Annotated in this window: 46 protein-coding genes and 1 tRNA gene (1 of these 47 running past the window's edge); 29 read left to right on the forward strand and 18 right to left on the reverse strand. The window is 48.7% G+C overall.

Annotation, left to right across the window (positions count from 1 at the left end; translation table 11 throughout):
* Window positions 1-64 precede the first annotated feature (64 nt).
* On the reverse strand, window positions 65-2134 hold the full coding sequence (metG, locus tag B7989_RS12140) for a methionine--tRNA ligase (RefSeq protein WP_088628748.1): 2070 nt from the start codon (window positions 2132-2134) through the stop codon (window positions 65-67).
* Window positions 2135-2322: 188 nt separating this feature from the next.
* On the opposite strand from metG, the gene B7989_RS12145 reads away from it, so the two are divergent.
* Window positions 2323-3411: a site-specific integrase gene (locus B7989_RS12145; protein ID WP_088628749.1), complete on the forward strand. Its 1089-nt coding sequence runs from the start codon at window positions 2323-2325 to the stop codon at window positions 3409-3411.
* A gap of 29 nt (window positions 3412-3440) precedes the next feature.
* Here B7989_RS12145 and B7989_RS12150 read toward each other — a convergent pair whose 3' ends face one another.
* The 5 genes from B7989_RS12150 to B7989_RS12170 all read right to left on the reverse strand — a co-directional run bounded on the left by B7989_RS12150 (window position 3441) and on the right by B7989_RS12170 (window position 8345).
* Complete coding sequence (locus B7989_RS12150) at window positions 3441-4703, reverse strand: site-specific integrase (protein ID WP_088628750.1); 1263 nt, start codon at window positions 4701-4703, stop codon at window positions 3441-3443.
* Between the two features lie 155 nt (window positions 4704-4858).
* Complete coding sequence (locus B7989_RS12155) at window positions 4859-5485, reverse strand: hypothetical protein (RefSeq protein WP_088628751.1); 627 nt, start codon at window positions 5483-5485, stop codon at window positions 4859-4861.
* Between the two features lie 173 nt (window positions 5486-5658).
* Window positions 5659-6036, reverse strand: a complete 378-nt coding sequence (locus tag B7989_RS12160) for a hypothetical protein (RefSeq protein ID WP_088628752.1) — start codon at window positions 6034-6036, stop codon at window positions 5659-5661.
* Window positions 6037-6129: 93 nt separating this feature from the next.
* Window positions 6130-7515 carry a hypothetical protein gene (locus tag B7989_RS12165; protein WP_088628753.1) on the reverse strand — a complete coding sequence of 462 codons (1386 nt, stop codon included), beginning with the start codon at window positions 7513-7515 and terminating at the stop codon, window positions 6130-6132.
* Between the two features lie 209 nt (window positions 7516-7724).
* Window positions 7725-8345: a hypothetical protein gene (locus tag B7989_RS12170; protein WP_144265054.1), complete on the reverse strand. Its 621-nt coding sequence runs from the start codon at window positions 8343-8345 to the stop codon at window positions 7725-7727.
* A gap of 179 nt (window positions 8346-8524) precedes the next feature.
* Between B7989_RS12170 and B7989_RS12175 the strand changes: the two genes are divergently transcribed.
* Window positions 8525-8908, forward strand: a complete 384-nt coding sequence (locus B7989_RS12175; RefSeq protein ID WP_144265055.1) for a hypothetical protein — start codon at window positions 8525-8527, stop codon at window positions 8906-8908.
* Between the two features lie 668 nt (window positions 8909-9576).
* Here the strand turns inward: B7989_RS12175 and B7989_RS12180 are convergent.
* Complete coding sequence (locus B7989_RS12180; RefSeq protein ID WP_144265056.1) at window positions 9577-10797, reverse strand: hypothetical protein; 1221 nt, start codon at window positions 10795-10797, stop codon at window positions 9577-9579.
* Between the two features lie 77 nt (window positions 10798-10874).
* Between B7989_RS12180 and B7989_RS12185 the strand changes: the two genes are divergently transcribed.
* Together B7989_RS12185 and B7989_RS12190 are read left to right on the forward strand one after the other, a co-directional pair.
* A complete protein-coding gene (locus B7989_RS12185; protein WP_088628757.1) occupies window positions 10875-11204 on the forward strand; it encodes a hypothetical protein in 330 nt (109 codons plus the stop codon).
* Window positions 11205-11286: 82 nt separating this feature from the next.
* A complete protein-coding gene (locus B7989_RS12190) occupies window positions 11287-12126 on the forward strand; it encodes a hypothetical protein (RefSeq protein WP_088628758.1) in 840 nt (279 codons plus the stop codon).
* A gap of 662 nt (window positions 12127-12788) precedes the next feature.
* Here B7989_RS12190 and B7989_RS12195 read toward each other — a convergent pair.
* Complete coding sequence (locus tag B7989_RS12195; RefSeq protein ID WP_158212918.1) at window positions 12789-15227, reverse strand: fibrobacter succinogenes major paralogous domain-containing protein; 2439 nt, start codon at window positions 15225-15227, stop codon at window positions 12789-12791.
* 437 nt (window positions 15228-15664) lie between these two features.
* On the opposite strand from B7989_RS12195, the gene B7989_RS12200 reads away from it, so the two are divergent.
* The 4 genes from B7989_RS12200 to B7989_RS12215 all read left to right on the forward strand — a co-directional run bounded on the left by B7989_RS12200 (window position 15665) and on the right by B7989_RS12215 (window position 22111).
* Entirely contained in the window at window positions 15665-18991 is a 3327-nt protein-coding gene (locus tag B7989_RS12200; RefSeq protein WP_088628760.1) for an InlB B-repeat-containing protein, read from the forward strand.
* A gap of 838 nt (window positions 18992-19829) precedes the next feature.
* Window positions 19830-21302: a T9SS type A sorting domain-containing protein gene (locus B7989_RS12205; protein ID WP_158212919.1), complete on the forward strand. Its 1473-nt coding sequence runs from the start codon at window positions 19830-19832 to the stop codon at window positions 21300-21302.
* A 285-nt stretch (window positions 21303-21587) separates the two neighbouring features.
* Window positions 21588-21881 carry a BrnT family toxin gene (locus B7989_RS12210; RefSeq protein WP_088628836.1) on the forward strand — a complete coding sequence of 98 codons (294 nt, stop codon included), beginning with the start codon at window positions 21588-21590 and terminating at the stop codon, window positions 21879-21881.
* Window positions 21878-22111: a CopG family antitoxin gene (locus tag B7989_RS12215; RefSeq protein ID WP_144265058.1), complete on the forward strand. Its 234-nt coding sequence runs from the start codon at window positions 21878-21880 to the stop codon at window positions 22109-22111. Before B7989_RS12210 ends, B7989_RS12215 begins: the two co-directional genes overlap by 4 nt.
* A 246-nt stretch (window positions 22112-22357) precedes the next feature.
* Here the strand turns inward: B7989_RS12215 and B7989_RS12220 are convergent, their stop codons facing one another.
* From B7989_RS12220 to B7989_RS14035, 6 genes are all read right to left on the reverse strand, one after another.
* Window positions 22358-22981 carry a recombinase family protein gene (locus B7989_RS12220; RefSeq protein WP_088628762.1) on the reverse strand — a complete coding sequence of 208 codons (624 nt, stop codon included), beginning with the start codon at window positions 22979-22981 and terminating at the stop codon, window positions 22358-22360.
* A gap of 562 nt (window positions 22982-23543) precedes the next feature.
* Entirely contained in the window at window positions 23544-24398 is an 855-nt protein-coding gene (locus B7989_RS12225) for an ArdC family protein (RefSeq protein ID WP_088628763.1), read from the reverse strand.
* A 193-nt stretch (window positions 24399-24591) separates the two neighbouring features.
* Window positions 24592-24957: a SpoVG family protein gene (locus B7989_RS12230; RefSeq protein WP_233144412.1), complete on the reverse strand. Its 366-nt coding sequence runs from the start codon at window positions 24955-24957 to the stop codon at window positions 24592-24594.
* 130 nt (window positions 24958-25087) lie between these two features.
* Window positions 25088-25417: a hypothetical protein gene (locus tag B7989_RS12235; protein WP_144265059.1), complete on the reverse strand. Its 330-nt coding sequence runs from the start codon at window positions 25415-25417 to the stop codon at window positions 25088-25090.
* Between the two features lie 180 nt (window positions 25418-25597).
* Window positions 25598-25903: a hypothetical protein gene (locus B7989_RS12240; protein WP_144265060.1), complete on the reverse strand. Its 306-nt coding sequence runs from the start codon at window positions 25901-25903 to the stop codon at window positions 25598-25600.
* A 491-nt stretch (window positions 25904-26394) separates the two neighbouring features.
* A tRNA-Arg gene (locus B7989_RS14035) sits at window positions 26395-26467 on the reverse strand.
* Between the two features lie 601 nt (window positions 26468-27068).
* Between B7989_RS14035 and B7989_RS12250 the strand changes: the two genes are divergently transcribed.
* Genes B7989_RS12250 through B7989_RS12260 form a run of 3 tightly spaced genes read left to right on the forward strand, consistent with a single transcriptional unit; the run spans window position 27069 to window position 30205 of the window.
* The gene (locus tag B7989_RS12250) at window positions 27069-28631 is read left to right on the forward strand and encodes a hypothetical protein (protein WP_088628838.1); all 1563 of its coding nucleotides are present in this window, start codon (window positions 27069-27071) and stop codon (window positions 28629-28631) included.
* 9 nt (window positions 28632-28640) lie between these two features.
* Window positions 28641-28877, forward strand: coding sequence for a helix-turn-helix transcriptional regulator (locus B7989_RS12255; protein ID WP_088628766.1), 237 nt, complete (start codon window positions 28641-28643; stop codon window positions 28875-28877).
* Window positions 28877-30205 carry a TldD/PmbA family protein gene (locus B7989_RS12260; protein ID WP_088628767.1) on the forward strand — a complete coding sequence of 443 codons (1329 nt, stop codon included), beginning with the start codon at window positions 28877-28879 and terminating at the stop codon, window positions 30203-30205. Before B7989_RS12255 ends, B7989_RS12260 begins: the two co-directional genes overlap by 1 nt.
* Before the next feature lie 46 nt (window positions 30206-30251).
* Here the strand turns inward: B7989_RS12260 and lgt are convergent, their stop codons facing one another.
* From lgt to orn, 3 genes are all read right to left on the reverse strand, one after another.
* Window positions 30252-31127, reverse strand: coding sequence for a prolipoprotein diacylglyceryl transferase (lgt, locus tag B7989_RS12265; RefSeq protein WP_088628768.1), 876 nt, complete (start codon window positions 31125-31127; stop codon window positions 30252-30254).
* A gap of 1 nt (window position 31128) precedes the next feature.
* Entirely contained in the window at window positions 31129-32394 is a 1266-nt protein-coding gene (locus B7989_RS12270; RefSeq protein WP_233144413.1) for a penicillin-binding transpeptidase domain-containing protein, read from the reverse strand.
* Between the two features lie 99 nt (window positions 32395-32493).
* On the reverse strand, window positions 32494-33030 hold the full coding sequence (gene orn, locus B7989_RS12275; protein WP_349362396.1) for an oligoribonuclease: 537 nt from the start codon (window positions 33028-33030) through the stop codon (window positions 32494-32496).
* Between the two features lie 109 nt (window positions 33031-33139).
* Between orn and B7989_RS12280 the strand changes: the two genes are divergently transcribed.
* From B7989_RS12280 to B7989_RS12345, 14 genes are all read left to right on the forward strand, one after another.
* Window positions 33140-34255, forward strand: coding sequence for a nucleotidyltransferase family protein (locus B7989_RS12280; protein WP_088628771.1), 1116 nt, complete (start codon window positions 33140-33142; stop codon window positions 34253-34255).
* Between the two features lie 124 nt (window positions 34256-34379).
* Window positions 34380-35612, forward strand: a complete 1233-nt coding sequence (gene fabF, locus B7989_RS12285) for a beta-ketoacyl-ACP synthase II (protein WP_088628772.1) — start codon at window positions 34380-34382, stop codon at window positions 35610-35612.
* 139 nt (window positions 35613-35751) lie between these two features.
* Window positions 35752-36684, forward strand: a complete 933-nt coding sequence (locus B7989_RS12290) for a YfiM family protein (RefSeq protein ID WP_233144414.1) — start codon at window positions 35752-35754, stop codon at window positions 36682-36684.
* 27 nt (window positions 36685-36711) lie between these two features.
* On the forward strand, window positions 36712-37311 hold the full coding sequence (locus B7989_RS12295; protein ID WP_072799199.1) for a riboflavin synthase: 600 nt from the start codon (window positions 36712-36714) through the stop codon (window positions 37309-37311).
* Window positions 37298-38539, forward strand: coding sequence for a bifunctional 3,4-dihydroxy-2-butanone-4-phosphate synthase/GTP cyclohydrolase II (locus B7989_RS12300; protein ID WP_088628773.1), 1242 nt, complete (start codon window positions 37298-37300; stop codon window positions 38537-38539). Before B7989_RS12295 ends, B7989_RS12300 begins: the two co-directional genes overlap by 14 nt.
* A 3-nt stretch (window positions 38540-38542) precedes the next feature.
* Window positions 38543-39004 (forward strand): 6,7-dimethyl-8-ribityllumazine synthase, encoded by a 462-nt coding sequence (ribH, locus tag B7989_RS12305; RefSeq protein WP_072799326.1) that lies wholly within the window; start codon window positions 38543-38545, stop codon window positions 39002-39004.
* Between the two features lie 17 nt (window positions 39005-39021).
* Complete coding sequence (gene nusB, locus B7989_RS12310; RefSeq protein WP_233144415.1) at window positions 39022-39456, forward strand: transcription antitermination factor NusB; 435 nt, start codon at window positions 39022-39024, stop codon at window positions 39454-39456.
* Window positions 39457-39475: 19 nt separating this feature from the next.
* Window positions 39476-42547, forward strand: a complete 3072-nt coding sequence (locus B7989_RS12315; RefSeq protein WP_233144416.1) for a DUF2723 domain-containing protein — start codon at window positions 39476-39478, stop codon at window positions 42545-42547.
* Between the two features lie 40 nt (window positions 42548-42587).
* Window positions 42588-43523 carry a glycosyltransferase family 2 protein gene (locus tag B7989_RS12320; protein WP_088628776.1) on the forward strand — a complete coding sequence of 312 codons (936 nt, stop codon included), beginning with the start codon at window positions 42588-42590 and terminating at the stop codon, window positions 43521-43523.
* Window positions 43524-43536: 13 nt separating this feature from the next.
* Window positions 43537-44250, forward strand: coding sequence for a polyprenol monophosphomannose synthase (locus B7989_RS12325; RefSeq protein WP_072799187.1), 714 nt, complete (start codon window positions 43537-43539; stop codon window positions 44248-44250).
* A 26-nt stretch (window positions 44251-44276) separates the two neighbouring features.
* Window positions 44277-45968, forward strand: a complete 1692-nt coding sequence (locus B7989_RS12330) for a glycosyltransferase family 2 protein (protein ID WP_088628777.1) — start codon at window positions 44277-44279, stop codon at window positions 45966-45968.
* Window positions 45969-46050: 82 nt separating this feature from the next.
* Window positions 46051-46296 carry a Trm112 family protein gene (locus B7989_RS12335; RefSeq protein WP_073322176.1) on the forward strand — a complete coding sequence of 82 codons (246 nt, stop codon included), beginning with the start codon at window positions 46051-46053 and terminating at the stop codon, window positions 46294-46296.
* Between the two features lie 9 nt (window positions 46297-46305).
* Window positions 46306-49140 carry a hypothetical protein gene (locus B7989_RS12340; RefSeq protein WP_088628778.1) on the forward strand — a complete coding sequence of 945 codons (2835 nt, stop codon included), beginning with the start codon at window positions 46306-46308 and terminating at the stop codon, window positions 49138-49140.
* Entirely contained in the window at window positions 49140-50258 is a 1119-nt protein-coding gene (locus B7989_RS12345; protein ID WP_088628779.1) for a type IV pilus twitching motility protein PilT, read from the forward strand. The genes B7989_RS12340 and B7989_RS12345 overlap by 1 nt, the downstream gene beginning before the upstream one ends.
* Before the next feature lie 86 nt (window positions 50259-50344).
* Here the strand turns inward: B7989_RS12345 and B7989_RS12350 are convergent, their stop codons facing one another.
* Window positions 50345-52585, reverse strand: coding sequence for a carbohydrate-binding domain-containing protein (locus B7989_RS12350; protein WP_158212920.1), 2241 nt, complete (start codon window positions 52583-52585; stop codon window positions 50345-50347).
* A gap of 231 nt (window positions 52586-52816) precedes the next feature.
* On the opposite strand from B7989_RS12350, the gene B7989_RS12355 reads away from it, so the two are divergent.
* The 4 genes from B7989_RS12355 to B7989_RS12370 all read left to right on the forward strand — a co-directional run.
* Complete coding sequence (locus tag B7989_RS12355; RefSeq protein WP_233144417.1) at window positions 52817-54355, forward strand: capsule assembly Wzi family protein; 1539 nt, start codon at window positions 52817-52819, stop codon at window positions 54353-54355.
* Between the two features lie 3 nt (window positions 54356-54358).
* Window positions 54359-55672, forward strand: coding sequence for a U32 family peptidase C-terminal domain-containing protein (locus B7989_RS12360; protein WP_088628781.1), 1314 nt, complete (start codon window positions 54359-54361; stop codon window positions 55670-55672).
* Between the two features lie 29 nt (window positions 55673-55701).
* The gene (locus tag B7989_RS12365) at window positions 55702-56136 is read left to right on the forward strand and encodes a hypothetical protein (protein ID WP_088628782.1); all 435 of its coding nucleotides are present in this window, start codon (window positions 55702-55704) and stop codon (window positions 56134-56136) included.
* 369 nt (window positions 56137-56505) lie between these two features.
* On the forward strand, window positions 56506-57671 hold the 5' portion of the coding sequence (locus B7989_RS12370) for a DnaA ATPase domain-containing protein (protein ID WP_088628783.1). It continues 310 nt past the right edge of the window; only the first 1166 of its 1476 coding nucleotides appear in the window; the start codon lies at window positions 56506-56508; the stop codon falls past the right edge of the window.

Genomic DNA, 57671 nt, shown 5'->3' on the forward strand with positions numbered 1-57671 from the left:
GCGCAATGAATATAGTAGCTTATGCTACCCTCTTATTAAACTCCTGCATAGTCCACTTTTTTGATTAATGCACGCCGTTGCCGTCAGCGACGTCGCAGGTCACCGGCTTGCCGTTCACTTCGAGGGCGAGGGCGTCGCAGAATACGGCGCCTCCCTTCACGGAGAGCGCAATCTTCTCGAAGTCCTTCACCTTGAGTTCACGCGGTTCACTCGGAGCGACACCCTTGAAGAGGGCGCGGTCACCGGGCTTTGCGTCTTCGGGCACGGAGACGAGGCGGCAGGTGTGTGCTTCGGCGTCGAGGTCGCCTGCAAAGAGCATTCCCTGGCTCATGATGCCACGGAGGGCGCTCGGCTTGAGGTTTGCGAACAAGAGAATCTTGCGATCCTGGAGTTCGTTTGCCTGATAGCTGTTCTTGAGGCCGCTGCAAATGGTGCGGAGTTCGCCTTCGCCGGCATCGACCTTCAGTACATACAAGCTGCTGGCGTCCGGATGGTCGGCGACTTCCTTGATCTGGGCCACGCGCATATCCAATGCGGCAGGGACATCCGCTGCCATGAGCGGCTTGTTCTGCTTCTGCTTCGGCTGGGCTTCTTGTTTCTTGACTTCTTCTTCAATACGCGGGAAAAGCGGCTTGCCTTCGCCGAAACTTTCGCCACCCTTGAGGATTCCCCAAGCGAGGTCGTCGGCGCTCTGGAACTTGCAGCCGATCATGGCGAGGCCTTCTTCGGATTTGCCCGGAATCACCGGCCACAGCAAGCAGAGCGAGAGACGCACGGCTTCTGCAGATACGTAAAGAACCGTAGCGAGTTCGTCCTTGAGGGCGGGGTCCTTCGCGAGCTTCCACGGAGCCTTGACTTCGAGGTAGCGGTTGATGCTACGCACGAGCTGCATGATGGTTTCGATAGACTGCGAGAGGCGAGCCTGCGGCAGGCCTTCCTTGATTTCGGCAATCACCTTGTTTGCAAGATTGATGACTTCATTTTCGGCGTCGCCGATTGCGGTGGCGGCGGGGAGCTTGCCTTCGAAATTCGTGATGACCAGGCGGTGCACGCGGTTCAGCACGTTACCGAGGTCGTTAGCGAGGTCGCTGTTGATGCGGCGCACGAATGCTTCGTGAGTGAAGTTGGCATCCTGACCGACGACCATTTCACGAGCGAGGAAGTAGCGGAACGCGTCGATGCCGTACTTTTCCATGTAGTCCATCGGGTTCACCACGTTGCCTGCGGACTTACTCATCTTTTCGCCACCATTTACGAGCCACCAGCCGTGGGCGAGGATATGCTGCGGGAGCGGAATGTCGAGAGCCATGAGCATGGTCGGCCAGTACACGCTGTGAGTCGTCAAGATGTCCTTACCAATCAGGTGGTAAGTGGCGGGCCAGATCGGCGTGCCGTCGGCATAAGTCTTGTGGAAGGCGGTGGAGGCGCTCACGTAGTTGAGGAGGGCGTCGAACCACACGTAGGTCACGTAATCGGTGTCGAAGGGCAGCGGAATGCCCCAGCTGAGGCGTGCCTTCGGGCGGCTGATGCACAGGTCGTTCAGCGGCTGACGCAGGAATCCGCGGATTTCGTTCCAGCGGTAGTCCGGCACGATCCAGTCCTTGTGGCTTTCGAGGAAGTCAATCAGCTTCTGCTGGTAAGAACCCATCTTGAAGAAGTAGTTCTTTTCCTTGAGCCATTCCACCGGGCGGTGGCTGATGGGGTCGCACTTGTTCTCGTCAAGTTCGTCTTCGCTGAAGAAGCGTTCTTCGCCCACGGAGTACCAGCCCTCGTATTCCTTCGAGTAGATTTCACCCTTGTCCCAGAGCTTCTGCAGGCATTCCTGCACAAAAGCCTTGTGTTCGGGCATCGTGGTGCGGATAAAGAAGTCGTTACCGATACCCATCTTCTTCCACAGGTCTTCGAAACGGTGGTAGTATTCATCCACGTGTTCCTGCGGAGTCACGCCACGCTTGTCGGCAGCACGCTGCACCTTCTGGCCGTGTTCATCGGTACCGGTTAAGAAGAAGGTCTGGTAGCCCAGAATCTTGTGGAAACGGGTGAGAATGTCGGCCAAGACCGTGGTGTAGGAATGCCCAATATGCGGGGCGTCATTCACGTAGTAAATCGGGGTAGTAACGTAAAAATTTTTCATGGCCACAAATGTAGAAATTTTTTGTTATATTTGCCACCGAATTTGCCTGGATAGGACTATCCAGAGACCACCCGAAACGCGTCTGGGTGGCTTTTTTGTTGGCCTAGGCGTCGGTTCGATTCCGACACAAAAACCTTGATACTCCGACACAGCTTCGCATCGAAAACCTGACCCCAAGGAGGTCTTCGATGATTGAAATGACAAAAAAACAATCCTCAATGGCAGCATTAGGGAGCAAAACTACCTATGCTATACGCCAACTACACAAGAGTGCTGGAAACAAAACCTGGTACGGTTGCGTTTATACACCCGGTCAAAGCCCTAAGCATATTTCGCTACACACGGAATCCAAACAGCTTGCCGAAAAATGGCTGACCAAGATGCAGTTCGTCGAAATGATGCCGCCGTCGTGGCAGCGTGAGTTTAACGATTACCCGATGGAAAAGGCTTACGAGGAGTATTTGCAGTATGTCGAATCGGTGCATCCTGGGGTTACCTACAAGACCTACAAGTCCCGTATTCATCCTTGTGTCGAATTTATGCAGGCTCAAGGGTGCATCAATCTTAGACAGATTACCAAGGGGGTAATCCTCAAGCTGATAGCCTCTTTTCCAGAACACAGACGCATGACCATACATGAGCGATTTCGGAGCTTTCGCTTGTGGCTCAGATGGTGCGCCAAGCATTATGATATGAATGAATTTGATCCATGCGATGGTGTGAGTATCAAGGTGCCTTATGATAAGGAAAACGAGGAGTCGTGGTGCGAGGATGAAATTAAGCGCATATTGGACGCAGCTCCAGATCCACTGTATAGATTTTTCCTTGGCTTGATGGCCTATGCTGGGTTACGATTGAAAGAAGCTCTTTTCTTGCGTACCGAGGATATTCACCGCGATACGCGTGAAATCGCTCTTGTGGGCAAAGGGAATAAATTCGCCGTTGTGCCTATCAGTGACAAACTGTGGGTCCTCTATGAGGCGGTAATGACTGAAATTAAGCCAGATGGTCGCTTCTTTCCTCCGGGACGGTTTGAACAAAATACGCCGGAACTTGGGGTTATGTTCAAGTTTGTCCTTACTAGGGCTGGGCTGCCTATCCCCAAGAAATCGTTGCATCATCGCCTAAGGCATAGCTACTGCACCAACCTTATTCGTGCCGGGGTCGATTTGAAAACAGTGACCCGTTTGATGCGTCATAGCGATGTGAGAATCAGCCTGAATGTCTATACCCACATTAGCGATGAAAGCATGCGTGACGGCGTTAATCGTATATAAAGAAGGGAGGCGCTATTTTGTGCCTCCTTTTATCCTGTAATGGAATCGATTTCCTGAAAGCTGATGACATTCGCTTGTCCGGCAACTATCCTATTGGGCTCGATCCCAGTAATGGGCGCTGGTTGCTGACTTTTGCGATATAGCTCATCCCAGAACGCGTTGACCTCTTCGTAGTCGTTGTAGTCAGTATAACTTTTGTGGGTTACCCTGGAACAAATGCTATGGCCAAGTTGCAGGTCACCCAGACCATGCTTGAACTTTTCGATTAAGTTACAGCCACTTCGACGGAGGCAATTCGATGTTGTATCCTTACCCTCGACTCCTGTCATATCCTTTAGAAGTTTCTTATAGACACTAAGATCGCGGTTTTTGTCGTATCCCTTGAACAGCTTGTCACCGGGAAGATTGCCTGTTGTGCGACTTAATTGGACTTTTCTGAGAAAATCCTGCATGACCTTGGGGAACTGGGCTTTTCTACATGTCCCGCCCTTGGCTATGGTGACATCTAGGTTGTTGTTCGCGTAATCCAAATCGCCCCAATGAAGGGTGACGAACTCGTTGTAGCGCAATCCGCAAATTAAGGGGAAAAAGAACATTGCCTTGATACGTTCGTCAGGGTAATCGTAACGAAGGATGGCCTGTATCTGGTCTGGACGGAGGAAAACCTTTGGATGACTTCGTTTGAAGCCGAAGCGGCCCCGCCATCCCTTGATAGCTTTATAGAACTTTGTATTCATAAGGGAATTGTCCTGTTTGCCGTCGTACCACCTTAAGAAGGTCAATGTACTAGTCATGATGGACCTTGAAGTGTCTCCAATGGCGACATTTTCGTAAAGTTCATCGATGTAGGCGTTGATGATTTCTCGCTTGAACATTTCGTTAATGTCTGTTATGCGCCTTTTGCGACAAAATCCCAGAAAATGCTTGCTGAGACGTGATTTTATGGTGCAGATGGTGTGCTCAGTTGATTCTGCCAGAGAGGTTAAGGCGTATTTTCCTTTTTTGCATGCGTTGGCGTGCTTTCTCAGGTGTTCTATGTATTTGTTAAGTTCTCCAGCTGGAGATTGGTCATCTGTGGCGGAATCTAATTCCAACGAATCGGCAATCCGCTGTGCAGATTTCTTGTCCCTTAATCCCAGGGAGATTTCTCCGCATTTCTCTCTTTTTTCGGTAAATGCGCGGAGTCTGTAATAGGCTCCATCTCTGACGGCGTAAATCTTGGTCGCTTGCTTTTGCTGCATTTGCATCCACCAGTTTTGAACCTGTTCTGTTGATGGGCATGCTTGTTTCATGTTTAGGTCCTTTTTAGACAATGGTTGAACAGTCCAAGTCGGGGACGACTTGATCTTGAAATCCGTTGGGTGTTAGGGTTATTTGGATGAGAAATACCGGGGGATTGATAAGGCCTTTTACATGAAAACCCGATATTCCTTAAATTTGGGTGAGATTACTCATGGTAGAGTCTGAGTATTGTGCGTGAATTGCCTTCTTCAATGTGGATGAATGCCTTTTCACTGGTCCAAGGATTTGATTTGGTATCCTTTACATCGGGGCCTTTGCCTACAAAGCATACGGTTACTTCGTAGGGAAGACCGCCCATGATTATATCGGTAATCCAGTTTTTTTTCTTTTGACCGTTGCCTTTATGTTCTGTATAGCCGAGCCTGAATCCGCGTGCTTGTGATTTCTGGTATACTGCTTTTTCGAAGGAGTTCAACTCACTGAAAGACTTGTACTGGTCTTCGTACATGACATCCTCCCAGCCTTTCATCATTGCTTGGTTTAGCCATTCATTTTTCGCGCGACGCTCAATGACTCTTATGAGTGCGTGAAATTCACAGCAGGGATATTCCTCAAGGTAGTATTTGTCAACTTGCTGCCATGATTGCTGATCCTTGAAGAAATCGAGCAAACAGATGTCAAGCTCGTCTTTGACATTTTCATCGCTGAAAGCGAATCTTGCCATTTCCCAATCGACATCAGCGCAATCGACGCTCGCGATAAGGTCGTCAATGGTGAGAATGTCTCCGTTGGAAGCCGTTATGGGTTTGATAGTGCTGCTACTGTTCTTCATAGCGTATCTCCTTGTTTTAGAGTTGAATTTTTTTGTTGGGTATAATCCTATCCGTCGCAAGTCGCTCCCGACTTGTTCTTGAAATCCGTTTGGTTTAGGGTGCTTTAGGGAAAATCCTAGACGGGAAGGGCCAATTACATATAAGACCCGTCAAGGAACATGGAAAATGGGAACTAATTATTGCGGTAAAGAAGCGCCTTCAGTTCCCTTTTATGTAAGAGCGCCTTGGATGACAGTGAGCATTTGTTGGGCTCTGCATCGTTTTCATCCCCGAAGAGTCTGATCCGCTTATATGTGGAGCAGTGGCAAGTAACCCAGACCTTCGCTGCCTGGATTGACAAGGGGATGATTTCGGGCCTGACAGCCCAGCAACTATCGTTGACATCGTCGGTGCAGTCGCCACCATGGCGATAAATGAAGAATTCGCCAGTTCTCTTGTAATAAAGGGTCTCGGTGAATGATTCCCTGGCTTCGTCAGCAAAGAGAATGTAGCAGCCAACGTATGTCGCCGTATCGGTGTCATACTTTAACCCGTTAATGCGAGTTTTCATGTGTATTTTCCTTTATATTGGAGGTTTAGCCAAGTTTGGGAATGCCCGTCAGTGTGCATTCTCCGTACTTGGCGGTTGTTATAGGAAGGTTTGTTAAGTGGATGCGGAAGCCTTGCTTGCTTCATATTCGGGCGTGAAGTCATGCTCAAACCTACAGCTGTGTACGCAGCCCCAGAGTCCTCCCTTGTCTGATGTGCAACGGTAGCAACCGCAGATGTTGGCGATTTCGAACAGTGAGTAAGAACCGGGGCGATACTTGGCCATGTGAGCAAGGGTTTCCTTGGCGGTGTCAATGTTGGTCAGGCTGAAGAAGCTCTCTGCGACCTTGGTCTTGTAGGCTTCAAAAGTAGCCTTGGCTTTGTTCGCATTTTTGGCTTCATTGCCGTAAATCATGAAACATTCAAGAGAACAGCGGTCTTCGAAGGTAATCCCGTCTTGGTCGCTGGGATACTGTATCCCGGCGAAAATGGTGTTTTCGCCATGTTCTTGGGCGTATACCATGAAATCGACCAATTTATGGGCTACTTCGTCGCGTTCCTTTTCGCTCTGAAACTCGTTGACACGGATTCCGTTCGGGGTAGGCATGTCGAAGAGCTCTGAACAGTTTTCTAAATCGGAAATAAATTGCATTTCGCTGGTGGAATCCGACTTTTTAAGAACGTAGACCTGATTATTTGTGTGTTCAAGAGCCGTGTTCACATTTTCAAAGATCTTCATGATCTCTTCGTCGGTGTATTTTTCACCATTCTTAGGCATATCCTTGATGAATCCGTATTTCTTGAGCCCGGCCTGGATATTCTTGTCCTCTTGAATGCAGTCGAGCGGGTGAAGGTTTGACATAGAGAGAACCCCGTTGTTTTCGGTTTCATAGCCCAAATAGAGGTTTTTGTCCTCAGACATTGAAACCCAGCGAACGGTTGCCAAATGGACGCCTTTGCCTGCGTTATGATAACCGTAGAAGGCGATGCGGTCCTTTTTCATGCTGGCAATCAGTTTTTTGTTTTCGGAGTTCAAGTATTCGTCGAAGAATCCTTCCTGGGGACCGGAAAGGAATGCAAATTGACTAGAAATTTCTTTTCCAACCAAATAATCTTCGATGAATCGGTTCGTTAGGCTGAACAGATTGTAGGATCCGTAACGGAGCTCTCCGTTGCCGGATAAATCCCAATTTAGGATTTTCTGAGTGTAATCCCGATCCTGAAAACGATTGATCACTGCTTGAATTCGATCAAGGTATTCATCCGTCGTAATGGAATCGTCATTGGGGCAATCTGTGACAATGTCATCCATGTATTCCTTGTCCTTAACAAGGAACTGAATGTAGCCGGAGATTACTGTACCGAGCGCGTTGACCTTATCCGGGTCCATGTTCGGTACGATGCCGAAAACATCGTCATGCGACTTGATGCCGAGCTTGATGAGTGCGCTGCGAATTTCTTCGCGAGAGAGGGAATCTTTAGGATTCTTGTTATTGGTCATAATATGACTCCTTGTGTTTTATGTCGGGGCGGAATGCCTCGACATTCCAAAACTAGAATCGTGAAACTTGTTTGGGTATGGATGCGGAAATCTTCATGAAACCTTTTTAGGAGCCCTAAAAAAGGGGCTTTTTTTAGGAGCCCTAAAAAGAACAACGAAACAGCCTGCCTTATATAAAGGCAGGCTGTTTTGCGATCATCAAATCAGGTCTATTTTTTCTTTTTATTGTTTGGCGATAAGTCCGCTTTATTGCGTTTTTTTCTTATTTTTTCCATTCGGATGTTTGATTCTTGGTTTAAAAGCCGATCTTGAAGCTCGGTGAACATTTTTGTCGGACCATACTTGTATTTCAATTTTTGAAGTTCTTTTTGTTCTGCTCTTGAAAGTGTTTCTTTACTTTGCAATTCAAGGATTCGGTTGATTTGAGCTTCTTTTCCTTTATCCTTCTTTTCAGCATCGGCTTTAAGTGCCTGGTAATATTCTTTGCGTTTTAGTGCGCGAACCTTATACTTTTCCTCTTTAAAGTCATTTCGAATTTCGTCTTTAATGAGGTCTAAGAGCTCTTTGCTGATGTTGCTTCTGTTGGTGGCGTTTCTCTTGAAGGTTCGCTCGGTTGAGGCGGTTCTTTGTCTTTTGCTGGTGTATATTCCGCAGTAAACATTCTTTCGGCTTGCGGGTGGTTCTACGAGCGCTTTTATATGGGAAGATAGGAATTTCAGCATTTTTGTGGTGTCATAGATGTTTTCTCGAACTTCGGTACACAGAGGATTTTGGGTGTAGAAACCGATTACATCTTTCTCTTTATTGCTTATTTCCGTAATTTCATCCATTAATGCACTCAATCCGTTACAACAATTCCGGAGCATGATGCGAATGACATATTTATATCGGTGCAACATGAATCTGGATTCTACCCTTAATAGGAGGCTGCTTTTTGTCAATTTAATTTTTTTGATGCATGTGGGTTGGAGTATATAAACTCCATGTCAGCGAAAAAGCTCGAATTGACATGAATCAAACTAACGATATTTGTGAATCTGTTGCAATTCGCCCATCTGTGGTGCAAAAACGCGTGTCAGAAGCCCTTGAACGGGGAAGCAGCGTAATCCTGCTGGACGGCCTCGATAAGGCCCTTGTGGGTACCTTTTTGAATGAAAACGGCCATGCTGTCGCGGTATATGCCGAAGAGCTGTGTCTTGCGCTTATTGTTGAACGCTTGAAAGGGGAACATCCTGATAGATCCATTGAGGAATTGAATGAGGATGCGGCTGATTATTTGAGCGATTTAGGATACGCGGCCCCATATATGCGCGGAGCCGCGCCCGTAATTATCGAGGGCTTCGAAGTCGATTCGAGCGTATGGCGGTGTTTCTTGGAAGGTAAGGTTGACTAGATTGAGTCTTCTTTTAGCGTATTGCCGCGCAGCGGCATTGAGCTAAATTGGTTTCTCATCCGGCGTCAAATGGTGTTTTTCATTTAAGCGACTGGATAGTAATTCTTATTCAATCTAAGCAAGATTTAGTCAATTATATGAATGACTGTAATCAAGAGTGATGATGGTTCCGCGAAGCGGAAGATCTATCAAGTGTGATAAGCGATTATGGAGTAGGACTAAGCCTATTAGGGTAGATTTATTTCAATTAAGGTAGAATGGACTTAGTCCTACGCTATACCCCTTCCAATTGGGTTGAGCTGGGTCAGGGGCTTGCCCCTGTTTACTCCGTCGGTAAAAGCCTTCGGCTTGCTCTGACTCTCGAAGAGAGGATGAGGAAGTCGGAGGCTTTTCCGTTTACAATACTCCGGCTGGAAGAGGTGAAGCTTTAGCTTCGCCGAATCAAAGACGCCAAGGACGGCTGTGATCGGTTCCTAGTAGGCTACGAAGTGGACTGCTGGGAATCCAGCTGGTTTATTATGCGGACCCTAAATAATGAACTCGGCGCTTAAATATTGAACTCGGAACTTAAATAATGATACGATTTGGCGCCTAAAAATGGAACTGTTTTGCCTAAAATAAAGAAAGCCACCGGATTTGATTCCGGTGGCTAGGTGATTTATTTGAAACTAGAATGTTATGAAGTCGTAATCGGAACATGTTTTTCGTCGTTCCTTTAGCAAGGCGAAGAACTTGGCGACGGTGGCCCTGCCTACCTTAAACCGATCGATAATTTCCTTGTAAGTCAAGTTTCCGATGTCACGGTCTTTCAAAAATTCGTCAATCAGCATCTTGACCTTTGGCGATGCAGTCCACAGATATTCTTCGTTGTCTTTGGTGAACTTGCCTGCACGGGTCTTTTCGAGATACTTGTCAAGGGTCCAGCGGTCTTTTTCCGGTAGAAGCTTGTTGCTGTCCCTCAGCTTGTCATATACATAGAACTCGAAGTTTTGCAAAGCGTTCTTGGTAATCCACTCATTATCAGTCGTGTTTCCAATGAGCGATTTCCAAGCTTTATTGCGCTTAGGGCTTGTCATGACATAACAGATTGCTAAGGCAACATCGTTGAATCCGACCGTTTTTCCGGCGCTTTTTGCGATGAGTGCATTCGGAATAATGACATCGTGAAAGACGCGGCTGTATAGACGAAAAATTGACTTTTCAGTGGGTGATTTGTTCCAGTTACGGTCAAAGGAGAAATCCTTGCCAGAATAGCCCCTGATCTTGAAGTGGCTTATTGTCTTGCTGGTGGATAGGAGCCAGTGTCTTGGCTTGCGCTTGTATTCCTTTGATGTGGCTTCTTCTGTGGCTGGCGCGGTTATCTCAGTCGGGGTTTTAAGGGATTCTATTTGTGCTAGGACTGAATCTACTTCTGATTGTGTGATAAAGATGATGTACTTTCCGTCTCTACAAGCGCAATAGATGTTTTGCTTTTCTTGTCGCTTTAGTTCTTTTCGTTCTTCAGCGCTGTTAATGAAGTATTCCCTAAGTTGTGTGGCGATATTGTGCAAGGCTTTGAGTCTTAGACCACAATAATAAGCCTTGTCTCGTTCTTCTTTTGTAGAACCGGGCAAATGACTGAAATAATCTAAATATATATAGTAGTTATAAAATGGGGCTAGGTCATTCTGATTCTGGTCCTTGGTAAACCGATAGTGACCGGGCTTGAATTTTTCCTTAAAAAGGGAAAACATCTCTTTGGTGGGAACGTCGGTCGGTTCAAGTAGTATTGCGGATTGAAAGTTCGGTTTTTCGCGGGAGCCTAGATTCTTATTCATGAATATCATAGGTTTTGGATCCTTTTGTTTTCTGATTGGTGCAAATTTAACAGGAATCAATTTGAATTGCAAATTGCGAAAATTAGCCGACTTTGGCTCATTTTTGTACCAGAACTGATAAACTATATATGTCCTAAATGGGGTACTCTATGATAGTGTACATGTACAATGATGAATGTGAGCCGATAAGCGACAAGGTGGTTCGCGAGAGATTCCTGCTGGAAGAGGAAGCGAATCGAGTTAAGACGTTTGTTCAAGACATCTATAGCGAGTTCGGCATCGAAGTTGATGGTGTAAACAACCAGCTTGATATTGCCGTTAAGATGCTCCGAAGTCGGTTGTCTAGCGAACCGGACAATGCGGCGGTAATATGTCGGTACTTGAATCGTGCGGCGGCTATCGGCTGGGATTTTCACTGGCATTGCTGCTACATCAGAAAGTTCAAGTTGCCTATTGATCCATATATCTACTTGCCGTAAAGGGGCCTTTGGTACAGTGCTAAATGGTGGCATCCAGTGAGTCTATTCGCTGGATGCCACTTTTATATCTATATTGACTGATATGCCTATTACCGCCCAAGATGTCTATCCCTTGCTTGGTGAATTACTCCATGCGTGTCAGCGCATCGAATGGACCATGAAGTATCTGGTTGAGCAAGCGTATCGCAAGGTGGAGTTTAAGACGGTCGATGAACTGCAAAAGCCGCCCAAGATTGAAGATAAGTGGATGTCGAATCCAGATACGCTCGGAATGGTCGTCAGGGACTTTCTGCAAGACTTCTATGGCGAACCAGCCGATGACTGTGCCGATGTCGACTGCGTCAAGTTCGAACTTCGCTATAGCTTTAATGCCGACGTCGATGCGGATGTCCGCGAGGAAAACCGCCGTCGACGTGCCGCTGAGCTGGCAGACCTTGTGGCGATTCGCAACTTTCTGGCCCACCAATTCGGTCTACGTTATCCTCTGCACGATGAAGAGAGCTGTACGGCTGCGATGGCGTATCTGGAAGATGCCAAGGCGAAGCTGAAAAAGCACGATGAACAGTTGAAGTTCGAGGTCAACATGTTCCAGGCAATTCGTCAGGACATGTGTTCTATGGCTCCGAATATGCCTATGATTATGGAACGGGTGCGTCGTGCTGATGAGCTAAAGGGCAAGATTGGCAAGCTAAAAACCTATAACTTTTCGAATATGGCAGAACGTACCATATTCGACTTTACCGACCGCCAAGACGTGATAGAGGCGATTCTGTACGGCGAGCAAGATATCACGCTGGATGCGTATATGTCGAAGCCTATCGAGGTGCGGCTGGCCAACCTTCAATGGCTGGCAGAGCTATCAGAGAACCCCAACTTCATTGAGGCCGTGCGCAAGCAACAGCAGAAGCGTGGCGTCATTTAATAGTTTCAGTGGGTTGTTACACATACTGTAAACTCCGTTGACCGCTGTAAACGGAACTGTTGCTTGGTTGTGGTTATTCTGCTTGTAATAGGATATTTTACTGGCCAGGGCAGTGTATCCGCACTTAGCTATGGAAGTTGCAATATGGCTATAAACCATTCTGATCGCTGCTGGTGGAGAACCTTTTGTGATGATGTTCGGCGAGCGTTTCGGCGAAACGACCTTGAAATGAAGGCGTACTTGTATGAGGCTTACGAACGTTACATGCACAAACGGCTGATGCGTGAATATCAGTATTACAAGTAAATCGAGAACAATGAGTTAAAGGCTAAGGGACTGATTGGTAAACGGCTTTGAGCAATCCACACATTGATTTCCTCCAGTAACTATATCTTTCCTATAAGTTCTGGAGCAAATCGTAGTTGTTACAACTGACTTTCTATAAATTCCTTGACTGCAGGATTTGATGTTATTGCAAATTGAAAGCGAATCCCACAAAAATGTTAAGGCGTTACCGAATAAAGTCGTCTTTACAGTCTATTGATGATTTAGAAGAGCGCTAAACGAGCCTTCATGGCCTCCGCATTCATGGAAGCCGAGAAATAAATTCACAAAATGGTTTGTCTGACAGCAGTCTTATTATTTGGGGTAAAATTTGCGAATCAGTTCTTTACGCAACGGACAGGATGTCCTCTTCCCTTATTGAGAGTCCCATAAGAGGCTGCTCCATTTGAATTCGAAATGTAAAAGTAATATCCTGATGTATATCCATCCCCTCCCTGGGTTGCAGTCCAAAAAGTAGCATAATATCCATCGCCATAAAAAGATCCTCCTTGATTGTATCCAACGGGAAAAGCAGAAAATCCTATAGCGTCAGTTCCATTGTTTGACCTATCCCATCCTGTTTTGGATCTCAAAATTTTTTGCCTATTGCCAAGTTCTTCAATTGTTGATAATAGATTTTTCCATTCTTCTAGGCGAGGGATGTGCCATCCTTCTGGACATATACCTTTTCGATTGACATCGCTTATAGAACAACGAAGTCCTTCGCCACAATCGTATGCGGCAGTATCCATTGCTGCAGACCATGTGTAGTATCGGCCCGCTATTTCCCCGTCAGGATCATTTTTATTTGCCCACATATTTCCTTCTAAATTATGAGAAATATTCTTGTCCGCAAAATTCAAGTTTTCTGCCATCCAGGTAACACCATCTATAACCGTGGTCCTATAAACCTTTCCATCTCTTTCATCAGTCATAGTTCCGTATTCAAAATCAGGATTAAAGCGATATTCCTTGGGGACAAGCCAATTCCAATCGTTAGTCATGTCAACCCAATTACCGTTTGACGCACAATAGTAACTAATGGTATCAACGACTGCACCCTTGATGATTTTTCCGATTTCATCACAAGTCGTTTCATTATTTAGGTCTTTCTCGTATGAAGTCGCAAACCGCCAAAATACAGAGTTAGAGGAATCGCGGCAAATAAAGCGACTGTAAGTATTTTTGTAGTAAAGTTTGCTGTACTGATTGGTGACTGCGGCAATTTCACCAGCACGTTCCTTAGTGCAAGTTCCTATTCCATATTCTCGCCTCCAGAAATTACCCAGGAAAGCAGACTTATAGGGGGCTGCATAAGATGAGGAAGTTACAGATGTTTTAAACGTCGTCTGGGAAAGTATTGACCCCGCCCTTGCAAAATCTGCCATTTTGGCTTTTATACTATCGCTCCACTCTCCATCTTTTTCAAAATCGTCTGCGACTTCATCAATTAGTTTTTGCAAAGCAGAGGCACTATTGGTCAGTCCATTGAACAAAAGCGTTACATTGTATAAAACCGTGTCGGCTGCCGTTTTGGGAACGATATCCTGTGGTTCTGTAAAGGTTCCTTCTAAGCCTAAAGACTTAATCCATTCATTATTCGCCTGTTCTCTTGCCGACGGAAAATCAAGACCGTTCTTTACCAAATAGGCGATTCGCTTTGATTGGATATGTGTAAACAAGTTGACCCTAGCAATGTACTCTACCCTTTTGTTTATTGTTTTTCGGTCCAAATATGTCGCATCGACTATGGCGTTAAGTGTCAAGGAATCAGTCGTCGTCTTTTGGGAATCCAGTTCAAAAAATTTTCCTTGGCATTCAATCAGCATATAAATTGACTGTTGTCCGATTGTGTCTGACTCCGAATAATACTTGTTGCCAAAGACTCCTATATAACTGGTACTATTGACATTTGTCGATTGATGCTGGACTCCCGTTTTATTAAGAGACGCATTCAGTTCATGAACAACAACCTTCGGGGCGATAAGATACTGCGTACCCGTGGCAAGCACAGCATCTCTAATAGAGAATGTACTTGAGTCCACTTCGGCAGATGACATTGTTTCACTAGAAGATTCAGGGGCAAACGAAGAACTAGACACCGTTGCAGAACTCTGCACTTGACTAGATGAAGACAAACTAGATGAACTTGGACTAGTATTCGAAGATGAACTAGACTTGGCTTTTTCGCAGTTATCCAGATTCAACACATAAGTAACACCATCATCACACAGGTACATTTTTTCGCTGCTGCTTGAATTTTCTGTTTCATTGTCAGAACTGGATGAAGCTGGAACATCGCTAGAACTGGAGGCAACTTGAACCTCGCTTGAACTTGAATTCGTCACACGGCTGGAACTTGATGCGACCGACTTTTCACTAGAACTGGATGAAATCGGCGCGTCGCTAGAACTGGAGGCAACTTGGACCTCGCTTGAACTTGAATTCGTCACACGGCTGGAACTTGATGCGACCGACTTCTCACTAGAACTGGATTCAACAGATTTTTCGCTAGAACTAGAGAGTACCTGAACTTCGCTTGAGGAACTGGACGAAACTATTTCAACCCATTTACCATCGGAACATTCTCTGAAGTTTTCGCTGTCCGCCGGCTTGATAACGAGACCTTCGTTAGATGAATCGCAAGGAATTTCGGTCCCCTTGGAATCATTTGCGTTATCGTTCGCATTACTCGCAGAATCATCGCCGCAAGCGAAAAAGCAAAGAGCCGAAATAACGGATACGCTTGACACAACATAGCGCAGGCTGTTTTTCATGGGGCACCCCTGGTTAAGTCTTTTTACAGGATAGAACTGTTTTCCTCTAATATAAATTATTTTAGCTGTTTTGTAAAAAAAACTATACATCTTATCATTTTTTCAGTCGGCTCTGTTAGGCCAGACCGTATAGCTGCGAACATGCTGCGGCGAGCCTGGTCACGATTTCAGCGAAAATTCTGCAATTCCGTAGTGAAAAAAAAAGCCTTGGATGGGCTTACGAAACCGACTTTTTTGGCTAAGACCGCCCGATTGTACAAAATGACCTGACAGAGCCCTAAAATCTTGCAAAAAGTGATATTTTCCAACCCGAAATATACTCCTTTTGCCCCCCAAAAAAATTTGCTTTAGCTCACACTCAGTATATTAATGTTTTTTTTTCTTTACTTTAGGCTCGTTTGAAGCTATATTTACTCCTATAGCACAACGAGGACTCTATGCTCAAAAAACTGATTGCAGCCATTTTGTTCGTATGCCCCCTGGCTTTTGCCGATTGGACCGGTGGCGTAAAAAAGCCTTCGACCATCGAAAAAGAGGGTAAGACATTCTATGAAATTGAGTCAGCAGAAAATTTGGCGTGGCTCGCGACCCAAGTTAACAAGGGAAATCCTAACTATAATGCAATTCTGAAAAATGATGTTGCGATTACTTCTAGTAAGGTTTCTTCAGAAACAATCAAATGGATTTCAATTGGAACGGACTCAACGACATTTAATGGTGTTTTCGATGGCGCAGGTTACAAAGTGTCGGGATTCTATAGTCAAGGTAAATACGCCGGTCTTTTTGGTTTTATTGGAGAAGGGGCTGTTGTCAAGAATTTAAAACTGGACAATGCTTTGGCTCAAGGTGATAATGGAATTGCTGGTATTTTGGCAGCTTCTTTTGGCGGAGATTCTATTATAGATGTTCAGGTTTCAGGGACTGTTCTTGCCGATAGTTTAGCAGGAGGCCTTGCGGGACAGTTGACGGGACGCAACTTTATTGTTCATTCTCGTTCGAATGCCAAGATTGGTTCCAAATACTATGCTGGTGGCTTTGTGGGTAGCGTAAAAGGCTCTGTTCATTTTTACAGAACTGTAGGTGATTGCGCTTTAGACAGTGCTACAAATACGGGGGCCGTAGGTGGATTTGTGGGGTATGTTGAAAACAAGGCGTTCTTTTTTAATGATACGAATGTAGCAAACATTATTTGGGGCGCGAAACAATCCTCGTCTGCCATAGGCGGCTTTGTTGGCAATTCAAAATCGATATCGACGACCCAGTTTGAGGAATGTGTCAATAAGGGAAATCTCTATGGTTCCAAGAAAAATAATATGGGTGGCTTTATAGGCAACAGCAATGGCCATGTGAATATTTTTACTGCGGTTAATGAGGGTAAAATAGAAAACGGAAATACTTGTGGAGGCTTTATTGGGAACTTTAATGCATCTCATGCTATCATTAGGGATGTTGTCAACAGGGGGTATATGGATAATACGGCATCGGGTGGAATTATTGGAACTTCAGGTAATAAGGGGTCTTTTATAGACATTAGTAATGCAAGGAACAATGCTGTTTTGCATGGATATAGTGTCGCAGGGATTGTTTATTCCTTTGAGGGGGATACTCTACTAATCTCAAAATGTGTGAATACTGATTCGCTTTATGCAACTTCGTATAAAGGCACGTCTGGTGGAATTTTAGGTTTTGGTCGTGGATCCTCTAATAACGGTAAAATTGGATATGATGCTTATATCGTGATAGAAAATTGTACGAACGAGGGCTCCATTTCTGGGAGAGGTGCTATGGGTGGAATTGTCGGTAGCATTGATGATGATAAAATAATTCCGAATACCTATGTGAAAAAATCAAAAAATTTCGGAAATATATCAAGTGATTATACTTACATTTTTAATGGTGTTGGCGGTATTGCTGGATATGCGGAAAGAGCATATATACAGGATTGTATAAATTACGGAAAGGTAAGTGCTGACTTAAAGGGAATGACTGAAGAAATGTACTTTGTTGGCGGAGTTGCTGGCTATGCAGGAAATGTATTTCATTCAATAAATGAAGGGGGGGTATCGGTTCATTCTGATAGCTCGAAATATAGTTTCAAAGCCGAGGTTATTGTCGCTGGAATTGCAGGAAATGCTGATTCCATAGAATATTGTAAAAATAAAGCTGATGTGAGTTTCGTTGGACAAACGCAAGGAGAAGAGTTCGTTCGTGCCTATGCGGCTGGCGTTGTGGGTTTTGCTGAAAGTTTGGTTCGCCTTTGCGAAAACGAAGGACGAGTTTATTTGGATATGGGTGAGAAAGCATCTGCTGCCAATGCTGCGGGTGTTTATGTGGGACGCTCAAGCTCTTACCCGAGGTTAGGAGCGAACATAAACAAGGGTCGAGTTTTATTGAAATCAAATAGCATACAAGTTGTTGATGACCACTGGAATTCTGGAGCGTGGTCGGCTTATTCCTATGTTGCTAATGCTGCTATTGAGTCGGGTACCCTTTCTATAACAGATTCTGTTGCCATTAATGGAACTTTGGTCCCAGGAAATGGAATGCGCTTAAATCAAAGAAATTGTGTCTATTACGACAAGATGTTGAGGCCTGCAGAAAATGATACGTTGCCTGAGTTTGCAATGACTACAGCAGAAATGCAGACCGAAAAATTTGCATGGATGTTGAATACATGCAATGGAAAACTGCCTAATTTAGGCTTGTGGAGTCAGAGCGGCAAGAATTATCCAGTCTTTGCAGATGAAAGCAATCATGCGATTTATAAGGTGACCTTCCTGGATTCTTCAAAGGTGTTGAGCGTTTATACTTATAAAATAGATTCCAGCTTTACAAATTATAAGGGCAACATCATTACCATGGCCGAAGAGCCTGACCCGACTGACGGTGATGAAGACTTGCAATTCGGTTTTTGGGCCTACGGAGATTCCGCTATTTCTGCCAAGACGATTATCAATGGCGACTATGAACTTTATGCGACATATGTACCGAAGGGATCTGTGCTTCAAACCGTTGTTTTCAAGACCGAAGATGGCGACATCGTTGCTGAATTTGTTCTGGCAGAGGGTGTCTCTGAAGTCACCTTACCCAATGCGCCTGCTAAAGTGGGGTACAGGTTTATCGGCTGGTATAATGGAACCCAAAAGCTGGGCTTGACTGGAGATAAGGTTTCTGTTGGGTCGGCAAAGACCTTGGTGGCAAAGTATGAGGCGCTCTTGTATAGGATTGCCTTTATAACGGGTATGGATACGTTGCAGGTGGATTCTGTTGCTTATGGAAAAACTCCTGAATATAGGGGCAAAACCCCGATGGGTCAGTTGGAAGGGTTTGAGTTTAGTGGCTGGGTTCCGGCTATTGCGCCGGTTTCTGGTGATGCGGAATATTGGGCGGCGTTCTCGCCGATAAGTTCTTCTAGCGCTGCATCCAGTTCTTCTGTGGCTTCGTCCAGTAGCATTTCGAGTAGCTCTGTAGCCTCAAGTAGTTCGGTAGTTGCGTCGTCTTCGAGTGCTGCAGAAAGCAGTTCCTCCGAGGAGCATACGATCGTTGTTTTGAACGCTGTTAAGCCCGCGTTCAACCTTGCGGTAGACGGCATGACGCTTATGCTAACGAATGTGCAGGGCGGAGTTGTCCGCATCTTCGATAGCCTGGGTCACCTAGTTACGGCTAAGTCGCTAGCCGATGCAACGACAAGCATTACCTTACAGACCCCTGGTAGCTACATTGTCCGCATGAATGGCATGAGCAAGATCGTATCGCTTAAGTAGGCTCTGTCAGGCTAATTCGTACTTTTTTACAAAGACTGCCAAAACGCTGCGAAAATGACCGTTCGGCTCTGTTAGGTCAAACTGTATAGCTACAGAAACGCTGCGGCGGTCAGATTGCCTTTTTCAGCGAAAATTCTGCAATTCCGTAGTCAATTTGCAGTTTCCAAGGGGCTGACGGATTGGGAAAGTTTTGCTAAGACCGCCCGATTGTACAAAATGGCCTGACAGAGCCAACAGCTTTTCGCACACGATGCAAAATAACCTAAAGTCCCGCCTTTTTTAGCTTGTAGGCGGGGAGGAGTGAAAGATGAAGAAACGCAAGTCCTTCAAGGACTGTATCGTAAAGCCGGGCGAAAAGAGCCCCTACGCAAACCAGCTTGTCGATTTGGCCTTATGACATCACCACAGCCCACGGCTCCAGAGGTAAGCTCTTCTCGCTCACATGGCCGTTCCGGAATGTTCGCTCGAAGACTTACCTTCTTCCGCCTTAGGGCTGCATTCTAGCCGCCGAAATGTCTTCCCGGCCCCCGAGCCGGGATCTCCTCTGGCCGCTTGCAAAAGAAAGCCCCGTTTTCCTATGCAAACTGCGCTCCGGCTCTGCCTGCTCCGCACGCCATTAAGACCGTTCGCCTTACGTCTTACTCTCACCACAGCCCCAGCTTAACGCATGGGGCTTTACGGCACACAGAAATTACGGCCTTCGGCCGACATCGTTTTGCGGTCAGGCACTCGCCTCCGCTTTAGCCTTGTCAAAATGTCTGTCTTTTTTATTGACACTAATGTAAAAAAAACGTATACTTAGATGAGGTGTGGCAATATTTTGATGGAGTTCTTCATTATGCAAAAGAAAACCCTTATAACTGTATATTTATTTGCTTTCCTTTGCATAGCGGACGCCTTTGCACAGGATAAAGACATCTTGATTGCACAGGGTGTCTTTAACAACTGTCAGTCATTGTACTTATGCGAATGGAATTCGTATGTCGAACCCGTATGGGATGAAAAACTGCAAAGCTATAAAGATTACCTTGCCGGTAGTGTTTATTTAGGAACAGATTTGGAAGACGAAACAAGGTATCTTATCTTTAAAACCAACGGAATGGATATTAAACCCTACGGCATTCAGGCAACCCACGGGCTTATATTGCAGCAAGGACACTCATATCAAATTGTAGGAACAGGGCGTGTAGAAGAAAGCGCCACGGGAGCGGTTTCTATCGGCGTTATGAACAGTCTAGACATGACTGTATTTGAAATTGAACAGAGCTTCAATGGGGAATTTAAGTCCAGTGTTTATAACCACTGTTCCAAGAGTGAAGGCGGAAACCTTTACATAAATGCAGGAAAATTGAAGCCAAGCGAAGGGGAATCCGCAGGTTATTTCATATTACAAGAAATCAAAATCATTGAAAATGAAATTTCCTGCAACGACGTGAATCACAAGGATTCCATTAAGATAGATGACCTAGAAGATGGGGACGACGTCACTCTTACGGGCGGAACGTGGTTCGCCTATGATGACAACAACACAAGAGATCGTCAAGGAAACTACTCTCAGTCCTCCTTTACCAACATAGACAGCCTAGTTTTACCCGCAACAAACGGCTCCGAATATATGGCAGGGCTAGAAGGAATTGCTCTTGATGCTGGTTATTACAATGGTGCGCCCTTTGTTGTGCTGGGCTTAAAAATGAACAAGGATTCCTCGGGCTATGATTTTAGCTCCTGCGATGTGATTGCTTACGATTACATCGGAGCTCAACATCAATTTAAAGTCGTCATGGAAGGTGATTACAATGGTGAATTAACGGAAGATAATAATCACTACGTTATGGCAAGTAAATCCGTTTCATGGAAGACTGTTTCATTTAGTTTGGGGGCACTTGCACAAGAACCGAATTGGGGGTATACATATCGGCTGGATATGACCAAAATCGGAAAGTTGCTGTGGGATGTCCGTGGTCGTATTCCCGATTACCTTTATGTCGACAATGTTCGTTGCCTAAAACGCAGTGTTGTTCCAGTTGATTCGAATGATGTCAAATCCAGTTCTAGCGAAGTTGAGTCCAGTTCTAACGAACATACAACTTTCATTGGGGCATCTAATGGCCGTTTGCAGATTAGTGCAAATTATGGAACCGATGTAAGGGTGAATGTGTTCGACATGTTGGGCAACAAAGTCAAGAGCCTACGTTTGACACTCGCGAAGGATGACAATACAATTGTACTGACAGACCTTGCCCGTGGAAAATATATCGCAAAAATTTCTGGAAAAAACGCTAGTGGCGTCGTGCGCATAAATATTCGCTAGTATAGGGAACAACAAGACAAGCGACTACAAAACGCCTTAATTTCATAACGCAAATATCTTTTTACATCAAAATCAGTCCATAAACGCCCGAAAAAAGCGTGTATATATATGAATAGGGACAGTCCCTATTCGCCCGACGGAGGTTCATCCGTTAAAAGCGATATGTACATGCGGAAGAATCGTAAAATTAAAAGATATGCCCATAAACAATCCAATATTGTTAAAAAGGAAATATCTTCTATTGACGATGAATCTTCTTGTATATATATTATATATACCACATATATGATTTTCGAATGGGATGAAAACAAGGCCGAAACAAATTTTATCAAACACAAGGTGACTTTTGAAGAGGCTCAAACAGTTTTCTATGATGAAAATGCTCTTTTGCTTGCGGATGAAAAACATTCAGATGAAGAAGATCGTTTTATTCTAATGGGAATGTCGTCAATGATGAATACGCTCTTGGTGTGTTTTTGCGAACGAGGTTCAGAAGAAAACGAAATTATCCGAATTATTTCATCTCGAAAAGCGAATAAAAAAGAAACAGAACAATACTGGAAAAGGAGGTTGCCATGAAGAAAAACTACGATTTCAGCAATGCAGTCAAAAACCCGTATGCCAAAAAGTTAAAGAAGACGATTTGTATAAACATCAGCGAATCGGTTCTCGCTTATTTCAAGGATCTGGCGGAAAAGACAAATATTCCGTACCAGACATTAATCAACATGTTCCTTGAGCAAGCCAAGGCTGATAAAATGGAGCCTAAATTCGTTTCGAAACCAAATCGCAAAAAACAAGTGGCATAATTCATATCATAAATGTCAAGGATTGCCCTAGGCTTAATGGAACTGATGGAACGGTGACCAAGATTGATTATTTAGGCCAGTTGCACGGAACGTGGGCGTCAACAGTCGCTATCATACCATCCGAAGATGAGTACGAAATTATTCTTCCCGCCGAAATAGCAACACCAATGTCGGATATAATGAAAAAATAAAGCATCCGTCAGCCAAGGGTGATGTCCATTAACCCAAGGCGAACGGATGATGCTTTTAGGCCGCATTCTGGCGGTCTTGCCGTAGTAATTTGTAGTAGGTTGTTCGTTTAAGCCCCAACTGACGCATTGCCGCCGTCGCCGTCAGCGTACCAGATTTGACTTGAGTGATTGCGTCATCCCAGCCTTCAGGCTTCGGAATCGCCTTTTTACCGAAATGAACTCCGCGCTCCAACGCGAGCTTTATACCTTGTTTTTGCCTAGATTTTATGTTAAGTCTCTCACGCTCACTAACATAACTAAGAATTTGTAATACAAGGTCAGCGACAAAGCGCTTATCAAGATTACCGTTGTTATTGGTCGTATCAAGTAGGGGCATGTTGATGACTTTTATGTCGCAGCCCAATGTTTGGGTTATATGCTTCCACGCTTGCTGTATTAGGTTGTACGACCTCGAGATTCTATCCAAATCAACCACCACAACGCAATCTCCGGGACGCATGGCGGCAAGAGTTGTTTCGGTGCCAACTAATGCGCCCCAAGCTTTTCGATTAAAATCTTTTCCTGAGGCCTTGTCACAGTAAAGATAACGTTCATCTGTAATATATGGTTTTAGTGCTTCGATTTGACGCGATAAATTTTGCGTGTTACTGGACACACGGGCATACCCAAAAACAGCCATAATGGCCTCCTTTGTTTGATGTTAATTAAATAAAGAACTTAAGCAGTCCCGTAGACTGGCTGTCAGTATTCGGTAAAGTCAATCAGCTATGCGAATGTTCGGACAAGTTATTCAATCAAGCCGAATGTTCGCATTGCTTTTTTTGTGTTTTGCGCATTAATTTAAGCCGTACTTTGATATTGGAAATGAGTGTGTGGTATAGTACACTTTAACGGCCTACTTTGTGCACGATTTTTGATGATGACGATGTCGGGTTTACTTCAATAGGGTTTGTGTATATATGTGGGAATCTTACGGGAAAAAAATTGAAGGGTACAATGTTCTATATTAATATATATATGTGATAAGTGTACCAATAGGGGAGCTTTGTAAGCGTTTCTACTTAGTGATCGTACACCGATTTGGTTGGGGCAACGAAAAAATTTCAGCAGCATATAAACTTTTATTGGTTCGCTAGGGTGCCTTAGCAACCAATGCATCATGCATTCTCTATTGGTCAAAGCAAGCGGATGGGGACGGAAACAGTTGGTTCATATATACGATGTCCCCGCCCGCTTGTTTTTTATTGTTTTTCGTTTAGGATGTATTCAACAGCTCGTTCCGCTTTGGAGGCTGCGATTGGCAAAAGAGAATAATCATTGCTTAGCTTTTCAATCCATCCTTCGATATAAGCAGCATTTTGTTCTAAGGTACTTTTTGTGTCAATATTGAATGTCCTGAGTAAAAAAGCCGAACCAAGTTCTGCAATCAACTCTTCGCGAGAATACTCTTTTGACCCAAATGTGGTTGGGGAATTATTTACCCCAAATCTACCTAATCTGTGTTTCGCTCCCGTACTATGACAAACTTCGTGAAGTAAAGTGCTATAGTAATCTTCCGACGACTTGAAATTTACGATTGGAGCAATGTTGATGTAATCATATTTTTTTGAGTAGTAGGCATCATTTGAATTATGCTTAAGTTCAATGTGTTCTCTAGTGAGGTATTGATTTATATTTTCTTCAACTTGTTTGATTGGTGAAACGATTGTGTTATTGGACGCCTTAGGTTGCCATCGTGGCTGGATACCATCACAATCAGCAACCCTAAAAACCGTGTATGTACGCAGATATGGCACTTTTTTAATTGTTACTTCCCCTTTTTCGTCGGTTTCTGCCTTTTCAAAAGTATGCCAAAAGAAAACTCGACGGCCTTTACTTCCTTTATGTAGACGACCTTTTAACATCTGTATCTGATGCCAAGTTATGAATTCCGCTGATTCACCACCTAAAATCAATTGGTTCAAAAAAGAATAAGCCTTTCCCGTTGCAAAGCTAATTGCGCATCGGTTTCCAAACCATGGTTGCTCCCACGGAATGCAACCTTGTTTTAACTGTTCGATGATTTTGTTTGTAATTTCTTCGTACGCCTTGTTCATTTTGACCTCGCTTGTTGTCTTGTCATAGATGAAATAAAAGACTATGGCAGTCCCGCTGTTCGTCTGCCAGTCGTTATGATGAGGCGCAAAAGAAAAATCACCCTACTCCTCCAAGTAGGGTGATTCGACTAAGGAAGAAAAATCGTGTTAGCCGGAAACGCGCTTCTTGCTTGGCCTGTAGACGATGCGCTTTTTAGCCATTTGTAGCCTCCGGTGTTGCGATTGCTTGCTGGTATTTCTCTAGTACGGCGTTTTCGACATGTTCGCGTAATGCCTTTGTGATGGGGTTGCAAACAGAACGATATTCATCACCCTTGAAGAACGGATCTATGGGGTAGTTTACAAACAGGCCGTTCTCACCACTCATTACACGTAGTCCACGAATTATGAGCTGGTCGCCAAGAATAACGCTTGCAAGTGCCTTTACGCTTCCAAGCGAAGGTCCTTCGTGAAAAGGGAATACCTTGCAATCGGTCACTTGCATGGCTGAGCTTGTTTGGCTTTCGAGCTGTTGGATGCGGGTGATAAGGTCTGCCTTCTTCATGCTTTGATAGTTCATATCGAATCCTTTTTGTTTTTGTTTGTCATGTCATTGACATAGAAGTGATAAATGGCCAAAGCAGTCCCGTGGATTCCGTGTCAGTCCCTTGCAGCTATAAACAAAAAAAGAACCCCGTTAGGGGTTCCTCTTAGACAGTCATGGTGTAGGCGTCCTCGCACCAGCCTTGTATGTAAGCAGGGTATTCGCCGTAAGTGCCGTAGTAGAAGGTGACGCCATCTGCTTGGTTGTCTGCGATGATGTCCTTGCGGTGCGCCATCAGGTAGGCTCGGTCCTTTGCTGTGGCTAACCTCCAATCGGATGCGCGTTCTCGTTCGTTGGCAGTCCACTTGGCATGTCCGTATAGGCGCTCTCCGGCAAGTCTAATAGCCTGGATTGCGTCAGCGCGCTTGGTGAGGTCATAGTTATACTTGGTCGCAGCCTCGCGGACATACTGTTCAAGCTCTTCGCCGTCACCCATGCCCCAGTTTTGATATATGTATGCGAGGCATTTGCCGCCATGTCTTATTTGAAATATAATCCTATCGCTCATAATAATTCACTTTATTTATGAAGCTCATGTTATATGATGGCAGTCCCGCCGCTGCCGTGCCAGTCTGATGAGGGTTCGGCAAATAAAAAAGGGGCATAGCCCCTTGTACTAACAATGCTCCATAGGGTCATAATCGCGAGCGTCATAGGTACATACATAGCGGCACTCAGCGTACAGCGTGCCACCCTTGACGAGGTGCTTGGGACGGCTCTTGTAGGTCTTGTGCTCGGTACTCTCGACTATGTGGTGGTCTTCGATGTGGCGCACCTTGCGAGTCACAACCCATCCAAGCACTCCGACCAAGACCGCATTGCAGGTGTACTTGTCAGCCCATTCATCGACGATGGGGTTCGGCTTCTTGCTGAAGCGTTTCCATCTTGCTGAAGTCAGTCGTTCTTTGGAATGGATGCTCACAACTACGCGATTGCATCCGTCTCTTTCGCACGCTTGCTGTTTCCTCCAGTAGTCTTTGAAATCATCCGTGAAGTATCCTGGTCTGATCAGGACATTGTGACTTTCTCGTTTTACGCCATAGTGCATAAAGCATCTCCTTGGTTAAGTTTTCGTGTCATAGATATCGATATCGACTAGGTGCAGTCCCGTGCAGATTGCGTCAGTCGCTTGGATTTGTTATGGGTGAAAACGCCGTAAGGGGCTATTTAACGGGCTTTGTTGGTTTACGTTCACAATAAAAAATCAAAGTGTTTTTTAGGGTACGGGTTTTTCCTAAAAAAGGAATCTCCATATCGGAGAAAGCGCCTTCGAAATCGAATGAATAAAAATCGGTTGTCAATAACCCCATACCCCAAAAGTGAGCAAAGTCAGAAGGGGCATTTTTCCAAAATTTTGGGGGCTGGGGAAGGATACAAGAAAGGCCTCTTGCATAATGCGAGAGGCCTTTACTATACCCGGGCCGCGACTCGAACGCGGATATCATCCTTAGGAGGGACGTATTTTATCCCGTTAAATTACCCAGGCGAGTGGCGATAATATAGAAACATACGCATTAATTGTCAAAAAAACGGCTTTTCTGCTATTCAATTGGATAGAACGCGAAAAGGTGTTTTTGCGAATTCTTGATTCGAACACTTGCCGAACAGTAAAAAAAGCAGTGTTTTGGAGCGCGTGCTATCTGAAATTTGATACAGTGACTGGCTTTGACGCGATTTATAGAACGCGGAACTTTTTTCAGTTCGAACTTGACATTGAATGGTTTTATAACTATTTTCGAACTCGTGGATAGAACGAGGCTGCTGTCGGTCGTGTTCGACTAAATGTCGTTATGCCTTGTCTTTCCTGACATAAACGCGATGTGAGACTGTTCGAAAATCGTTCGATTAGGCCGATACACATCACGACACACTGTTCGACACAGGTTGGTGTGTTTGTATGTGAAATTGGCGCTATTAAGCGAAAATCGCAAGGTTTAGTGTTCGGGCGCGGTATATCCTAAATAGATTGGATAGTTCAGTTGGATAGAACGGGTCCCTCCTAAGGATCAGACTCGCGTTCGAATCGCGATCCGGGTATTTCGCTGGTTGCTTCGGTGGCCAGCCTTTTTTTTTGTTATTTTTCGCATGTGAAGAAACTCTATATTGCCTTTATTGTTGTTTTTGCAGTCTTGTTGCTGTTGCCGTTTACGGTGCAGACGGTGGCGGATTTGCGCGGTGAAAAGCGCTTTGTCAGCCTGGATATTTTCAAGGATGTCGTTTATACGCCGTTTAAGCGTGAATCCGAGATGGCGGAATCGGCTGCCAAGTTGAACGATGCCTGGTTTGCGGCGCGTGAATCGATTGCCGGTGGTGCCGAGGTGGGCGAGTCGCTGGAAAACGTGGTCAGTGCGCTTTCGGACCTGGAGGCGGTTGCGCTTTCGGTGAATAGCTATGCCGAACTGGATACGGCCGAGGCGGACTACAAGTTGCTGAAGTTGGCTGATACCTTGGTTGCAGCCCTTGAAGATGAACCGGAAACCTTCAAAACTGTTGATTCTACGCTGAAGGCGGTGGTGGCTGAATTCGGGCGTTTCTCGGTTTGGCGTGCGCTTTGCGGCATTAAGCATTACGGTGTGTGGACGAGCCGCTATCTGCGTGCGTTCGAAAACAAGGTCGAAGACGAAAATGCGCTTGTGCTTGCTTTCCGCCCCAAGTACCAGTTGGCGGTATGGAATATCTTCAATGATCCGGGCGAAAAGGTGGTTCTGGGTGAGGGCGAAGGCCGTTGGCTTTTCTACCGCCAAGATGTAGAATTCCTAGTGCAGCCGTCGCCGCTGGATGTACGCAGCGCAAAGCTCGATAACCCGATTCAGGCAATTCTCAAGTTCCGCAACCAGCTTAAGGCGAAGGGCGTAGAGCTCCTGGTGGTGATTACTCCGGGCAAGCCGAGCATCTATCCGGAACGCTTGACCGGCGTTGATGGCTTGAAACTTGCCGGACACGGCAAGGCGATTCTGGATTCGCTTGCGACGATTGGGTTGAATACGGTGGACCTGTATACGCCGCTCCTTGCCGCAAAGGCGGACGATGCAAACCTGGGTGCGCTTTATCTGGATGACGATACGCACTGGACTCCGCGTGGTGCAGAACTTGCCGCCGGTGAAATCGCGAAAAAAGTGAATGCGATGGTGGATGCGGGCCTGATCAATATCGGTGAACCGTCTATGGATTATGTGGTGTCTGATTCTTTGGCGGATCGCATGGGCGACATTGGCGAAATGAGCGGCCTCAACAAGTTCAACGTGTTCAAGGTACAACAGGTAACCGGCCATGTGGTTTCTCAGCAAGAAATTTCGGAACACATGGAAGCTCCGGCAGATTCGCTTTCGGATTCCACGGTGGTACGCGATACGACCAAGACTCCGTTTAAGGATGACTTCCGCAAGTCGAAGATTTTGATTCTGGGCGACAGCTTCAGCCGCATTTACCAGACGGATGCGCCTGTGAATGCGGGTTGGATTGCCCATTTTGCAAGGAATATCGGCCGACCGGTGTCCTCGATTGTGAGCGATGGCGGCGCTTCTACGCTTGTGCGTGAAAAGCTTGCCCGTAAGGCGGGCGTGCTCAAAGGCAAGAAACTCCTGATTTGGGAATTTGTAGAACGCGACCTGCGCTTTGGCGCCGAAGGCTGGAAAACGATTGAATTTTAGGAATTGACTATGGCAAGGCATGGAACACCCACTCCGGGGCAGGCGATTTTAGAAGGCATTGAATGGCTCAAGATGGACAAGGCGGAATTTGCCCGCCGCATCGGGGTCCCGATGGAAACTCTCGAGGGCTTGATTGCGGGTACGGTTGAAATTACCCGCGAACTTGCCGAAGCGCTTGAATCTGTGACGGGAAGCCCCGCTGCCTACTGGCGCATGCTCGCCAGCAAAGCCAAGAGGAATGCGTAATGAATATTACCGATGCCGTTTCTTGTATGTGCGACCTCGCAAAGGGCGAGGCGGAACAGTTTGATGTAATTGCCTCGAATTCCCATTCCGAGGGCTTGTCTGTTTTTCAGGGCCAGGTGCAGAATACCGAAATTTCGGATTCCGTAGGGCTTGGCATTCGCGTGATTAAGGATGGCCGTCCGGGCTATGCGCACACGGAACGCTTGACCAAGGAAGCGATTGCGCAGACCATTAAGGATGCCGTTTGCCACACGCAGTGGACCGAGAAGGTTGACTTTGAATTGCCTGCTCCGGCAAAGATTCCGGAAGGCAATCCCAACTACAATCCGGCGCTGGAATCGCTCACGTTGGCGGAACTCAAGGACTTCTGCATCGAACTTGAAAAAGAAACGTTTGCACGTTCTGCCGACATCAAGAATATTCCATACTTGGGTGCCGACCTGAACCGCGACTTTTCGATTGTTGCAAACCACAAGGGTCTTTTCTATACCGATAAGGGAAACTCCGTGTCGGTGGGTGCAGGTGCAGTCGCTGTGCGCGATGGTATCAGCAAGCTCGGCAACTTTGTCAAAAGTGAACGCGACTGGAGCAAGTTCACCGTTGCCGAAATTGCTGACAAGGCTGCGAACTATGCAACGGAACTTTTCGGCGCCAAGAAAATCGAAGGCGGCAAGATTCCTGTCGTGTTCTCGGAACGCATTTCTGGCCGATTCATGAGCATGTACGCTTCGCCGTTCATCGCTGAATCCATGCAGAAAGGTACTTCTCGCTTGGCTGGTAAAGAGGGGCTGAAAATTGCCTCTGAAAAGCTTTCTCTATGGAGCGATCCAACAGGCGAAGCCTTTAGCACCAAGATGTATTTTGATTCCGAAGGCTGTTTGACTCGACGAGTCGAAGTCATTAAGGACGGTATCTTTAACGAAGCGCTCTACAACCTGGAAACCGCCACGAAGGCAGGCTGTGCAACAACGGGCAACGGCGCCCGCGATTTCGGCTCCAAGATGTCTACGGCGTTCTGGAACATGTTCGTTCCGGCAGGGGAGTATTCTTCTGCGGATCTTTTGAAACTTTTTCCCAAGTGCCTCCTGGTGGTGCGCCTCGAAGGTGGCTCCGGCTGTAGCTCCGTGAGTGGCGAACTCAGCATTGGTGCCCACGGTTTCTGGTGCGAAAACGGCGTGATTCAACACCCTGTCGATGGCGTAACCTTGTCGGGCAACTACTTCGACATCATCCAGAATGTGGTTGGCGTTGGCAACGAATATTACAATCCGTTCGCCGGAATCAAGGTCCCGGCGCTTGCCATCAGCGAGCTTGCGGTGAGTTGTTAAAAAAAGTCCCCTTACGGGGACTCTTTTTTTAATCTCAAACCACTGCCTACTTCTTACTGTCTACAGCAGCCTTTTTTTGCCTGTAAATCAGCACAATCAGCCAGATTAAGCCGGTCAGGAACATGACGCTGCAAAGCGTCTGCCCGCGGCTCATGCCGAATAGGTCCACGCGGCCCAGGTGTGCATCGGGCCTGCGGAAAAATTCGATGAAGAATCTAAAGAAACCATAGCCCATCAGGTACAGGCAAGGCATTTTGTCGCGCAACAGCGGAATGCGTCTTAAGTTGTACAAAATGGCAAATAAGATAACGCCTTCGAACAGCATCTCGTAAAGCTGGCTCGGGTGGTGCAGAATCGGGTTGGTAATGGGACTGTCGTGGGCGAGCGGGAACCACATGCCGATACCGCTCGTGGTGACTTCGCCAAATAGTTCGCCGTTAATGAAGTTGCCCCAGCGGCCCCAGGTGTAGGCGAGCGGCGCCAGCATAAAGCAAAGGTTCAGGCCTTCCCAGACCTTCATCTTGTTGCGCTTCAGGCCGATGTAGGTGAATATCGTTCCGAGAATCATGCCACCGTGGTAGCTCATGCCTGAGATTCCGGCAAAGTGGTAGCCAAGAGCATCGTGAGTCATGGGCAGAATGATTTCGGTCGGGTTGGCAAGGTAATAGCCCGGCTTGTAGAAGAACACGTAGCCCAGGCGCGCACCGATAATGATGCCCGCGATAATCCAGGTGAACAGGCTGTCGAACTGGTCCTTGGTGTAGCCCAGCTTTTCCTTCTTGTTCACGTGCATCAGTGTCAGGTAGCCTGTTACGAAGGCGAAAATGTACATGATGCCGTACCAGCGCACCGGGAAACTCCCGAGCGTAAAGGCCGTTCCGTCAAAATAAGAAGGGATTAGATTCCACCATGTCGGTTCCATTTTACTTTCCTTTCTTGGGTAAATATTGGTGAGCCCAATAGTTAAACAGCATTCCGGCGACTTGGGTTGCCGGCTGCGAACGCACGCCCTGCAAGTCGTGCACCTGCATAATCACGAGCACCACCGCCTTGCTCGGATCTACCTTGGACTGCGCAAAACCCATGAACCATTCGTAACGGCCATAGGGGTCGTGTCCGTCGAGGGAGCCTGTCTTTCCGCCGATGGTGAGAGCCTCGTAGTTCTTGCGGGCCATATGCCTGGTCGAAATGTTCTTGCGGGCGGTGCCGTGCGTGACGGTGCGGATCATCGCTTCGCGCAGACCGTAATAAGTGTTGTCGCTGAACTTGCCCACATCAAGTGCGATGCGGCTCTTGGGGGCGTAACCGTCCAGGTTGGCTGCCCACGGAATTTCGAGCGGCTTTTTCATGAGAATGGAGCGGACCTGGGCTGCGGCAAGGAGCGGGGTCAAGGTGGTGGCTTCCGTAAAGCCGCTGCTGACTTCGGCGAGACCGTAACCGGTATCGGGCGGAGCGTAGTTGGAACGCGGGGGGAGTGCACCCGGGAAGTTCGTGTTGTAACCGAGCTTCTTGGCGGCGCTACGCAGGCGTTCGGCACCCACGTTCATGCCCACGATGGCCATCGGCGGGTTCGCGGACTTGGCGTAGGCGTCTTGCAGTTCGATAAACGGCCCCCTGTAGCCTTCCTTGACGCGCAGTTGGTTCTTGTAAAGGTGAATGCTGGAACCGATCATCGGAATTTGCGATGTGAGCGAGTAGCGGTTTGATTCCATGGCTGCCGAAATGGTGACTGTCTTTGCAAGCGATGCCGCCGGGAAGGTGTTCTTGATGAAGTACTCGGGCTTTTCCTGCACGTGGTTGTTGCGACGTTCGCCCCAGGCAATGATTTCGTTGCTCTGGGGGTCCACCATCAAGATGACCGCGTGTTCGGGGCGGAATCGGCGCAGCAGGTTGTCGATCTTTTCGGCCATGAAAACATCTTTCTGCGCCTTGATGTGCGAGCTGTCGATGACGTCTGCTTCGGCGGGGCTTTCGGGGACGACTGCGGCGGCAACCGTTGCCTGCGTGTTCGCTAGGTCTTCGGAATCGGCCTTCGGGAAAAGTCCCGTTTCGCTTAGTTGTTCGGCCTGCAGGGTTGCGTCGCTTGCGGCTGTAGAATCGATTGCTTCTGCATATTCGTCTTCTTCAGCGGGCTTTTGGGGTTCTTTTTCGCCAAAAATGCAGGTGCCCATCAGGGCGCAAAGTCCCATAAAAACGGAAAAAACAATAATTCGGTTACGGATCCTAACGGCGTAGGGGAGCCTTTTTTTCGGAAGGTAGTTATTATAGTCCATCTTAAAGTTTAAACTTTACTTGAAAATCGTCTTGCGGTAATACTGGAGTTCGGCAATGCTTTCGCGGATATCGTCCAGGGCCTGGTGCTTTTCCATCTTCTGGAATTCCGGCAGGTCCGGGTACCAGCGGAAAGTCAGTTCCTTGATGGAACTCACGTCGATGTTCCTGTAGTTCAGCCAGCCGGTCAAAAGCGGCATGTACTTGTACAGAAAACGTCTGTCCTGCGTAATGGAATTCCCGCAGAGCACGTTTCCGCGTTCGGTGGTGAAGGGCTTGATGAAGTCAAGGGTCATCTTGTCGGCGTCGGCCATGGTGAGTGTCGACTTACGGCAGCGTTCCACGAGTCCGCTCTGGGTGTGGTGACGCTTGTTCCAGTCGTCCATGCCTTCAAAAACGTTTTCGGTCTGGTGAATCGCCAAGACGGGCCCTTCGGCCAAAATATTCAAGTTCGGGTCGGTTACGATCGTCGCAATTTCGAGAATGACGTCCCTCTCCGGCTCGAGACCCGACATTTCGAGGTCCATCCAGACGAGGTTCGGTGCGCTTTTAATTCTTGCCATAACGCGGACAATTTAAAAAATTTTGAAGTGCAAAATTGTAGGGTCAGATGGTTATGAATGCAATTCCGCCCAGGGACGTTAATTTTTTTATTTTTGTGGCATGGAGTCTCTGAACAAGTTGCTGCGAATGGCTATTTCGCCCGAGTGTGATCCGCAAATATTTGATTGCAAATTAGATGAATCTGAATGGGAAAAGGTTCATTCGGATAGCTTGCGCCATTTGGTGGCTGCGGTTGTTTACCGTGCCGTCCGCAACTTGCCTAAAGAAAAGCGCCCTCCGTTAGGACTGATGTTCCAGTGGGCGAGTGAAGCGGAGACAGTCAAAGGCCATAACGAACTCTTGAACGCCGAGGCCGCGAAATATACGGAACTGTTTGCCGCAAAAGGGCGCAAGACGGCTGTCTTGAAGGGGGCTGCCAATGCAAGGCTTTACCCGGACCCGTTTATGCGGCACGCGGGCGATATCGACTTGTGGGTGGAAGGCGGGCGAAAAAGCGTTGTCGCTCTTGTGAAAGAGATGGGGTATGAACTTGACGAGTTCGGTGAAAACGCCCCGCACCATGTCCATTTGCTCCATACGGGGAATGTTGCTGTCGAAGTCCATTTTAAGCCGTCTTCTGGAGTCTTGAGCCCGCTTGCAAATGCCCGACTGCAACGTTATCTGGAACGGGAAATCTTGAATACGGAGCGTGTGCCCGAAGGATTTTGGTCTCCGTCTATCAAGTTTGCTCTCGTAATGCAGCTGGCACACCTTCAAAGGCATTTTTTCAATGAGGGCGTCGGACTCAAGCAGTTTGTCGACTACTTTATCTTGTTGCAGCGTTCTACGGCTGACGAACGTCGCGAAGTGGCGTCAAAATTGGGGAGTTTTGGCCTTAAGCGCTTGGCCGGTGCTTTTATGTGGGCCATGCAAGAGGTATTTGGCCTGGAAAGAGACCGAATGCTTGTGCCGCCCAACAAAAAGCTGGGGAAAAAGGTGCTTGCCGAGGTTTACAATAGCGGAAATTTCGGCTTTAACCGTATAAATTCCAGGGACTTGCATGGAATGAACTTTATTCGGCGCTGGTTTACGAATCGCTGGAATTCGATTCGGTTGGCGCCTTATTCGCCGTCCGAGGTCTTTTGGCACGAAGTGGAGTATTGGAGAAACTTTGCCAAAACGTTTCACCTCAGAATCAAGCATCGTCGCATTTCTATTTGGGACTTGTACCATTAGTGTGTTTTCTTGGCTGAAAATTTAGCTGTTGTAGCTAAATTGTAAGCAAATTGTATCGAATTTCTAAAAATTTAAGACAAAATGCTCCCAAGTTACTTTGCTTTTTTCTATATTTGCGCGCACTATGGAAGAAGTTGTAATTACAGGTATGGGGTGCGTTTCCGCCCTCGGCAATACGCCGGAACTCCTTTGGAACAACCTGCTGGAAGGTAAATCCGGACTCGCAACGATCGATCGCTTCGACGTGACCAACTATCCGATCAAGATAGCTGCTGCCGTCAAGGAATTCGATGGTTCCGAATACATTACCCCGCGCGATTCGTCCCGTCTGTCCAGGTGCATCCAGTACGCTGTGTATGCCTCTTTCCAGGCTCTTAAGAATGCCGGTATTTCCCCCGAAAACGAAGATCCGACCCGCTCTGGCGTGATTATCGGTTCCGGTATCGGTGGCATGCAGATTTATAGCGACTCCGTGGTGGCCCTCGACAAGCGTGGTCCGGGTCGTGTGTCCCCGTTCTTTATTCCGATGTCTATCGTGAACATGCCCGCTGGCGAAGTTTCCAACCGCACCGGCTGGATGGGCCCCTGCTACGCAGTGGTTTCCGCTTGCGCTACCTCTAACCACTCTATCGCCGCCGCTTACGACCAGATCCGTCTCGGCCGCGCCGATATCATGCTCGCCGGTGGTACCGACGAAACCGTGAACAATGTGGCTCTCGCTGGCTTTACCTCCATGAAGGCCTTGAGCAAGCGCAACGACGATCCGACGACGGCATCTCGTCCGTTCGACAAGGACCGCGACGGTTTCGTGATCGGTGAAGGTTCTGGCATCCTCGTTCTCGAAAGCCTTTCTCACGCCAAGAAGCGTGGCGCCAACATTCTCGCCCGCGTGGCCGGCATCGGCATGAGCGCTGACGCTCACCACATGTCCGCCCCGCGTGAAGACGGCGAAGGCGTCCGCCTCGCTATCGAAATGGCTCTCCGCGAAGCCGGTATTTCCCCGAAGGATGTGGGCTACGTGAACACCCACGGTACTTCGACCCCGCTCGGCGACGTTGCTGAATGCTCCGCCCTCGAAAAGGTCTTTGCCGGCGCTACCGACAACCTCAAGGTGAACTCCTCCAAGTGCATGATCGGCCACGCTCTCGGCGCCGCCGGTGCTCTCGAAGCCATCATCACCGTGAAGTCCTTGCAGAATCAGATGATTCATGCGACCACGAACGTGTTCAACCAGGACGAACGCATCCACCTCGATGTGTGCGCCAACAAGAACACCAGCCACTCGTTCAACTACGCCATGTCCGACAGCTTCGGCTTCGGTGGCCAGAACAGCGTGCTGCTCCTCGGCCGCAACTAGTTCGATGAAAAATGTGAAATGAGTAATGTGTAATTACTCATCTCACATTACACATCCCACATTTATAAAAGCCTTTGGTGATTGTTCTCCGGGGCTTTTTTTGTTGCCTTTGTAAAGAAAAGTTTCTATAATTGACCCGGTGAAAATTTTCCGTTCCATATCCATTGCGCTGGTGGCGCTCCTGTTTGCAAGTGTTTCCTTGCAAGCGGCTCCGAGTGATCCGCTGACTTGGCGCGATTCCACGTGGGACTACCGCAGCGAAGACCCGACCGATACGGTTCAATTTTCGGTTGCCAAAAGTGTCGGCGTGGCCTCGACCGTGTTGATTGCCTACGGTGCCGCCTACTGGCTTGTATTCCAGAAAGGCTGGTGGGATGAGCAGGGGAGTGATTTCCATTTTGAAAACGATTTTGACTACGCTTTGAACCTTGACAAGTTCGGCCATTTCGCCTCGGGCGTCATGATGGGCGAGTCCTTTTACGAAGGCTACCGCTGGGCGGGAATTTCCGAGTTTTATTCGTACTTGTTCGCCGGCTTTTCGGCGATGGCAACCCATATTGCAATCGATGTGAAGGACGGCTATTCGCCGGAATGGGGCTTCAGCATTTTCGATGTGCTTTCGGGAACGCTCGGCGGCTTCTTGCCCATGGCGGAACGCTATATTCCCGTGTTCAAGTATGTAGATCTTAAGTGGAGCTACTGGATCAATACCAAAGCGTATTACAGACAAAGTAAAACAGGCGTGTTTACCGACGACTATTGCAACCAAACATTCTGGGCATCATTCAAGGTTTATCGCTTGTTGCCTAAGGCCGCGCGCCAGTATTATCCGAGCTGGCTTGCCATTGCGGCGGGCTTGAGTATTGACGAAGGCGTGTTCCTGCACGACAGAGATGTGACGCCCCATCGCGAAGTCTATATTGCCCTGGATTACGACCTGGAAGCGTTCCGTCCGCAGAGCCGCATGGCGCGTACCATTGTGAAGTACCTGAATTACTTCAAACTGCCGGCCCCCACCGTGCAAGTTTATCCCGAATTCCACTGGTACTTGCTGTATCCGATTAAGTTCTAGTTGCTATTTTTCTATATTTGCCCCCGTATGTTTACGGGTATTATTCAATCTACCGGTGAAATCGTTTCTATTGAAAGTAGGGGCGATGCGCTTACCATGCGCCTTAAGTCACCGGGCTTTTTTAAGAATTGTAAGTTGGGCGACAGTGTCGCCAACGATGGTGTGTGTCTTTCCATTGAATCTTGTACCGATGACGAAGCCACTTTTTGCCTGATGCACCAGACGGTGGAAAATACGGGCTTTAAGCAGGCCGCTGTTGGTAAGTTGGTGAATTTGGAACTTCCGTGTCGTGCAGACAGCTTTATGGGCGGTCACTTTGTGATGGGCCATGTGGACTGCATAACCGAAGTCATCAAGGTGACTCCGCGTGAAACGGGTGTCGAAGTGGATTTGAAGCTTCCGGCAGACCTGCGTCGCTATGTGATTCGCCGCGGTTCGATTTCTCTCAACGGAATCAGCCTGACGGTCGCTGAAAAGTTCGAAGATTCCATTCGCGTGTGCATTATCCCTGAAACGCTTGCTCGCACGAACCTGCGCAACTGGGTTCCGGGTACAATCGTGAATGTGGAAGTCGACATGCTCGGCAAGTATATTGAAAATTATCTGAAGGAACGTGACCTTGCTTAATACGATTGAAGAGGCCATAGAAGATTTTAAGAACGGCAAGTTTTTGATTGTGGTCGATGACGAAGACCGCGAAAACGAAGGCGACTTTGTAATCGCCGCCGAAAAGATTACGCCCGAAAAGGTGAACTTCATGCTCCACGAAGGTCGTGGCGTGCTTTGCGCACCGCTCCCGATCAAGCGTTGTCATGAATTGAACCTCACGCGGCAGACCGCCGAGAATACCTCGATTTTGGGCACGCCCTTTACCATCATGGTCGACAAGATTGAAGGCTGCACCACGGGTGTATCCGCTCACGACCGCGCTGCAACGATTCTCGCTCTTTCGGACCCGAATTCCAAGCCCAGCGACTTCGGCAGGCCGGGGCATATTTCGCCCCTGTACGCCCAGGAAGAGGGCGTACTCCGTCGCGCAGGCCATACCGAAGCAGCAGTAGACCTGGCTAAGCTTGCGGGCCTGCGCCCGGCGGCCGCTTTGATCGAAATCATGAACGAAGACGGCACGATGGCTCGTATGCCGCAACTTCAGGAAGTTGCGAAGAAGTTCGGTCTCAAGATTATCTCCATCCGCGACCTCATCGACTACCGTTTGAAAAACGAAAAGCTCGTGCAGCGCGTAGCCGCCCCGCATGTGTCGACCAAGTATGGCGACTTTACCGCCTATGCTTACAAGAGCAAGACCGACGGTGTAGAACATGTGGCCTGGGTTGCAGGAAATCCCGACTTCAGCAAGCCGGTGTACGTGCGCGTGCACAGCGAATGCCTTACGGGCGATATCTTTGGTAGCCTGCGTTGCGATTGTGGCGAACAGTTGGCCGCCGCCATGAAGTTCATTGGCGAGCACGGCGGCGTGTTCCTTTACATGCGCGGCCAGGAAGGCCGTGGAATCGGTCTCTGCAATAAGCTCCGCGCTTATGAATTGCAAGAAAAGGGCTTGGACACGGTTGAAGCAAACTTGCACCTTGGGTTCAAGTCTGACCTGCGCCAGTATGGTACGGGCGCCCAGATCTTGGCAGATCTCGGCGTCAAGGAAATGCGACTTCTCACGAACAACCCGAGCAAGATTTCGGGCATTACGGCCTATGGCCTTAAAATCGTGGAACGCGTGCCAATCGAAATTAAGCCGAACAAGGAAAACTTGTTCTACCTGCTCACGAAGCAGAAGAAGATGGGACACCAGCTGCATATCGACGGCGCTGCACCCCAAGAGAATTTGAAAGAGGAAAAATAAATGGTGAACGAAATCAAGAATTCCCTCAATGGTAGTGGCCTCAAGGTGGCAATCGCCGTTGCCCGCTTTAACGAGGTCGTGACGGACAAGCTCCTGGAAGGGGCTGTGCGTCAGCTCGAACTGCTCGGTGTAGCAGACAAGGACATCACGGTCGTGCATGTGCCGGGCGCATTCGAACTTCCGGGCGTGTGCCGTCGCCTCGCCGACAGCGGCAAGTACAGTGCCGTGATGGCGCTCGGCGCCGTGATCCGCGGTGAAACCAGCCACTACGACGTGGTGGTGAATGCTTCTACCGGCGGAATCGCAAACATCGCTGCCGAAGGCAAGCTCCCCGTGATTCTTGGAATTTTAACCACCGACACCGTGGACCAGGCCATGAACCGTGCAGGCCTCAAGGCCGGCAACCTCGGTAGCAGCTGGGCATCTACCGCCGTCGAAATGGCAAACCTTTACAAGACCATCTAATTACTAGCGACTCGATTATGAAAGTAAGTTACAGACCCGCCCGTGTTTTTGCCATGCAGCTTTTGTATGCCATGGAAATTACGGGCCAGACCGCAGGGGAGGCTCTTCCGGGAGTGCTTGAATCCCAGCCCCTTCATGCTGAACAGAAAAAGTATGGAATGAAGTTGGTGGACCTGGTGCAGGCCCATCGCGAAGAACTCGACGAAAACATCAAGGCTGCGGCCGCCCACTGGGAACTGGACCGCATGGCAAGCCTTGACCGCATTGTGCTCCGCATTGCGATGGTCGAACTTTCTTACATCCCCGAAATCCCGATGAAGGTCGCTATTTCTGAGGCAGTGCAAATTGCCGCCAAGTACAGCACTGACAATTCGGATTCTTTCGTGAACGGCCTTTTGACTGGCTTTATGCGTAACCGTGGCATGGTTGTCACCGAACCCAAGGAAAAGTAAAATGCTCAAGGAAAAATGGATGAAACATATCTTCGCAGGCATTGCGGCATTTGTGGCACTGATCGTGTATGTGCTGACAATGGCTCCTACGGTAAGCTTCTGGGATTGTGGCGAATTTGTCGCCTGTGCCAATACCTTGGGTATTCCGCATCCTCCTGGAACTCCGTTCTTCGTGTTCCTCGCCCGTGCAGTCATCGTATTGCTCCCGTTCGTGGGCGAAATCGCAAAGCGAGTGAACTACATCTCGGTGGTGAGTTCTGCCGCGACTGTCTATGTGACGGCTCTCTTTGCCTGGGAACTCTTGGCTACCGTTCTCAAGAGCGATGCTCTTGCAGAAAAGATTTCCAGTAAGGTCCGCACGGCCGTGCTGGGTTCTGCCGCTCTCGTGGCCGGTTTCCTCCTGACCTTCTCGGACACCTTCTGGTTCAACGCTGTCGAAGCCGAAGTTTACGGCATCGCCATGTTGATCTTGATGCTCGTCTCTTACCTCGGTCTCGTTTGGTACAACAAGCGTAACGAAGAATACAGCGACCGCATCCTGATTTTCATTTGCTACATCGCCTTCCTCGGCGTGGGTGCACACCTTTATACCATGCTTACGGTTCCTGCCGTGTTTGCACTTTTGCTCGTGGCCGAACCCAAGAAGATTGTAGAACGCATTCCTATCTGGATTACGGGTACGCTCCTTTGCTCCGTGATTTACATGGTGTCTGCCTTTATTGAAATCTCTTTCATCTGCTTGATTGCTCTTTCGATTCTCTGCCTTGCCAAGCCGTTCAAGAGTAAGGGTGTGCAGCGCAGCATGCGTCTGTCCTTGGCATTTGCCTTCTTCGCCTTGATCGGTTACAGCACGCACCTCTACATTCCGATCCGTTCGGAATTGAACCCGATTATCGACGAAAACGATCCTGAAATCAATATCCGCGACGAACAAGGTAACCTCCAGCTGGGTAACCTCTTCAAGGATGAAAACTGGGTCGCCTTCAACAACTTCATTGAACGTAAGCAGTACGGTTCCGAAAGCATGATCAGCCGTGCATTCTACCGTCGTTCCCGCGTTAGCCACCAGTTCCTCTCCTTCCCGCACATGGGTTACGGTGGATACCAGATGGCTCAGTACCTGCCGTACAAGGTGGGCGATGTGAACTACGCCAACGGCGTCTATACTTTCGATGCAGCCGACAACCAGCCTGTGGAACGTTTCGGCATCAAGTTCCCGACGCAGATGAGCTTCATGGGCGATGCGACACTCCCGCAGTTCATGATGTTCTTGCTCTTTAACGGCCTTTTGGTGATGGTTTGCGTGTTTGTCTGGAAGCGCAACCGCAACGTGGGTGTGTTCGTTTCTGTGCTTTATGCCCTTTGCTCGCTTGGCCTGTTGTTCTATATCAACTTCGCCGACGGCACCCGCATGGAACAGCGCGATCATGACTACTGGGTGTCTGTGATGAGCCGCAATGTTCAAGACCTGAACAGCCGTGGCATGGGTATTTCGGCTTTGCCGGACCCGAACGAACTCATCGATATGCGCCAGAATATCGAACATGCCAAGATCCGCCTGGAAACGCTCAAGGCCCGTGGTGCAAACGACGCTCGTCTTGCCGATATCCAGCGTGAAATCGATGGCTATACCAATTCCGCTATCTGGCAGAACTGGCAGAAGATTGAAAGCGGCTTTGCCCAGGTGGGCAGCCGTGCTCCGTTCCCCGATGCAGTGCACCTGGAAGTGCGCGAACGTGACTACTTCTATACTCCGGCATTCATTGTCATGAGCATGATATACGGTATCGGTGCCGGTATCCTGGTGTTCCTGGTGGCAACGTCCAGTTTTGCCGCCTTTGCGAACCCGGTGGCCGCAGCCTTGGTTGCCGTTTCGTTCTTGGTGCCTTGCATTTCGAACTACAAGGAACATGACCGTTCTGGCCTTTGGGTTCCTTGGGATTATGCTTACAACCTGCTGAATAGCTGCCGTCCGAATGCAATCCTCTTCACGAATGGTGACAACGACACCTTCCCGCTGTGGTTTGCTCAGGAAGTGGCCGGTATCCGTAAGGACGTTCGCGTGGTGAACCTCTCGCTCGGTAATACCGACTGGTACATCAAGCAGATGCTCGACAACGAGCCGATTCTCAAGCTCAGCTACGACAAGGCTGCTATCGACCGCGACATGGTGCTCGACAACAGCTCCGCCTCTAACCCGAACCATCAGGTTTCTACTTGGGTCAAGAACGCCCAGCGCCTTATGCCGCAGCTCAAGAACCGCATTGACGCTATGGAAGGCCAGGAACTTTCTCCGGCCGACTCTGCAAAGCTCTTGCAGTTCAAGGTGCATTACCAGGTGTGGGACGCCTTTACGGAATGGGCTGCCCGTACCCGTAGCGGCATGATGCTCACGCAGCATAAGCTCGTGATCGACCTTGCACTCCAGAATATGGACAAGCCGATTGAAATTTCGACGACTGTCGGTACTTCCAACTTCATGGGTCTCGAAAAGTACATGGTGCAGGAAGGCATGGTCTACAATTTCGTGAAGGGTGATTTGACCCCGAAGCGTAATTCCTTCGATGCCAAGTTCACGGCCGACCTCATTGATTCCGTGTTCAAGTTCCGTGGCCTCGGCGACGGTACGGCTTACATCAACGGTGAAACCGAACGCTTGCTCTCTGGCTACGTGTCGCTCTATCTGCAGATCTCTTTCGATGCTCGCGACAAGATTTCGACGCTCCGCAACACGCACCCGTTCACGGCCGAAAGAAAGGCCCAGGTGGACAGCATTGCCGCTTCTGCCGGCAAGTACCTCGAAATGGGTATGAAGCAGTTCCCGAGCGAATGGCGTAACTACTGGGCTGCCGCATTCGTTTACGAATCCGCTGGCCAGAAGGCCAAGGCTCAGGAAGTGGTGAATCGCGGTCTTGAAAATGTCCCGGCTTACGAAGAAGGTGGCCGTGCACGCCTTGTGATGGCTGCCCGCCAGATCGAACAGATGTCCGACGAACCTTTGAAGGTTGAAGAACCCGTGCCGGCCGCTCCGGTGGATTCTCTCCAGAAGGATTCCGCTAACGAACCAGCTGTAGTTGCGGTGGCGAACTAATTAAGTCTGTTGTTATTTGCGATAAGAAGAGAGGATACGAATGGATTTGAGTCTTGTTATTCCAGTCAAGGAAGAAAGCGAGAACCTTCCCGAGCTTTTTAAGGAAATTGTTGCGGCCATTGAACCGACGGGCTTTACCTTCGAGGTCATCGTCATTGATGACGGTAGCCGTGACAATACTTGGGAAGTGGTGGAGTCTTTATCCAAGGAGTATTCTTTTGTCCGAGCATTCCGCTTCCAGTTCAACTGCGGAAAGGCTGCAGGGCTTGCCTTCGGTTTTTCTAAAGCCCGCGGTAAGTATGTGGCGACTTTGGATGGCGACTTGCAGGACGATCCGCTTGAAATCCCGAAGATGATCAAGATTCTGGAAGACGGCTACGACCTGGTTTCGGGTTGGAAGATCCGTCGCCTGGATCCCTGGCACAAGACTTGGCCGTCCAAGCTCTTCAACTTGACGGTTTCGATCGTGTGCGGTCAGCGTCTGCATGACTTTAACTGCGGTATCAAGGCTTATCGCAGCTCCGTGGTGCGCTTTATTCACCTGTACGGCGACTACCACCGCTTTATTCCGGTGATGGCCAAGTGGCAGGGCTTCCGCATTACCGAAATGCCGGTGGCTCACCGTGCCCGTATTCACGGTGTTTCCAAGTACGGCGTGTCCCGCCTGGTTTCTGGGTTCTTGGACTTGGTCTCCTTGATGTTCATGCGTAGCTTTTCTTCGAAACCGCTCCATTTCTTTGGCCTGCTTGGCTTGATTTTCATGCTGGTGGGTTTCGGTATTTCGGGCTACTTCGGCTATGAATGGTTCCAGACAGGCGCTCTCCATGTGCGTCCGCTCCTTTTGGCTGGCGGATTCTCGCTGGTCATGGGCGTGCAGTTCATTTCTCTGGGCCTTTTGGGCGAAATGATGAACGGAAGCAAAAAACAGAGCTATCCGGTGGCCGAATCGATTCGCGAAATTGTAGATTTGACTTAGGAGAAGTTGGTTTATGGCGTACCCTAAAAGTCTTGTGATTGTTCCGACTTATAATGAGAAAGAAAATATCATGCTCATTATGTCGGCTATTTTGGAACAGAACGAATGTCTTGAAATCTTGGTGGTCGACGACGGCAGTCCCGATGGTACGGGCGACATGGTCGAAGAAGAAACCAAGAAGAATCCGCGTGTTCACTTGATTCGCCGTAAGGGCAAGATGGGGCTCGGCTCCGCTTATGTGACGGGTTTTAAGTGGGCTCTCGAACGCGATTACGAACGCGTCTTTGAAATGGATGCCGACTTTAGCCATGCTCCGACGGATTTGAATCGCTTCTTGGAAACGGCTGAAGATGCCGACCTCGTGCTCGGTAGTCGCTACCAAAATCACCGAATCAGCGTGGTGAACTGGGATTTGCGTCGTCTGATTCTCAGCTATGGTGCAAACGTTTACACCCGCATCGTGACAGGACTTCCGATTAGCGATGCCACGGGCGGTTTCAAGTGCTTCCGTCGCGAAGCCTTGCAGGCATTGAATCTCGACAAGATGAAGAGCGATGGTTATTGCTTCCAGATTGAGACGACCTTCAAGATTTGGAAGAAGGGACTCCGCGTCAAGGAAATACCGATCATCTTTACGGACCGCACCCGCGGTACTTCCAAGATGAGCGGCGGCATTATTTCCGAAGCTTTCTTCCTGGTCCTTAAACTCCGCCTAGGTCTGGCATAACCTCTTCATTTTTATCGTCTGCCCCTATGTATTCTTGCTCCATTATCGTTATTGCGTACAATTCTTGCGACTTTATCCCGGCATGTCTAAAGTCTGTTCGTGACGCGTGCGAAAATGTGGATGCCCAGATTATCGTTTTGGATAACGGCTCCGACTCGCCGATACTGCCTGAAATCAAGGCGTATTTCCCGGAAGTCGTTTGGATTGATTCCAAGGAAAACCTGGGCTTTGGCAAGGGATGCAATCTGGCTGAAAAACAGGCAACCAAGCCGTATCTCTTCTTTATTAACCCGGATACGGTGGTGTCTCGCGACTCGTTTACCAAGGTGCTCGACTTTATGGAAGAACACCCGGAATCGGGTACGGTGGGTTGCCGCATCTTGAACGAAGACGGTTCTATCCAGTGGGCTTGCCGTCGTTCTTTCCCGACCATTGTTTCTGCCGTGTCCAAGACGATTGGTCTTGCGGCCCTGTTCCCGAAGAACAAGACTCTTGCCAGCTACAACATGACGTTTGCCGATCCTGACAAGATGATCGAAGTGGACGCCATCAGTGGTTCGTTCTTCTGCATCCGTCGCGACTTGTACGAAACGCTGGGCGGTTTCGACGAAGATTTCTTCATGTACGGCGAAGACCTTGACTTGTGCTTTAGGGCCAAGGCTGCAGGGTTCAAGAACTATTATACGCCTTCGACGAATATCCTTCATTTTAAGGGACAGAGCTGCCGCACTCGCCGCTGGGGATCCTATGTGGATTTCTACAAGGCGATGCTTATCTTTGTGAGAAAGCACAAGGACCTGTATTTTGTGCCGAATTTCCTGGTGTCTTTCGGTATTCTCTTTGCGGCTTTTGTCGGTATGTTCTCGCGCTTGATTCCGAAGTTCTGGAAGATGTTCCTGGATCTCGGCGTTCTTGCTATTTGGGCGTTCGCCTTCTTGGGTAAAGGCATTTCGGTGGATCGTTCCTGTGCCGAACGCGTTGGTGATGCGGCTTCGAACTGCTTTAATTATGCGGTCGTGGTCAAGCATTCCATTTTGGATATTTCCCAATTCGAAGACTGGTGGCTCGTGGGCCTGGTCGTTATCGTGAACATGGTGTTCCTCATATTCCGTGGGGAATACACGGTGTCGAGCCTGAAGGGCGACGGAATCCTTCGATTCCTGCTGCCGTTGAATGTGCTTGCGGTGGGTGGCTACTTGACATTCCGCTATTTTACCCAGACACCGATCGATGTCGATGAAATGAGTCTCTTGCCTTACGATATGCGCTGGATTGCCGTTGTGGCGGCCTCTAGCCTTGCGATTCCTTTTGCGCTCCTGGTCTGGAGACGCTTCGCATTTTGGATAAACTATTTCTACCGTATCTTTGCAAAGAAACGTCATCGCTCCATTTTGCTGGGCGGTTCCGAAGATTCTCTGCAGTCCTGGTTTGACCGTTACAATGTGATTCCGGGAATTGAAATTCTCGGTTGCGTGAGTTCCGACCCGTCCAAGGTATCCGATGAAAACCGCCAGCATCTGCTGGGCGACCTTTCTTCGATGGAATCGATTTGCAACCGTACGGGGTGTCGTGAACTTCTGGTAGTGTCCAATTTGTCGGGCTACCGCGAACCTTTCGACATCAAGTGGCTCGACAGCCTCGGTTTAAAGGTGTTTTTGCTCATCGGAAACACCCAAATGGGCGATTTTGCCCTTGTAAACCTCAAATATCTGCACTAAAATCATAATTCCTTACAATATCTTTACACATTGCACAAAAATTGAGTTATTTTTTGTGTAAGTATTTGATTATTAAGGTTTTATGTTCGATACAAATCTTTTGGATATTCTTTGCTGCCCCGAAACCAGGGGAAAGCTCAAATTGGCGTCTGACGAATGCTTGGCCGCCTTGAATCAATCTATTTCTGCTGGCACGCTTAAGAACGTTGCCGGTGAAAAGGTGACGGAACCTTTGACCGAGGCTCTTTCTACCGAAGACAATTCCAGGGTGTATCCGGTTCGCGAAGGAATTCCGGTTCTTTTGGCGGACGAAGCAATTTTGCTCTAAGAGGTGTTTATGGCGGTAACGTTGGAATCACTTAGAAAGTCTGTAGGCAAGAAAAACACCAACTCCATGGTGTTTGCATGGCTTGCAGATCTTGAACGCGAAGCAGGGGAGCTGGACAAGGCTCTCCAGAGAGTCGACGGCGGTCTCACGTTGTACCCGAACGATATTTCGGCAAGACTTGTTCGCGCAAAGATTCTTACTCAACTCGAAGCTTACCAGCCTTGCGTTGAGGAATGTGAACGCATCATTGTGATGGATCCGTTCAACCTGGCTGCACAGCAGTTGATGGGCAACGCCTACGACAAGCTGGGAATGCTTGCGGAGCGAAACGTCTGTTACCGTCGTTTACACGACATGGACCCGCTGAACACCTTCTGGAAAGAAGAATACGACGTCGTGCTTGAAAGCACGGCTGCTTCAGCCGCTATTGCTGCCGCGGGTGACACCGAATTTATCATGTCTGATACCACCCAGGAACTGGGCGGTGCCGCATCTCCGCTTGACATGTCGTTTGACGACGAATCCTCGTCTGAACCTGCGACTGCGGATGCCGGTGCGGATACATTTGAAATGCCTGCTACTGCAGATTCGATTGATTCTCCGGCCGCCGAAGATTCCGCTTCTGACGAAAGTATGGCAGACGATCCGTTTGCCTCTCTTGCCGCCATGCTTCCCAATGGCGATGCCGCCGAAGATTCTACGATGGACGACCTGTCTGCATCGCTTGAATCTGCAATGGATTCTATCAAGACCGACGAGTCTGAAACCCTTGCTGAAGAATTCGGCGCCGAAGAAAATATTTCCAGTTCCGACGTGTCTTCGGCCCTGTCCGACATGTTCGGTCTGGATGACGATCTTGAACCCGAGGAAACGTCTAGCGCAAGTCCGTTTGCAAATACCGCAGCTTCCGCTTCGGATATTCCTGCAAGCATCGACGAGAATGCGCAGTCTAACGCCGCCTCGATCTTTGAATCGGCTTCTATCGAAGACAAACCGCAGAGTATTGACGACGCCTTTGGTGACATCTTTGGCGAAGACGAACTTCCCGAAGAAAAGCCGGTTAACGAAGAGAGCGCAAGTGCTGAAACTCTGGAACCCGCCGACACGGACGATTTCTCGACGCAGTCCATTGAATCCCTTACCGAATCTCCGCTTGATGAAGGTATCGAAGACAAGGACTCTCTTGAAGAATCGTCTCTGTTTGAAAAGTCTGCAGAAGACAAGCCGCAGAGCATCGATGACGCCTTCGGCGATATCTTTGGCGAAGACGAATTGCCCGAGGAATCCAGCGGTAGCGGTCTGTTTGAAAAGTCTGCCTCTGCCGACATGAACTTGGTTTCCGACGCACCTGCCGAAGAAACACCTGCTGAAGAATCTCTCGAAGAAACTCATGCAGCTGAAGAAACTTTCAAGCTCGATGATGAACCTGCGCTTGAAGCCGCTTCTGCAGTGGATGCCCCTGCTGCCGATGAACCGACGACGATCGATAACGCCTTCGATTCTATTTTCGGTGAAGATGAACTTCCTGAAGAGAAACCGGTAGAAAACGCTGAGACTCCGGCTGAAGAACCCGTTGCGGATCTTGAACTGCCGGCTGAAGAAGAAACCTTCAAGCTTGACGACGAACCCGCTCTTGACGCTCCGGCACTTGAATCTCCGATCGACAATCTCCTTGCAGACGACAAGCCTGCAACGGAAGAAGTACCTGCCGCAGAAGAACCTGCTGCCGAAGAAGAACTGGTAGTGGATGATGCTCCGGCTCTTGAATCGCCGATCGATAATCTATTCGCTGATGAAACTCCGGCCGAAACTGAAGAACTTGTTGCCGACGTTCCTGCTGAAGAAGCACCTGCTGCCGAAGAAACGCCTGCCGCAGAAGTTCCTGCTGAAGAAACTCCTGCTGAAGCAACTCTTGCTGAAGAACCTGTTGTACAGCAGGCTTCGGATAGCGCCTTTAGCGTAGACAGCGCCTTTGAATCGATCTTTGGTGCAGACGATGACCTGCCCGAAGAAAAACCGGTTGAAGCTGCTGAAACGCAGGAAACTGAACCGGAAGAAACGGTGTCGCTTGAAGAACAAGTGAATCAGGCTGAAGCCGAACTTGAAATGCCTGAAGTGAAGACGGAAGAAACTTCGGACCTTGCCCAGGAAATGGGTGGCGCCTTCGCTTCGATGTTTGGCAACACGGACGATGACTTGGATTTGCCTGAAGTCTCTGCTCCGGCAGCGGCTGATAGTCAGGAAGCTATCGAGCAGGATTTGACCGAAGCTCCGGTTGAAGAATCTCTTGAAAAGGCTCAGGAATCTGCTCAAGAAGCTCTTGAAGAAGATATCGATAAATCATTTGATAATTTGTTCGGAAAAGAAGATGAATCCGACTTGCCGGTAGAAGGCTCGACTGCTCCGGCAGAATCTGTGGCTCAGCCGGAAGTCCCGGCACAAGAAGCCCCGGCTGCCGAACCTGCACAGGATTTGGATTCCCTGGAAACGGAAGTCTCCGGCGCATTCAAGGGTCTGTTCGATATGGACGACGACTCCCTACCCGAAGAAACAACGCCTTCGAACAAGGGTGTCGATTTCTTGATGTCCGGCGATTCCGACGATGAAATTTCTGCGGGCCTGATTAATGACCCGGATGCTCCGCTGGATCGTGGATCCCATGATTTGGACGAAAGCCTGAATACGCGTACGCTTGCCGAAATTTATTTTGACCAGGGTCTGTATGGCAAGGCTCTCGAAATCTACAAGGACCTGGCTCAGAAGGAACCTGAAAACGAAGATATTGCTGCTAGACTTTCCGAAGTGGAAAAACTCTATAACGAAAAGTTTGGAGGTGAAGCCTAATGGCCGAACAGCAACAGCAGCCGCAGCTTCGCATTGAAAAATTACTCCGTGAAATGGTGAACCGCGGTGCATCTGACTTGCACTTGCGCGTGGGTGTTCCGCCTGTTTACCGTATTAACGGTGCTTTGCAGCGTCCCTTCGATGTGAAGGTGGATTCCTTGATGATGGATTCCTTCTTGGATGATATCATGAATCGCGACCAGAAACAGCGCTTTGAAACGAACAAGGAATGCGACTTTGCCGTGGGCGCTCGCGACATGGGCCGTTTCCGTGTGAACGTTTTCCGCCAGCGTGGTTCTATCGCTGTGGTGATTCGTCACATTAAGGCCAAGATTCCTGCCTTCGAAGAACTGCATTTGCCCGAAGTCATTCGTGACATGTCCTTGACCAAGCGTGGTCTCGTGCTGGTTACAGGTACGACGGGTTCGGGTAAGTCTACGACTTTGGCCGCCATGCTGGATTATATCAACCAGAACGAAGCGGTGAATATCATTACGGTCGAAGACCCGATCGAATACCTTTACAAGGACAGCAAGGCCATTATTTCGCAGCGTGAAATCGGCGTGGATACGCTTTCTTACGCCAACGCCTTGCGCGCCGCCCTCCGTCAGGACCCCGATGTGCTTCTGGTGGGCGAAATTCGTGACTTGGAAACCATGCAAATCGCCATGACGGCTGCCGATACGGGCCACATGGTGTTTGCGACAATCCATACCACGAACGCGACAGAAACCATTCACCGTGTGCTTTCGATGTACCCGCCGCACCAGCACGACGAAATCCGCTTGCTGCTTTCCGAAGTGCTTGCCGGCATTATTTCGCTCCGCTTGTTGCCGACCAAGGATGGTAACGGGCGAGTGCCTGCTGCCGAAATTCTCGTGAATACGGCTGCCATCAAGGAATACATCGAAGACAAGGACAAGAACGACTTGATCGAACAGGCCATTGCTGAAGGCCACATGCAGTACCGCAGCCAGACCTTCGACCAGGCGCTCCTGAAACTTTACGAAGAAGAAAAGATTTCCCTTGAAACGGCTATGAACGCTGCCACGAACCCCGATGATTTCGATCTTAAGATCCGCGGTATTTCGGGAACGTCTGAACGTAGCTGGATGTAAGCAAAATCTTTGGCGGTTTCGCCGCAAGAATATGAGAAATCCTCCGCTTTCGCGGAGGATTACTTTTTGGTGGATTAGGAGGAATTCTATTCGTTGTAGTAGACGGTGCTTCCTGAAGGGAAGGTGACGCTCTTCTGATAGCTGGATGTATTGCTTACTTGTGCGGGCTGACCCGTAGTAGCGACCATGTATCTACCCGATATGGTGGGCTTGAATGCGATGTTAGAGGTTCCGTAGTAGTTGCCGGTTGTAAAGCTCACGTTATAGTTCGTGCCCTTTTCCGAGGAACCGCTACTGAATCCGAGAACCGTTTTGCTGGTGAGGCTTGCAGAACCGTCGGCGTCGAAGGAGCCGCCCATGCCGCCGCTAATCTGGCATTCAACGATGACAACGCCACCAGAAATGGTGAGTTCGCCGTTGCTGTCAATGCCGTCGGTGTCACCGGAGCCAGTCTTTGCGTGGTGTACGCCGCCCGTAATGGTCAGGAAACCGCTGCTGCTTCCCATTCTACCACCCATGCCGCCTCCGGGGCCGAATCCCCAGTTTGACTGGCCGCTTTGATTGGTGTTGCCTGATCCGTCATTGCCGCCGGCTGCATTCCAGGCGTCATCGGTTCCGTAGACATCGGTAATGCCGCCGTTTGCCTTGATGTACCAGGCCTCCAGACCTTCATAGGAATTGGTCACGTAGATGGTTCCGTCGTTGATCATGAGGGTAGAGTCGGCATGTACGCCGTCGTTCTTGGGGGCCGCAATAGTTGTGTAGCCTCCGTTAAAGTAGATGTTCTGGTTGGAATGAACGCCGTCGTCACCAGAGGAAATATCGATCTTTCCGGCATTGATGTAAACTCTGTTGTCAGAGACGATGCCTTTGCCGGTCGATGTTACCTTGATGTTCGGCTCAGAAACAGAGTCCTGGACGATGATATAGTTGTAAGCCTGGATGCCGTCGTCGCCCGCCTTGGTAATGGTGATGTTTCCGCCCTTGATATTGACAATGCCTTTATTGTCTACTATAGAGCCTGCATCTTCGCCTTCGTCGCTCTTGATGCCGTCGCCGTTGGTTGCTGCGATGGTAATGTTGCCGTTTTCGATATCCACGATGCCCTTGCCCTTCAAGCCGTTATTTACGGCGGTCACGTTGATTGTCGTTGCACCGCGGAAGCGCAAGTCGTTGCTGGTGTGAATGCCGTTGTTGTAGTTGCCCTTCACGATTAAGGAGCCTTCGCCCTTGATGGTCAAGTCGTCCTTGGCGTAAATGCAGGCGCTGGTGGTATCTACCTTCGTTTCGTTGTTGGAATTGACGTAAGTATAAGACTTTGTACGAGTGCTTCCGTCGCTAAGCGTATTGGTGGTTCCGCTTTTAGCGACCACGAAGGTCTTGCTAGACATCTGTGCGTAAATGGGGGCGTCTGCGGTATTGCTGAGTGTGAGCCCGCGTAGGTTCAGGTAAACGCCCGAATCGCTCTTGGGAGAATACACGCGGATCTGGGCGTCGGCACCGCTATAGGAACCGCTAAAGTCGTAGTCGCCGGCGCAGGTAATAACGACTTCGCCGCCGGTAACCGTGACGCAGCTGTTGTTGTTTTCAACGCTAGCACCGTTTGCGGCATAGGTGATTGCCGGCACGTTGCCATTCGATGTGGTGGTGGCGCTGCTGCTCGGAGTCACGTTTGCAGAGCTGTTAGGCGTTGCATTCGAACTGCTCGATACCTGCGTTGCTGTCTCGGAAGACGAGGAACGGTCCGGTTGAGAGGCGCTGCTTGCGGCTGTTTCAGGATCTTCGGATTTCTCGGAAGAACTGCTTGCCGGTGCAATCGTCGAAAGAGAATTCTTGTTGCAGTCTGCATCAAAGTAATAGAGACTTCCGTCGTCATTCTTGTAGTAAGAAATGCCGTTTACGGAATAGAGAGCCTTGTCGGTGGTACAAGACTGCGTTTCGCTTGCTGGTTCGGAATCCGTTGAATCCTCTGCGGGTTTGTCGGCGGATACCGTAGAGTCGCTAGGCGTCGTTGTGCCTACATCTGTGCTGGTTTCGATAGGATCTGCGGTGTTATTTTCAGTGGACCCCGGCGTGGCTTCGGGAAACCCGTAGCTTCCGTCTGCATTGATCCAGAAGGCAAGTGTCCCTTCGGTATCGAGGCAAAGTGTTTCTCCGCTTGCGCCCTGCATGGCTGCGTAGCCGTCATAGACGCATGCGTTAGTGGTGATTCCTGTAGCATCGGCGAGATTGTCTTTGGGGCTGGTAGAGCTGCTGTCGCTCGAACATCCGGCAATAAGGCCTCCTGCTACAAGGGTAGTAATTCCCAAACAATTCCTTGTAAGCATGATTTCCTCTTTTATGGGGGTTGTTTTGTTTTTATGAAAGATACATAGTGGAACAATCCGTTTTAAACAAAAAAGTGACTTAATAAAAAAAACAGAAAACATAATTTGGAACGAATTTTCCCGTTCGGAACAAATCGCTCCAAAATGCACCCGTTGCGTTGTTTACAACAATTAAAAAGCTATCTTTTGAAATAGAATACGCCATTTTGATTCTTGAAAAATCGAGACGTTATGAAAATATCACTGTCTAAGCCGTTTGCCCTTTTGGTGGCAGCCATGCTTTCTGTACCGGCATTTGCAGCATCGCCTGTAGTCGGTCCTGAAAATATCCGCAATTTGCGACTCCTTGAAAATTCTCCGATGCTGTTTGATTTGCATCGTGTAACGACAGGGGAGGGGCGTCAGTTCTTCGCCTATCCGCATCGCGATACGACTTTCCGCAAGAACTTTGTCGACTCCGAAAGAAATGCATTGCTTTACTACGATAATGAAAACGGCGCTGCGGTTTCGGGACACGGTTCGGCTTTTGAAAAAAAGAGCCCGCGTATGGGGCTTGCCATGTCGCTTGTGGGTGGCCTGGATTATCGCGGCGGTGAAGCGCTGAATGATACCATTTGGCCGGGAATCGATGGCGGTATCTACCTGCGCGGTTATGCGGATTCCATTGACTTTGTGCTGGATGCCCGTATTTATGACGAAGGCCATTCGGCTGATCGTCCCAGGTCTTTTGATGGGGAGTTTCTGGAAAACCAGAAATCGGAAGATAATTCGGGTCTCGAATACACGAGTTATGCCCGCTACCGTGCGCACATTGCGTTGAATTACGATTGGCTGCGTTTGGACTTTGGTCGCGACGTGATGCACTGGGGCCCGGGCTATTACAATAACCTGAGCTTGAATCAGTTTGCGCTCCCGTACAACATGCTTTCGCTCGACATGCAATTCGGCCCGTTGCGCGTTCTTTCGTTCTATGGCGACTTGCGCATTTATCCCGGTATGGGAATGAACAACAAGGATGAAACGCGCAACATCTTCGGTCATCGCTATGAACTGGCTGTGGGCAATGCCACGTTCGGTATCAGCGAACTCCAGATCCAGTACGACAACTTGAAGCCTTGGCTTTTTGTGCCGGTGGTTCCCTTGTTCATGGAAAAGGGCAATTATTCCGAAGACAGCAATAACGGTTCCCTTTCTTTCGACTTTAACTACCGCCTGTTCCGTTCGCTCCGAGTCTACAGCGAATTCTTCCTGGACGATATGGAAAGCCCGGTGAGCCTCGTGAAAAACGACAACATTGAAGCCAAGTGGGCTTGGATGGCCGGTATGCATGGCGCCCATGATTTCAAGATCAAGTCCCATTTGTTGGAATCGGGCTTTATCGCAGAATATGCCCGCATCGAGCCTTACGTGTATTCGCACTTCCATGCGAATACGGCGCAGATGGCGCACTTGGGCCGTCCGCTGGGTAGCCAGGCTGGCCCGAACAGCCAGACGATTGACTTTACGGCTTACGGTCGCTTGGACCATCATATTTTTGCTTCGCTTCGTAACACTTGGTTCTGGAAGGGAACGGATTACGGCAGCGCTTTAAACGATACCACACCTAGGGTGGATCACATGAGAATCCATAAGCGCTTCTTGAGGGGCGCGAATATGGAATATTCCCTTACGCCTTCGATCAGCTACGAAGGCCAGTACGTGTTTTTCCTTGGCGAGATTACGTTGTTCAACGACGAAAAGGTTTACTTAAGAACAGGATTCAAGTGGTAGTCTATGCAAAAGCCTGAACTCTTAGCTCCTGCCGGCGACCTTGTTCGCATGAAGTATGCCTTCGCTTACGGCGCCGACGCCGTGTATGCGGGCCAACCGGCCTTTTCGCTCCGTGCCCGTGAAAACGGATTCAAGAATTTGGATGATCTTGCCGCAGGTATTGAATACGCCCACCGCTTGGGCAAAAAGTTTTACCTCACGAGCAACGTCATCCCGCGCAATGTGAAGGTGGAGGCCTTCCAGAACGCTTTGCTTGCAGCCATTGATTTGAAACCCGATGCGCTGATCGTGGCCGATCCTGGCTTTGTGGGTTGGCTCCGCGAAGTACGACCGGAGGTCGAAGTTCATTTGTCTGTGCAGGCGAATACGACGAATTACCTGGCCGCCAAGTTCTGGCATGACTTGGGTGTGCGTCGCGTGATTTTGAGTCGCGAACTTCGCTTGTCCGAAATTCTGGAAATCAAGAATCGCTTGCCGGATCTGGAACTGGAAGTGTTTGTGCATGGTGCGGTTTGTATGTCGATGTCTGGCCGTTGTATGCTCAGCAATTGGGTGACTCGCCGCGATGCAAACCAAGGTGCCTGTGACAACAGTTGCCGTATGCCTTACCGCCTGTATGCCAATCCGGAACCGCAGTGCGAAGACTATCGCGAGCATGAGGGCTCTTTCAGCCTGCAGCGCACGGATCGCCCGGAACTGGACCCGATTGCCTTGGACGAAGACACTTGGGGTACGTACTTCATGAGCAGCCGCGATATTTGCGCTATCGACGTAATTCCGGAACTGATGGCGGCGGGGCTCGATTCGTTCAAGATCGAAGGACGTACCAAGTCGGTGTATTACTTGAGCCAGGTGGTGCGTGCCTATCGTATGGCAATTGATTCTTGCGCCGCACAAATGGAACAGGGAATTGCGACGGAATCGGTCAAGGTGGCTGACGATGCTTATCGCGCGATTTCGTTTGTGGATGGCCGCGGCTTTATGCCAGGATTCTTGCGCGGTCCCTTGCCACAGAATTACGAGTCCACTCACGAAGAGGCTCCCGGCGGCTGCGTGGCAGCCCAGGTCATTGCCTACGACGCAAACACGAATTCTTGCCGCGTGAATGTCAAGAACCCCTTCTCGATAGACGATTCTCTCGCTCTGATGACTCCCTCGGGAATGGCTCGTTGCAAAATTGATTCAATGAAGGATTTCAAGGGCGGGGACGTGGATCGCTTGCATCCGGGTACCGAAGGCGTCGTTTTCTTACAAGAAGGTGTTGAAAATCTTTCTTCTAATGCGAATTTTGCCTTTTTCGTGCGCGAAATCACATAAAATTTGAATTTTTTATAAATTTATAGCGTATGGCTGTCGACGAAGCGACAAAGAAACAAGACGAATTGGAACTTTATCAGATTGATGATAAAGCCATTATGCCTTTCTTTGAATGCCACCGCGAAGAACTGAAGCAGTTTATTCAGGATCGCAAGGGGCAGAATCTCTCGCTTTTGGAATTGCTCAAGCAGTTTATCCGCACCTACAAGCTCCCGTTTAACATGCAGCGCTATATGTCCGTACAGACGACATACATCAAGCAGGTGCTGCAGGAACGCATGCAGGACCGCCAGGTGGCGGTAAGCCGCTGGATCCAGGAACACGCCGGTCGTCACCGCAGTCGCATGATCCAGCTGCAGTGCCTTTATCTGGACCGCATCAAGGATCGACTCCTGCCTCAAATCCAGAATATGCTGGAGCAGCGGATCGAAAACCTCCAGTCGAAACTGGACGAAAATAAATAGACCGCTAAATCATTGACAATCAATATCTTCTATGAAAAATTGCCGTTTTTTGACTAAAAAAGGCGATTATTTTTTTGTATGCTTTTTGCATTGGTGGTAATTTGAGCACTAAAAGTATACTTTTTCTTGTCAAGACATGCAACAAAATTTTTCTGTTGATAAAGTGTTCTAATCATAGGGAGTCTATCTTGACTGCGGAGTGATTAAAAGAGTGATTTGTTTGCAACAATGCGGTAAGTTTTGGGAATAAATATTTTTTTGGCTTTTTTACGCTAAAAACGCCGTTTTTAGAAAAAAATGTGCGCTCCCGATTATTTTCTTGTATGCTTTATTTAATTTTTTCATGCTTTTTTAGATGATTGGTAGAACGTGACAAACTCTGTTGCTCTTTTGAATTCTGAATCTTCGGTCTGGCAGCTGACACTGGACCGTTTGCGCCTGGAATGTAATGACTATTTTGGCCTGACCATTCTGGATACGGTTAAATACGAAGGTGTTTTTGATGGTTTTGTCCAGCTTTCCGTTCCTGATGAACTGCGTGAAAACTGGGTGAAGGCGCATTATGCGGATATTATGCGCAAGGCTTTTTCTGAAGTCCTTGGCGAATCCTTTGTCGATTTCAAGATTTCTATTGCAGCCGCCGAAAAGAACGTGCAGGTGATGGCGACTCCGGCCGCCCCGAAGATTCCTCCTGTGCATGCACCCCGTGCTGCTGCCCCCAAGAAGCGTCCGCGCATTAAGCTTGCGTTGTATGCCGACTATACGTTCGAAAACTTTATCGAGGGCGATTGTAACAGTACTGCCTGCGAAGCTTGCAAGTCGGTTGCCGAAAATCCGGGCGATCCGGCCCTGAATCCGCTTTTTGTGTATGGCAAGTCCGGTCTTGGCAAAACCCATTTGCTCCAGTCGATTGCCGCCCAGATCGTGAAAACGAAGCCCAATACGCGCGTCGTCTATTGCCAGGCTTTTGATTTCGTGCACGATGCTACGGCCATGTACAAGGCCCTGAAACTCAAGACGGGTAACGCCCGCCAACTCGCCGAAGCATTCCAGGATAAATACGAAAATTGCGATGTCTTGCTTCTGGACGACATCCAGCTTCTGGAATACAAGAAGTTCTGCCAGGAAAAGCTTGCTATCTTGATCAGGCATTTGCGTACGCTCGGAAAGCAGGTCGTGTTGTCTTGCGACCGTCATCCTTCCAACTTTAACCGCTTGGAAGAGGGCGAAGCTGCGCCTGAACGCAAGTTGCCGAACGCGATTCCGAGCATTTCGGCAAAGTTGCTTGCTCCGCTGGAATCTTGTGTCGCTGTCGGTATCGATGTTCCGGACCTCACGACAAGAATCAAGCTGATTCAAAAGAAATCGATGAACATTCCGTTTCTCGATCGTGACCGCGAAGAAATCTGCAGGTACCTTTCGCTCCCGCCGCGTGAAAATGTTCGCGTGATCGAGGGTATGCTGAACGGTATTCGTGCCTTGAATCAGTTCCGCGACGAGAATCTCGACTTGAACGTGGTGAAGCGCCTGGTGGC

The sequence above is a fragment of the Fibrobacter sp. UWB5 genome, assembly GCF_002210295.1.
Classification (GTDB): Bacteria; Fibrobacterota; Fibrobacteria; order Fibrobacterales; family Fibrobacteraceae; genus Fibrobacter.

Bases quoted from the DNA above. Each gene is read 5' to 3' on its own strand.
- metG (WP_088628748.1), bottom strand. From the start codon at position 2,134: ATGAAAAATTTTTACGTTACTACCCCGATTTACTACGTGAATGACGCC.
- B7989_RS12145 (WP_088628749.1), top strand. From the start codon at position 2,323: ATGATTGAAATGACAAAAAAACAATCCTCAATGGCAGCATTAGGGAGC.
- B7989_RS12150 (WP_088628750.1), bottom strand. From the start codon at position 4,703: ATGAAACAAGCATGCCCATCAACAGAACAGGTTCAAAACTGGTGGATG.
- B7989_RS12155 (WP_088628751.1), bottom strand. From the start codon at position 5,485: ATGAAGAACAGTAGCAGCACTATCAAACCCATAACGGCTTCCAACGGA.
- B7989_RS12160 (WP_088628752.1), bottom strand. From the start codon at position 6,036: ATGAAAACTCGCATTAACGGGTTAAAGTATGACACCGATACGGCGACA.
- B7989_RS12165 (WP_088628753.1), bottom strand. From the start codon at position 7,515: ATGACCAATAACAAGAATCCTAAAGATTCCCTCTCTCGCGAAGAAATT.
- B7989_RS12170 (WP_144265054.1), bottom strand. From the start codon at position 8,345: ATGGATGAAATTACGGAAATAAGCAATAAAGAGAAAGATGTAATCGGT.
- B7989_RS12175 (WP_144265055.1), top strand. From the start codon at position 8,525: ATGAATCAAACTAACGATATTTGTGAATCTGTTGCAATTCGCCCATCT.
- B7989_RS12185 (WP_088628757.1), top strand. From the start codon at position 10,875: ATGATAGTGTACATGTACAATGATGAATGTGAGCCGATAAGCGACAAG.
- B7989_RS12190 (WP_088628758.1), top strand. From the start codon at position 11,287: ATGCCTATTACCGCCCAAGATGTCTATCCCTTGCTTGGTGAATTACTC.
- B7989_RS12195 (WP_158212918.1), bottom strand. From the start codon at position 15,227: ATGAAAAACAGCCTGCGCTATGTTGTGTCAAGCGTATCCGTTATTTCG.
- B7989_RS12200 (WP_088628760.1), top strand. From the start codon at position 15,665: ATGCTCAAAAAACTGATTGCAGCCATTTTGTTCGTATGCCCCCTGGCT.
- B7989_RS12205 (WP_158212919.1), top strand. From the start codon at position 19,830: ATGCAAAAGAAAACCCTTATAACTGTATATTTATTTGCTTTCCTTTGC.
- B7989_RS12210 (WP_088628836.1), top strand. From the start codon at position 21,588: ATGATTTTCGAATGGGATGAAAACAAGGCCGAAACAAATTTTATCAAA.
- B7989_RS12215 (WP_144265058.1), top strand. From the start codon at position 21,878: ATGAAGAAAAACTACGATTTCAGCAATGCAGTCAAAAACCCGTATGCC.
- B7989_RS12220 (WP_088628762.1), bottom strand. From the start codon at position 22,981: ATGGCTGTTTTTGGGTATGCCCGTGTGTCCAGTAACACGCAAAATTTA.
- B7989_RS12225 (WP_088628763.1), bottom strand. From the start codon at position 24,398: ATGAACAAGGCGTACGAAGAAATTACAAACAAAATCATCGAACAGTTA.
- B7989_RS12230 (WP_233144412.1), bottom strand. From the start codon at position 24,957: ATGAACTATCAAAGCATGAAGAAGGCAGACCTTATCACCCGCATCCAA.
- B7989_RS12235 (WP_144265059.1), bottom strand. From the start codon at position 25,417: ATGGGTGACGGCGAAGAGCTTGAACAGTATGTCCGCGAGGCTGCGACC.
- B7989_RS12255 (WP_088628766.1), top strand. From the start codon at position 28,641: ATGGCAAGGCATGGAACACCCACTCCGGGGCAGGCGATTTTAGAAGGC.
- B7989_RS12260 (WP_088628767.1), top strand. From the start codon at position 28,877: ATGAATATTACCGATGCCGTTTCTTGTATGTGCGACCTCGCAAAGGGC.
- lgt (WP_088628768.1), bottom strand. From the start codon at position 31,127: ATGGAACCGACATGGTGGAATCTAATCCCTTCTTATTTTGACGGAACG.
- B7989_RS12270 (WP_233144413.1), bottom strand. From the start codon at position 32,394: ATGGGACTTTGCGCCCTGATGGGCACCTGCATTTTTGGCGAAAAAGAA.
- B7989_RS12280 (WP_088628771.1), top strand. From the start codon at position 33,140: ATGGAGTCTCTGAACAAGTTGCTGCGAATGGCTATTTCGCCCGAGTGT.
- fabF (WP_088628772.1), top strand. From the start codon at position 34,380: ATGGAAGAAGTTGTAATTACAGGTATGGGGTGCGTTTCCGCCCTCGGC.
- B7989_RS12295 (WP_072799199.1), top strand. From the start codon at position 36,712: ATGTTTACGGGTATTATTCAATCTACCGGTGAAATCGTTTCTATTGAA.
- nusB (WP_233144415.1), top strand. From the start codon at position 39,022: ATGAAAGTAAGTTACAGACCCGCCCGTGTTTTTGCCATGCAGCTTTTG.
- B7989_RS12315 (WP_233144416.1), top strand. From the start codon at position 39,476: ATGAAACATATCTTCGCAGGCATTGCGGCATTTGTGGCACTGATCGTG.
- B7989_RS12320 (WP_088628776.1), top strand. From the start codon at position 42,588: ATGGATTTGAGTCTTGTTATTCCAGTCAAGGAAGAAAGCGAGAACCTT.
- B7989_RS12325 (WP_072799187.1), top strand. From the start codon at position 43,537: ATGGCGTACCCTAAAAGTCTTGTGATTGTTCCGACTTATAATGAGAAA.
- B7989_RS12330 (WP_088628777.1), top strand. From the start codon at position 44,277: ATGTATTCTTGCTCCATTATCGTTATTGCGTACAATTCTTGCGACTTT.
- B7989_RS12335 (WP_073322176.1), top strand. From the start codon at position 46,051: ATGTTCGATACAAATCTTTTGGATATTCTTTGCTGCCCCGAAACCAGG.
- B7989_RS12340 (WP_088628778.1), top strand. From the start codon at position 46,306: ATGGCGGTAACGTTGGAATCACTTAGAAAGTCTGTAGGCAAGAAAAAC.
- B7989_RS12345 (WP_088628779.1), top strand. From the start codon at position 49,140: ATGGCCGAACAGCAACAGCAGCCGCAGCTTCGCATTGAAAAATTACTC.
- B7989_RS12350 (WP_158212920.1), bottom strand. From the start codon at position 52,585: ATGCTTACAAGGAATTGTTTGGGAATTACTACCCTTGTAGCAGGAGGC.
- B7989_RS12355 (WP_233144417.1), top strand. From the start codon at position 52,817: ATGAAAATATCACTGTCTAAGCCGTTTGCCCTTTTGGTGGCAGCCATG.
- B7989_RS12360 (WP_088628781.1), top strand. From the start codon at position 54,359: ATGCAAAAGCCTGAACTCTTAGCTCCTGCCGGCGACCTTGTTCGCATG.
- B7989_RS12365 (WP_088628782.1), top strand. From the start codon at position 55,702: ATGGCTGTCGACGAAGCGACAAAGAAACAAGACGAATTGGAACTTTAT.